At 72.9% G+C, this 57,130-nt stretch carries 50 protein-coding genes and 1 tRNA gene (2 of these 51 only partly in view); 21 read left to right on the top strand and 30 right to left on the bottom strand.

The features are described 5' to 3' along the window. Positions 1-695 carry the 5' portion of an SPFH domain-containing protein gene (locus tag E4622_RS15420; protein WP_134741103.1) on the bottom strand. Its footprint begins 412 nt before the window's first position, so only the first 695 of its 1,107 coding nucleotides appear in the window; its start codon is at positions 693-695; its stop codon lies off the left edge, out of view. A gap of 213 nt (positions 696-908) precedes the next feature. On the opposite strand from E4622_RS15420, the gene E4622_RS15415 reads away from it, so the two are divergent. After that, on the top strand, positions 909-1,220 hold the full coding sequence (locus E4622_RS15415; RefSeq protein WP_134741102.1) for a cupin: 312 nt from the start codon (positions 909-911) through the stop codon (positions 1,218-1,220). A gap of 49 nt (positions 1,221-1,269) precedes the next feature. On the opposite strand, the gene E4622_RS15410 is transcribed toward E4622_RS15415, so the two are convergent. Beyond that, positions 1,270-1,602: a hypothetical protein gene (locus E4622_RS15410; RefSeq protein ID WP_134741101.1), complete on the bottom strand. Its 333-nt coding sequence runs from the start codon at positions 1,600-1,602 to the stop codon at positions 1,270-1,272. A 149-nt stretch (positions 1,603-1,751) separates the two neighbouring features. Here E4622_RS15410 and E4622_RS15405 point away from each other — a divergent pair, with 149 nt between their 5' ends. Continuing rightward, the gene (locus tag E4622_RS15405; protein WP_134741100.1) at positions 1,752-3,323 is read left to right on the top strand and encodes a hypothetical protein; all 1,572 of its coding nucleotides are present in this window, start codon (positions 1,752-1,754) and stop codon (positions 3,321-3,323) included. A 66-nt stretch (positions 3,324-3,389) separates the two neighbouring features. Here E4622_RS15405 and E4622_RS15400 read toward each other — a convergent pair. Further along, positions 3,390-3,462: transfer RNA gene (locus E4622_RS15400), tRNA-Thr, on the bottom strand. A 73-nt stretch (positions 3,463-3,535) separates the two neighbouring features. Beyond that, positions 3,536-3,718: a hypothetical protein gene (locus E4622_RS15395; protein WP_134741099.1), complete on the bottom strand. Its 183-nt coding sequence runs from the start codon at positions 3,716-3,718 to the stop codon at positions 3,536-3,538. Positions 3,719-3,788: 70 nt separating this feature from the next. Here E4622_RS15395 and E4622_RS15390 point away from each other — a divergent pair, with 70 nt between their 5' ends. Beyond that, positions 3,789-4,706: a LysR family transcriptional regulator gene (locus E4622_RS15390; protein WP_134741098.1), complete on the top strand. Its 918-nt coding sequence runs from the start codon at positions 3,789-3,791 to the stop codon at positions 4,704-4,706. 118 nt (positions 4,707-4,824) lie between these two features. Here the strand turns inward: E4622_RS15390 and E4622_RS15385 are convergent, their stop codons facing one another. The 5 genes from E4622_RS15385 to topA form a co-directional block, all read right to left on the bottom strand. After that, the gene (locus E4622_RS15385) at positions 4,825-6,399 is read right to left on the bottom strand and encodes an alpha/beta hydrolase (protein ID WP_134741097.1); all 1,575 of its coding nucleotides are present in this window, start codon (positions 6,397-6,399) and stop codon (positions 4,825-4,827) included. Continuing rightward, positions 6,396-7,574, bottom strand: coding sequence for a DNA polymerase III subunit delta' (locus E4622_RS15380; protein WP_134741096.1), 1,179 nt, complete (start codon positions 7,572-7,574; stop codon positions 6,396-6,398). Before E4622_RS15380 ends, E4622_RS15385 begins: the two co-directional genes overlap by 4 nt. Further along, a complete protein-coding gene (tmk, locus tag E4622_RS15375; RefSeq protein ID WP_134741095.1) occupies positions 7,571-8,230 on the bottom strand; it encodes a dTMP kinase in 660 nt (219 codons plus the stop codon). The genes E4622_RS15380 and tmk overlap by 4 nt, the downstream gene beginning before the upstream one ends. Before the next feature lie 71 nt (positions 8,231-8,301). Continuing rightward, positions 8,302-9,201 (bottom strand): hypothetical protein, encoded by a 900-nt coding sequence (locus tag E4622_RS15370; protein WP_134741094.1) that lies wholly within the window; start codon positions 9,199-9,201, stop codon positions 8,302-8,304. A gap of 87 nt (positions 9,202-9,288) precedes the next feature. After that, positions 9,289-12,027, bottom strand: coding sequence for a type I DNA topoisomerase (topA, locus tag E4622_RS15365; RefSeq protein WP_134741093.1), 2,739 nt, complete (start codon positions 12,025-12,027; stop codon positions 9,289-9,291). Between the two features lie 229 nt (positions 12,028-12,256). On the opposite strand from topA, the gene E4622_RS15360 reads away from it, so the two are divergent. Next, the gene (locus E4622_RS15360) at positions 12,257-16,597 is read left to right on the top strand and encodes a carboxypeptidase-like regulatory domain-containing protein (RefSeq protein WP_134741092.1); all 4,341 of its coding nucleotides are present in this window, start codon (positions 12,257-12,259) and stop codon (positions 16,595-16,597) included. 39 nt (positions 16,598-16,636) lie between these two features. On the opposite strand, the gene E4622_RS15355 is transcribed toward E4622_RS15360, so the two are convergent. Next, positions 16,637-17,389 (bottom strand): helix-turn-helix transcriptional regulator, encoded by a 753-nt coding sequence (locus E4622_RS15355; protein WP_134741091.1) that lies wholly within the window; start codon positions 17,387-17,389, stop codon positions 16,637-16,639. Between the two features lie 109 nt (positions 17,390-17,498). Here E4622_RS15355 and E4622_RS15350 point away from each other — a divergent pair, with 109 nt between their 5' ends. Further along, positions 17,499-17,852, top strand: coding sequence for a DUF1330 domain-containing protein (locus E4622_RS15350; protein WP_134741090.1), 354 nt, complete (start codon positions 17,499-17,501; stop codon positions 17,850-17,852). Positions 17,853-17,858: 6 nt separating this feature from the next. Here the strand turns inward: E4622_RS15350 and E4622_RS15345 are convergent, their stop codons facing one another. The 4 genes from E4622_RS15345 to E4622_RS15330 all read right to left on the bottom strand — a co-directional run bounded on the left by E4622_RS15345 (position 17,859) and on the right by E4622_RS15330 (position 23,226). Continuing rightward, positions 17,859-19,316: a class I SAM-dependent methyltransferase gene (locus E4622_RS15345; protein ID WP_134741089.1), complete on the bottom strand. Its 1,458-nt coding sequence runs from the start codon at positions 19,314-19,316 to the stop codon at positions 17,859-17,861. Then, the gene (locus tag E4622_RS15340) at positions 19,313-20,125 is read right to left on the bottom strand and encodes a metallophosphoesterase family protein (protein WP_134741088.1); all 813 of its coding nucleotides are present in this window, start codon (positions 20,123-20,125) and stop codon (positions 19,313-19,315) included. Before E4622_RS15340 ends, E4622_RS15345 begins: the two co-directional genes overlap by 4 nt. Before the next feature lie 97 nt (positions 20,126-20,222). Beyond that, a complete protein-coding gene (locus tag E4622_RS15335; RefSeq protein WP_134741087.1) occupies positions 20,223-22,568 on the bottom strand; it encodes a sodium-translocating pyrophosphatase in 2,346 nt (781 codons plus the stop codon). A gap of 325 nt (positions 22,569-22,893) precedes the next feature. Continuing rightward, positions 22,894-23,226, bottom strand: a complete 333-nt coding sequence (locus E4622_RS15330; protein ID WP_134741086.1) for an anti-sigma factor antagonist — start codon at positions 23,224-23,226, stop codon at positions 22,894-22,896. 218 nt (positions 23,227-23,444) lie between these two features. On the opposite strand from E4622_RS15330, the gene E4622_RS15325 reads away from it, so the two are divergent. Together E4622_RS15325 and E4622_RS15320 are read left to right on the top strand one after the other, a co-directional pair. Then, positions 23,445-25,772, top strand: coding sequence for a DEAD/DEAH box helicase (locus E4622_RS15325; protein WP_134741085.1), 2,328 nt, complete (start codon positions 23,445-23,447; stop codon positions 25,770-25,772). Positions 25,773-25,800: 28 nt separating this feature from the next. Then, on the top strand, positions 25,801-26,121 hold the full coding sequence (locus tag E4622_RS15320; protein ID WP_134741084.1) for a hypothetical protein: 321 nt from the start codon (positions 25,801-25,803) through the stop codon (positions 26,119-26,121). 21 nt (positions 26,122-26,142) lie between these two features. Here E4622_RS15320 and E4622_RS15315 read toward each other — a convergent pair whose 3' ends face one another. Then, a complete protein-coding gene (locus E4622_RS15315) occupies positions 26,143-27,033 on the bottom strand; it encodes an NAD(P)H-binding protein (protein WP_134741083.1) in 891 nt (296 codons plus the stop codon). An 84-nt stretch (positions 27,034-27,117) separates the two neighbouring features. Here E4622_RS15315 and E4622_RS15310 point away from each other — a divergent pair, with 84 nt between their 5' ends. After that, a complete protein-coding gene (locus E4622_RS15310; protein WP_209021965.1) occupies positions 27,118-27,840 on the top strand; it encodes a TetR/AcrR family transcriptional regulator in 723 nt (240 codons plus the stop codon). On the opposite strand, the gene E4622_RS15305 is transcribed toward E4622_RS15310, so the two are convergent. The 7 genes from E4622_RS15305 to ssd all read right to left on the bottom strand — a co-directional run bounded on the left by E4622_RS15305 (position 27,837) and on the right by ssd (position 32,647). After that, positions 27,837-28,259: an Rv3654c family TadE-like protein gene (locus E4622_RS15305; protein ID WP_134741082.1), complete on the bottom strand. Its 423-nt coding sequence runs from the start codon at positions 28,257-28,259 to the stop codon at positions 27,837-27,839. The genes E4622_RS15310 and E4622_RS15305 overlap by 4 nt on opposite strands. Then, on the bottom strand, positions 28,256-28,618 hold the full coding sequence (locus E4622_RS15300) for a TadE family type IV pilus minor pilin (protein ID WP_134741081.1): 363 nt from the start codon (positions 28,616-28,618) through the stop codon (positions 28,256-28,258). Before E4622_RS15300 ends, E4622_RS15305 begins: the two co-directional genes overlap by 4 nt. After that, positions 28,615-28,803 carry a DUF4244 domain-containing protein gene (locus E4622_RS15295; protein WP_134741080.1) on the bottom strand — a complete coding sequence of 63 codons (189 nt, stop codon included), beginning with the start codon at positions 28,801-28,803 and terminating at the stop codon, positions 28,615-28,617. The genes E4622_RS15300 and E4622_RS15295 overlap by 4 nt, the downstream gene beginning before the upstream one ends. Positions 28,804-28,945: 142 nt before the next feature. Next, the gene (locus E4622_RS15290) at positions 28,946-29,659 is read right to left on the bottom strand and encodes a type II secretion system F family protein (RefSeq protein WP_245156052.1); all 714 of its coding nucleotides are present in this window, start codon (positions 29,657-29,659) and stop codon (positions 28,946-28,948) included. Beyond that, the gene (locus E4622_RS15285) at positions 29,656-30,447 is read right to left on the bottom strand and encodes a type II secretion system protein (protein WP_134741079.1); all 792 of its coding nucleotides are present in this window, start codon (positions 30,445-30,447) and stop codon (positions 29,656-29,658) included. The genes E4622_RS15290 and E4622_RS15285 overlap by 4 nt, the downstream gene beginning before the upstream one ends. Next, positions 30,444-31,604 carry a TadA family conjugal transfer-associated ATPase gene (locus tag E4622_RS15280; protein WP_134741078.1) on the bottom strand — a complete coding sequence of 387 codons (1,161 nt, stop codon included), beginning with the start codon at positions 31,602-31,604 and terminating at the stop codon, positions 30,444-30,446. Before E4622_RS15280 ends, E4622_RS15285 begins: the two co-directional genes overlap by 4 nt. Continuing rightward, complete coding sequence (gene ssd, locus E4622_RS15275) at positions 31,601-32,647, bottom strand: septum site-determining protein Ssd (RefSeq protein ID WP_134741077.1); 1,047 nt, start codon at positions 32,645-32,647, stop codon at positions 31,601-31,603. Before ssd ends, E4622_RS15280 begins: the two co-directional genes overlap by 4 nt. Positions 32,648-32,770: 123 nt before the next feature. On the opposite strand from ssd, the gene E4622_RS15270 reads away from it, so the two are divergent. The 4 genes from E4622_RS15270 (at position 32,771) to E4622_RS15255 (ending at position 35,893) form a co-directional block, all read left to right on the top strand. Then, positions 32,771-33,565, top strand: a complete 795-nt coding sequence (locus tag E4622_RS15270; protein ID WP_134741076.1) for an HAD family hydrolase — start codon at positions 32,771-32,773, stop codon at positions 33,563-33,565. Positions 33,566-33,643: 78 nt separating this feature from the next. Beyond that, complete coding sequence (locus tag E4622_RS15265) at positions 33,644-34,168, top strand: hypothetical protein (RefSeq protein ID WP_134741075.1); 525 nt, start codon at positions 33,644-33,646, stop codon at positions 34,166-34,168. Further along, the gene (locus E4622_RS15260) at positions 34,165-35,532 is read left to right on the top strand and encodes a hypothetical protein (RefSeq protein WP_134741074.1); all 1,368 of its coding nucleotides are present in this window, start codon (positions 34,165-34,167) and stop codon (positions 35,530-35,532) included. The genes E4622_RS15265 and E4622_RS15260 overlap by 4 nt, the downstream gene beginning before the upstream one ends. Positions 35,533-35,536: 4 nt before the next feature. After that, positions 35,537-35,893, top strand: coding sequence for a hypothetical protein (locus E4622_RS15255; protein WP_134741073.1), 357 nt, complete (start codon positions 35,537-35,539; stop codon positions 35,891-35,893). A 411-nt stretch (positions 35,894-36,304) separates the two neighbouring features. On the opposite strand, the gene E4622_RS15250 is transcribed toward E4622_RS15255, so the two are convergent. Continuing rightward, positions 36,305-37,033, bottom strand: coding sequence for an oxidoreductase (locus E4622_RS15250; RefSeq protein WP_134741072.1), 729 nt, complete (start codon positions 37,031-37,033; stop codon positions 36,305-36,307). A 34-nt stretch (positions 37,034-37,067) separates the two neighbouring features. Between E4622_RS15250 and E4622_RS15245 the strand changes: the two genes are divergently transcribed. Genes E4622_RS15245 through E4622_RS15225 form a run of 5 tightly spaced genes read left to right on the top strand, consistent with a single transcriptional unit; the run spans position 37,068 to position 41,732 of the window. Further along, entirely contained in the window at positions 37,068-37,955 is an 888-nt protein-coding gene (locus E4622_RS15245) for a class I SAM-dependent methyltransferase (RefSeq protein ID WP_134741071.1), read from the top strand. A gap of 3 nt (positions 37,956-37,958) precedes the next feature. Further along, positions 37,959-39,071, top strand: coding sequence for a histidine kinase (locus E4622_RS15240; protein WP_134741070.1), 1,113 nt, complete (start codon positions 37,959-37,961; stop codon positions 39,069-39,071). Next, on the top strand, positions 39,068-39,817 hold the full coding sequence (locus tag E4622_RS15235; RefSeq protein ID WP_134741069.1) for a LytTR family DNA-binding domain-containing protein: 750 nt from the start codon (positions 39,068-39,070) through the stop codon (positions 39,815-39,817). Before E4622_RS15240 ends, E4622_RS15235 begins: the two co-directional genes overlap by 4 nt. Beyond that, a complete protein-coding gene (locus E4622_RS15230) occupies positions 39,814-40,185 on the top strand; it encodes a hypothetical protein (protein WP_134741068.1) in 372 nt (123 codons plus the stop codon). The genes E4622_RS15235 and E4622_RS15230 overlap by 4 nt, the downstream gene beginning before the upstream one ends. A gap of 29 nt (positions 40,186-40,214) precedes the next feature. Next, entirely contained in the window at positions 40,215-41,732 is a 1,518-nt protein-coding gene (locus E4622_RS15225; protein ID WP_134741067.1) for a cation acetate symporter, read from the top strand. A 39-nt stretch (positions 41,733-41,771) separates the two neighbouring features. Here the strand turns inward: E4622_RS15225 and E4622_RS15220 are convergent, their stop codons facing one another. The 7 genes from E4622_RS15220 to E4622_RS15190 are packed head-to-tail and all read right to left on the bottom strand — an operon-like array spanning position 41,772 to position 51,662. Further along, the gene (locus E4622_RS15220) at positions 41,772-42,446 is read right to left on the bottom strand and encodes a CbiX/SirB N-terminal domain-containing protein (protein ID WP_134741066.1); all 675 of its coding nucleotides are present in this window, start codon (positions 42,444-42,446) and stop codon (positions 41,772-41,774) included. After that, complete coding sequence (locus E4622_RS15215) at positions 42,443-43,540, bottom strand: uroporphyrinogen-III synthase (protein ID WP_280633773.1); 1,098 nt, start codon at positions 43,538-43,540, stop codon at positions 42,443-42,445. Before E4622_RS15215 ends, E4622_RS15220 begins: the two co-directional genes overlap by 4 nt. Positions 43,541-43,575: 35 nt before the next feature. Then, on the bottom strand, positions 43,576-43,980 hold the full coding sequence (gene nirD, locus E4622_RS15210; RefSeq protein ID WP_134741065.1) for a nitrite reductase small subunit NirD: 405 nt from the start codon (positions 43,978-43,980) through the stop codon (positions 43,576-43,578). Then, positions 43,977-46,535: a nitrite reductase large subunit NirB gene (gene nirB / locus E4622_RS15205; protein ID WP_134741064.1), complete on the bottom strand. Its 2,559-nt coding sequence runs from the start codon at positions 46,533-46,535 to the stop codon at positions 43,977-43,979. Before nirB ends, nirD begins: the two co-directional genes overlap by 4 nt. Before the next feature lie 10 nt (positions 46,536-46,545). Beyond that, positions 46,546-48,087 carry an FAD-dependent oxidoreductase gene (locus E4622_RS15200; RefSeq protein ID WP_245156051.1) on the bottom strand — a complete coding sequence of 514 codons (1,542 nt, stop codon included), beginning with the start codon at positions 48,085-48,087 and terminating at the stop codon, positions 46,546-46,548. Further along, positions 48,084-50,132, bottom strand: coding sequence for a molybdopterin oxidoreductase family protein (locus tag E4622_RS15195; RefSeq protein ID WP_134741063.1), 2,049 nt, complete (start codon positions 50,130-50,132; stop codon positions 48,084-48,086). The genes E4622_RS15200 and E4622_RS15195 overlap by 4 nt, the downstream gene beginning before the upstream one ends. Positions 50,133-50,138: 6 nt before the next feature. After that, positions 50,139-51,662 (bottom strand): MFS transporter, encoded by a 1,524-nt coding sequence (locus E4622_RS15190; RefSeq protein ID WP_134741062.1) that lies wholly within the window; start codon positions 51,660-51,662, stop codon positions 50,139-50,141. Between the two features lie 392 nt (positions 51,663-52,054). Here E4622_RS15190 and E4622_RS15185 point away from each other — a divergent pair, with 392 nt between their 5' ends. The 4 genes from E4622_RS15185 to nhaA form a co-directional block, all read left to right on the top strand. Continuing rightward, complete coding sequence (locus tag E4622_RS15185; protein WP_134741061.1) at positions 52,055-52,402, top strand: DUF485 domain-containing protein; 348 nt, start codon at positions 52,055-52,057, stop codon at positions 52,400-52,402. Between the two features lies 1 nt (position 52,403). Beyond that, entirely contained in the window at positions 52,404-54,038 is a 1,635-nt protein-coding gene (locus tag E4622_RS15180; protein WP_134741060.1) for a cation acetate symporter, read from the top strand. A gap of 158 nt (positions 54,039-54,196) precedes the next feature. Continuing rightward, positions 54,197-56,182, top strand: a complete 1,986-nt coding sequence (gene acs, locus E4622_RS15175) for an acetate--CoA ligase (protein WP_134741059.1) — start codon at positions 54,197-54,199, stop codon at positions 56,180-56,182. A gap of 181 nt (positions 56,183-56,363) precedes the next feature. Continuing rightward, a protein-coding gene (nhaA, locus tag E4622_RS15170) for a Na+/H+ antiporter NhaA (protein WP_134741058.1) crosses the window boundary here: on the top strand, positions 56,364-57,130 show its 5' portion. It continues 559 nt past the right edge of the window; only the first 767 of its 1,326 coding nucleotides appear in the window; it begins with the start codon at positions 56,364-56,366; its stop codon lies beyond the right edge, outside the window.

Raw genomic sequence — 57,130 nt, 5'->3', positions numbered from 1 at the left:
CTGCGCTTGTCGAGTGCCTCCTCGACCTCGGCGGGCATCGAGATGTTCTCGATGACGAAGCGCGGGAGGGCGATGCCGAACTCCGCCAGGCTGGCGCTGAGGGTGCCGACGAGCTGCTGGGAGATCGCCTGCTGGTTGGCGGCGAGGTCGAGCATCGGCACGTTGGCCGTCGCGAGCGCGGAGGTGACGGCGGCGACAATGTTCTGACGCAGGAACTCCGAGACCTCGTCGGTGCGGAAGTCGGGGTCGGTGCCGACGAGCTGGCGCAGGAGCGTGCCGGCATCGGTGATGCGCAGGGCGTAGGTGCCGAAGGCACGCAGCCGGACCATGCCGAACTCCGCGTCGCGGACCGTGAAGGGGTTCTGGGTGCCCCACTTCATGTCGGTGTACTGGCGGGTCCCGACGAAGTAGACCTCGGCCTTGAACGGCGAGTTGAAGCCGTACTTCCACCCCTTGAGGGTGCTGAGGATCGGGAGGTTCTGCGTGGTGAGCTCGAAGGTGCCGGGCGTGAAGACGTCGGCGATCTGACCCTCGCTGACGAACACCGCCGTCTGGCCCTCGCGCACGACGAGCTGGGCGCCGTTCTTGATCTCGTTGCCCTGGCGGGGGAACCGCCACACGAGCGTGTCGCGGCTGTCGTCGAGGAACTCGACGATGTCGATGAACTGACCGCGGACCTTGTCCATGAAGCTCATGTGCTCGGGCTCCTTCGTCTGCGGCCACCTGGACGGGCCGTCGCCAGGCTCACGGTACCGGTCGAGGGCGGCCGCTCGCGGTCATCGCCGGCGATCGGAGCCGGTCACCTCATGACACGCCGCCGCGGCAAGGAGCGCGCGATCAGCCGCCGCTCGCCCCGATGAGCCAGACTGGGGGGCCGGCCGCTCACGCACACAGCCGAAGGACGAAACGTGCAGATCATCGACGCCGCCCTGTTCACCGCCGACCGGCCCTGGGGAGCCCTCGACCTCGCGCACCTGGGTGACGCGACGGTGAGGCTCCACTGGACCAACGAGTCCTACCACTGGCACGTCAACGACGGCCCCGAGGTCTTCGTCGTCCTCGACGGAACCGTCCGGATGCACCACCGCACGGCAGGAGTCGAGTCCTACGAGGATCTGCGCGCCGGCCTCGTGTGCATCGTGGAGGTCGGCGACGAGCACGTCGCCGAGCCCCTGGGCACAGCGCGCATCCTCGTCATCGAGCAGGCCGGCAGCGAGTAGGTCCGCGACAAGCACGACAAGCACGACAGGGGCGCGACGCTCGCCCGCCTCAGCACCGGCGCTTCGCCCCGAAGGCGATGGTGCTCTCCGCCACGTAGTGGACTCCGTCGGCGACGTAGGAGACCTCGATGTTCTCGAAGCCCGCCAGCTGTGAAGGATCCTCACGGCGCAGGTGGAGAACGAGCCCTGCCTGGGCCCCGTCCTCGGCCTTCTTCACCACCATCCCCTCGGCTGGTCGCCGCGCTTTCCACACGGCCTCGAAGTCGGAGGCGATGACGTCGGCCCGGGGCGGCCAGGAGGAGTGGTTGCCGATGAGGGACAGCTGGGACGGCAGCAGGAACGCCTCCACGAGCTCGAGGTTCTCGGACCCGAAAATCCTCACGTCGTCGATCTCCAGGTCGACCTCGCTCGAGGGCGCGACCGACTCCAGGACGTAGGTCAGGTCGGCGACGCCGTCCGGCGACCTGGCGACCTGGAAGTCCGCGGATTCGTGGGGCTCGCCGTCTCCTCCACCGACGTAGATTCCGCGCCATGCGTCCCCTCCGCTCCCTCCTCCGTCCTCTCCTGGTCGTCCTTCTCGCGCTGCTGCTGGTACCGACCGCCGCCATTCCGGCACAGGCCGCCACCGGCACGATCACGGGCACCGCGCTCGACGCGAGCGGCAAGCCGCTCGAGAACGTGTACTGGGAGCTCTACACGCTGGAGGGGGGCGAGTGGACGACGCTCCAGTTCGGACCGAAGCTCACCGACAGCCAGGGGCGCTTCTCCCGGCAGGTGCCGGTCGGCGGCCAGTACCGCGTCTGCTTCTCCGACTCCTACTACGGCGAGTCCACCTCGGCGGAGTTCTACTGGCAGCCCGAGGTGCGCCACCAGGACAGGTGCTGGCCCAACGCCACCTCGTGGCAGACCGCACAGACGTGGACCTCGACGGCGGCCGCGCCGTCCAGGTCGGTCACCGTCACGCTGCCGAGAGCGGGCCTCGGCATGGCGCCGGTCGACCCGTTCGTCCTCGGCTCCTACCAGGTGGGCGACCCCCTGACGATCGTCGGCCAGGAGGGATGGCGGCCCACGAACGCCACCTTCCGCTACCAGTGGATGTCCCACACCTCCGGCTCCCCCACCGCGATCCCCGGCGCCACCTCGGCGACGTTCGTCCCGACGGCCGCGCAGTCCGGGAAGTGGGTCTACGCCTCGGTGACCGCCAGCCTGCCCGGCTACAAGCCCGCCACGCTGACGACGCCGTCCACCATGGTCGGGACCGCTCACGTGCAGCCGACCTCACAGCTGAAGATCACGGGCGCCGCTGCTCCTGGCGGCACGCTCACGGCCAGCTTCGGCAAGCCGGCCAACACGTACAACGAGATCAGCTGGTTCGTCGACGGCGTGCCGCAGCCACGGCGTACGTCGTACAACTCCGCCACCTCGACGTTCCCCGTCTCGGCCGCCCACTCCGGGGCCCGCGTGGATGCGCGTCTGAAGATCTACCGGACCGACGGTGACGGCGACTACGTCGACGGGAGCGACACCTTCCAGCGAGCCGTCGCGCAGGTCCGTGGAGCCCGACCGGCCCAGGCGTTGCCGGCCGCCGCGGCCCCGGCCGGCAAGCCGACCGTCGGACGGGTCCTCTCGGCGCCTGCGCGCGTCACCGCCGACCCGAAGGCGACGCTGAGGTACCAGTGGATGCGCGGGGCCGGCTCCATCGCAGGCGCGACCGCGAGCCGCTACCAGGTGCGGGCCGTCGACGTGAACAAGAGGCTGGCGGTCCGGGTCACGGTCAGCCGCCCCGGCTGGCCGAACAAGTACGTCAGCACCTCCACCACCATCGTCGCGAAGCGAGCCCTCGAGGTCGGCCGGGTCACGGCGTCGGGGACGGCGAAGGTCGGTCGGAAGCTGACCGCGCGGACCAGCGGCTGGCGCCCGAGCTCGGTCAGGTTCCGCTACCGCTGGCTGCGCGACGGGAAGGCCATCCCCGGCGCCACCAAGGCCCGCTACAGGCTCCGCAAGACCGACCGCCGCACGGTGATCGCGGTGCGCGTCACTGCGACGAAGGCGAGCTACCTCAGCGTGATCAGGACCAGCAAGGGGCGCAAGGTCACGGGCTGACAAGCTGCGGCCACACACAGGAAAGGCCCCCGACCTGCTCGTTCGCAGGTCGGGGGCCTTCTGGTGAGCCGCCTGTCAGAATCGAACTGACGACCTAGTCATTACGAGTGACTCGCTCTACCGACTGAGCTAAGGCGGCCTGCCGCCCGAGATGTTCCGGGCAACCCGCGGAAGTATACGGAGCCACCGGAGGTGGCGCGAAACCGGCGGGCTCAGGCCGCGAGGATGCTCGCGGAGCGGGTGGCGACGGCGCGGCCGGTCAGCTGCGTCTGCGGCGCGTCGCACCAGCAGGTGAAGCTGACCAGGATGCCAGCCTCGGTGTTGGCGACGGAGAGGACCTGGCTGTCGAAGATGGCGAAGCGGTCCCCGCAGGAAGTGCAGGTGTGAGCGAACATGTCTCCAGTCTGCGGGACCATCATTGATAGAGGTAGCCTTGCTTTCCTTCGTCATCCCAAGGATCTGCCTATGCTTTCACTGCATCAGCTGCGGTGCTTCCTCGCGACCTACGAGCAGGGCTCGCTGACGGCCGCCGCCGAGGAGCTCGGCTACGCGCAGCCCAGCGTGTCCGAGCAGATCCGGGGGCTCGAGCAGACGCTGGGGGTGCAGCTCTTCCGCCGCGTCGGACGGGGGGTCATCCCGACCACGGTCGCGGACACGCTGCGGCCCCACGCGGAGCGGACCCTGGCGGCGGCCGAGGGAACCCGGCTGGCGGCCCAGCAGGTACGTCGCATCGAGACCGGCACCATCCGCTTCGGGATGTTCGGCGTCGCGCGGCTCTACGCCGGCGCCGACCTCGTGGCCGACGTGCTCGAGCGGCACCCCGGCGTCCGGGTGGAGCTCATCGGCCAGAACTCCAGCGAGGTGCACGAGGACCTGCGGCGCGGTCGGCTCGAGGCCGCGATGATCGCCATGCCCAGCGTCACGAGCGAGGGCATGGAGGTCCGCCCCGTCGCCCGCGACGAGGTCGTCTACGTCAGCGCCGACCCGACCCACCTGGAGCGGCCGGTCACGGCACGGCGGCTGGCCGAGGCGCAGCTGGTCATGCCGGACACCAGCTGGCGCCACGACGACAGCGTCCGCACGCTGCTGCGGCAGATGCTGCACGGCACCGGCCTGAACCCGACGACGCGGATCGAGGTCGAGGACCCGGAGATCGCCGTCGAGCTGATGGGACGCGGGTACGGCGACACGGTGCTGCCGCGCGGTGCGGCCGAGGTGCTGCTCCCCCGGCTGGCGCCGCACGCCGGCTACGTGTCCCTGCGACCGCGGCTCTACGACTACTTCGCGGTCGTGCACCGCGCCGGCGCGGTGCTCTCCCCCGCGGCCCAGCTGATGATCGAGCTCGCGACCGCGCGGATCCAGCGCATCGCCGAGCCCCTCTAGCCCTCGGGGGTTGAGGAAGGACGAAGTCCTGTCTCGAAACCAGCCTGTGGGGACGGTCGACGTTCGTCTCACCGGGTTTCGAGACAGGCGCTGGCGCGCCTTCCTCAACCCCCGAGGCTCAGCACTCCGTCTTGTCCTCGGGGACGGTGCCGTCGATGAGGTAGGCCTCGATGGCGGTGTCGATGCACTCGTTGTCGGAGTTGTAGGCGGTGTGGCCGTCGCCGTCGCGCGAGAGCAGGACGCCGGAGTCGAGCCGCTCGGCGAGCCCCACGGCCCACTCGTAGGGCGTCGCCGGGTCGCGGGTGGTGCCGACGACCAGGATCGGTGCGGCTCCCTCGGCACGGATGTCGAGCGGCGGCTCGGTGGACTCCACCTGGATGCCCTCGCACCCGACGAGCCCCCAGGCGAACACGTCGCCCAAGGTGGGCGAGGCCCGGTCGTAGGCGGGCAGCTCTGCCGCCACCTCTCCGGGCTCGATGGCGAAGGAGTCGTCCAGGCAGTTGATCGCGTAGATGGCCTCGGTGCTGTTGTCGAGGTACTGGTCGCCCTGGCGCGACGCATAGGCGTCGGCCAGCAGCATCAGCGTGCTGCCGTCGCCGTCCAGCGCCGTCGAGAGCCCCTGGTCGAGGAGGTACCAGTAGTCCCGGTTGTAGAGCGGGGTGACGACGCCGAAGAACGCGCTGCCGACCGTGAGCTCGCGACCGTCGGAGGTCGGCAGCGGCTTGGCGTCGATGTCGTCGAGCAGCCCGGAGATCGTGTCGAGCCCGGCCTCGACGGAGTCACCGAGCACGCAGTCGTCCTCCTCCTCGACGCAGTTGGCGACGTAGGAGCGCAGCGCCGTCTCGAAGCCGCGCGCCTGCCCGAGCCCGAGCTCGCGCGAGTCGAGGCCCACGTCGACGGCGCCGTCGAGCACCAGCCGGCCGACCTTGGTCGGGAACAGCTCGGCGTAGGTGGCGCCGAGCTTGGTGCCGTAGGAGGCTCCGAGGTAGGTCAGCGTCGACTCGCCCAGGGCCGCGCGGAGCACGTCCATGTCGCGCGCGGTCTCCGTGGTCGTGACGTGGCCGATGAGGGCGTCGGAGCGCTCCACGCAGCCGGCGAAGAAGTCGGCCAGCCCGTCGACGAGCTCGTCGGTCTCCGCCGCATCGTCCGGGACCGGGTCGAGGGCGAGGAAGTCGGTCATCTCCTCGTCGGGCAGGCAGTCCACGGGGTCGGACCCGCCGGTGCCGCGCGGGTCGAAGCCGACGACGTCGAAGCGGTCGGTCAGCTGGTCCCGGAAGACGTCCGAGGCCTGCTCGGCGTAGGAGACCCCCGACGCGCCGGGGCCGCCGGGGTTGACGACCAGCGAGCCCACGCGGGCGTCGGGGTCGCCGGCCGGGACCTTGACCAGCTCGAGCTCGATCGTGTCGCCGCCGGCGTCGCGGTAGTTGATCGGGACGGTGAGGCTGCCGCACTGGTTGTCACCGCAGGACTCCCAGTCGACCTCCTGGGAGTAGTAGGGCGCGAGGTCGGGGCTGGGCGGCTCGGTGGAGCCCTCCGCGGGGCTGGTGGAGACGACGGTGGGGGCCGGTCCGGACGAGCCGCCGGAGTCGTCGGAGTCGTGCCCGAGCAGCAGGTAGACGACGCCCAGCCACCCGGACCCGACCATCGCCAGGACGATGAGGGACACCACGACGATCTTGGCCGTGCGGTTCATCGGCTGGTCCTCTCGGGCACCCGCAGGGCCACCATCATGGAGTCCAGGGCGAGCGCCACCGGCACGTTGAAGTCGAGCATCTGCTCGCGGGCCTCGAAGATCCAGCCGATGCGGCGCAGGTTGAGCTCGGGGCTCGACGAGGCCGCGATGAGCTCGATGTCGCCGCGGATCTCCTCGTTGACGAGGGGCCCTGCGGCTCCCACGCCCACGGCGATGGCGTCGCGGTAGACCGACACCAGGTCCATGAGCCCGCGGTCGACGACGTCGAGCTGGCGACGCTTGGCCCGGGTCTTCTGCGCCTTGTCGAGGGCCGACAGCGCCGGGGCGTACTCGCGCGGGCGGCGGCCTCGCTCCACGACGCCGTAGGTCGCGTCGAGGTCGACCTTCTCGGCGGCGTCGAGCTCGCCGGTCAGGGCGTCGGCCTCCTCCTTGGCCACCGCGGCGAGGTTGGCCGAGGCGTTCATGCAGGCGCCCAGCGAGGTCAGCCGCGCCGGGAGCGACACGATCTCGCGGCGGCGGTTGCGGGTCGCCTCGTCGCGCGCCAGCGCCCGGGCGCGCCCGATGTGGCCCTGGCTGGCGCGGGCGGCGTACGACGCCAGCGCGTCGCCCACGCCCTCGGTGCGGACCAGGAAGGCGGCCACCTCGTCGGTGGACGGGGTGGCGAGCGTGACGAGCCGGCAACGGGAGCGGATCGTCGCCAGCACGTCCTCGACCGTGGGCGCGCACAGCATCCACAGGGTGCGGTCGGTCGGCTCCTCGATGGCCTTGAGCAGCGCGTTGCACGCCTGGTCGGTGAGCCGGTCGGCGTCCTCGACGATCATCACCTGCCAGCGCCGCCCGACCGGGGCCAGCGCCGCGCGGCGGACCAGGTCGCGGACCTCGTCGACGCCGATGGAGAGCTTCTGGGTGCGGACCACCGAGACGTCGGCGTGGCTGCCGGCCAGCACGGTGTGGCACTCGTGGCACGTCCCGCAGCCGCCCTGCTCGCACTGCAGGGCCGCGGCGAAGGCGATGGCGGCGTTGGAGCGTCCGGACCCCGGCGGACCGGTGAACAGCCACGAGTGGCTCATCCCCTGGCCGCCGACCGCCGTGCGCAGCGCCGTCACGGCGTGCCGCTGCCCGACCAGCTGTTCCCACACGCTCCCCGCGGGGGGAGCGTCACGAAGCACGGTCATGCGGGCTCCCGTCGCGAGGCCCGGCCGAGCAGGGGCGCCACGCGCTCCGCGACGGCGCGCGCGACCTCGTCGACGTCGGCGCGCGCGTCGACGACGAGGTAGTGCTCGGGGTCGGCTGCCGCCATCGCCACGAAGGCGGCGCGCACCCGCTGGTGGAACTCCAGGGACTCGCCCTCGATGCGGTCGCGCCCCTCGAAGCGACCGAGCCCGGCCGAGGGCTCCAGGTCGAGCACGACGGTCAGGTGCGGGCGCAGGTCGTGGGTGGCCCAGCGCATCACCCGCTCCACCTCGCTGACGGCCAACGGACGGCCGGCTCCCTGGTAGGCCAGGGCGGAGTCGACGTAGCGGTCGGTGATCACCACGGCGCCCCGGTCGAGCGCGGGCTGCACCACGGTGTCGACGTGCTCGGCCTTGTCGGCGGCGTAGAGCAGGGCCTCGGTGCGGTCGGAGAGCTCACCGGTCTCGGGGCTGAGCACGATCTGCCGCAGGGCCCGGCCGACCTCGGTGTCGCCCGGCTCGAAGGTCAGGACGACGTCGTGGCCGGCGGACTCGAGGGCCGCGGCGAGGCGTCGCGACTGGGTCGACTTGCCCGACCCCTCTCCGCCCTCGAAGCAGACGAAGAGGCCGGTGCGGGTGTAGACGCCGGACGAGCTCACGCGCCGAACCTACGGGGGACCGCCGACGGTCTCCAAGGCAGGTCGGCGCCGACGGCCCCCGCTGCAGGTGCTCAGCGCAGCGTGACCGGCCTGGCAGCACCCTGGAGGTAGGCCACCGGGACGGACGGGAGCACGTCGGTGCGGCACCGGACCCGCGGGGAGCCCAGGACCGAGAGCAGCTGGCCCTTCGTCGCCTCCGTGCTCTCGACGGCGAAGCTCATGATGGCGACCTGGGCACCTGTCACGTTGAGGGTGGCGCGCTGCACCTGGCCGACCGGAGTGGTCAAGAGGGGGCCGGGGACCGGCGGCTGGTGGACCGTGGTCCGCGACAGCATCAGCTTCTGCGTCTCGCCCCCACCCAGCAGGGGCTTGTCCGCGTCCAGGAAGCCCGAGTAGGCCTCCATCGTGGTGCAGAGCCCCATCGTGACGACAGCGAGAAGCACGGGGTCGGAGGAGAAGCCGGGCGCGAGGACCGAGCCCGGGTAGCGCTTGCCGTTCATGGTCACGTCGTTGTCGAGCACGGCCACCGCCCCCTGGACGATCGCCGGCTGGTCGACGACGTCGAGCCACTGGTAGACCGTCAGGCTCCGCGCCGGGCTGACGCCCTGGGCGCGCTTCGCCGACCGTGGCTTGAGGACCCGGAAGGAGGTGGTGCCGCCCTTGACCACCGGCACCTTGACGCTGAACGTGCCTCGCTTGGTGGTGGTCGCCCGCGCCGCGACCACCCACGCACCGCCGGCGTAGCGGCGCTGGACGAGGACGGGCTTGCGGGCGTTCTCGGGGCCGGAGACCTTGCCGGCCAGCGTGAGCCGCTGTCCGGCGTCTGCCTGTGCCGGCAGGGCCTTCAGCGTCACGACGTACGGCTTGGCCTTGCGGGCCGGCGCCTCCGCGGACACGGCGGGGGTGAACCCGCCACCGGCCAGTCCGAGAGTCACTACGACGGCGAGGGCCGCCACCATCTTGGTACGCACGACTGCTGCTCCTTCGTCCGGGCTACGGTGGCAGCGACGCTAGTGCACCTGGGACCCCCGCACCTGAAGAACGTGAGAACTCGTGTCTCAGGACTTTTTCGCGGCGGCCTTCTTCGTCGCCGTCTTGGCGGCCGCCTTCTTGGCAGGAGCCTTCTTCGTCGCGGCCTTCTTCGTCGTGGCCTTCTTGGTGGCAGCCTTCTTGGCAGGCGCCTTCTTCGCGCCCTTCTTGGCGGCCTTCTTGGCCGGGCCGCGCTCGCGCCGCTCGGCCAGCAGCTCGGCGGCGCGCTCGAGGTTGATCGACTCGACCGTGTCGTCCTTGCGCAGCGTGGCGTTGTACTCGCCGTCGGTGACGTACTCCCCGAAGCGACCCGACTTGACCACGACCGGCTGTCCGGAGACCGGGTCGTTGCCGAGCTCCTTGAGCGGCGGCGCGGCGGCGGCACGGCCGCGCTGCTTGGGCTGGGCGTAGATCTTCAGCGCCTCGTCGAGGCCGATGGTCAGCAGCTGGTCCTCGCTCGTGAGCGAGCGGGAGTCGGTGCCCTTCTTGAGGTAGGGCCCGTAGCGGCCGTTCTGGGCGGTGATCTCCTCGCCGTCCTCGGCGGTGCCGACCACGCGCGGCAGCGACAGCAGCTTGACCGCGTCGTCGAGGGAGATGGTGTCGAGCGACATCGACTTGAACAGCGAGCCCGTGCGGGGCTTGTCGTTCTTCTTCGCGTCCTCGGGCAGGTCCTCGGTGACGTAGGGGCCGTAGCGGCCGTTCTTGGCGACCACCCGCAGCCCGGTCTCCGGGTGGACGCCCAGCTCGATCTCCTCACCGGCGGGGTTGGCGAAGAGCTCCTTGGCCTTCTCCATCGTGAGCTCGTCCGGCGGCAGGTCGTCGGGGACGTTGGCCCGCTTGCCGACAGGGTTGCCCTCGTCGTCGGGGCCCTCGAGGTAGGGGCCGTAGCGCCCCACCCGCAGGTTGATGCCGAGCTCGGGGTCGCCGATGGGGAACGTCGCCAGCTCGCGGGCGTCGATGTCGCCGAGCTCGTGGACCAGGGCGTGCAGGCCCTTGACGTCGTCGGAGCCGTAGTAGAACTCGCCGAGCTCGGAGACCCGGTCCTTGCGGCCGCCGGCGATGTCGTCGAGGACGGTCTCCATGGTGGCCGTGAACTCGTAGGACACCTGGCGGGGGAAGTGCTCCTCCAGCAGCCGCGTGACGCTGAACGCCAGCCACGCGGGGACCAGGGCGGTGCCCTTCTTGTAGACGTAGCCGCGGTTGAGGATGGTCCCGATGATCGAGGCGTACGTCGACGGGCGGCCGATCTCGCGGTCCTCGAGCTCCTTGATCAGGGTGGCCTCGGTGTAGCGCGCGGGCGGCTTGGTCTCGTGGCCGTTGGCCGAGACCGACGCGGCGCTGACCGAGTCGCCCTCGACGAGCGCGGGGAGCCGGGTCTCCGCGTCGTCCTTGGCGGCGCCCTCGTCGGTGCCCTCGACGTAGGCCTTGAGGAAGCCGTGGAACGTGATGACGCGACCGCTCGCCGCGAAGACGACGTCCTCGCCGGTCGCGGCCGTGCCGCCGAGGCGCACCGAGACCGACTGCCCGACCGCGTCCTTCATCTGGGAGGCGACGGTGCGCATCCAGATCAGCTCGTAGAGCCGGAACTGCTCGCCGGTGAGGCCGGTCTGCGCGGGCGTGCGGAAGGACTCGCCGGCCGGGCGGATCGCCTCGTGCGCCTCCTGGGCGTTCTTGACCTTGGAGGTGTAGGTGCGGGGCGCGTCGGGCACGTAGTCGGCGCCGTAGAGCTCGCGCACCTGCGTCCGGGCGGCGTTGATGGCGCCGTCCGAGAGCGTGGTGGAGTCGGTGCGCATGTAGGTGATGAAGCCGTTCTCGTAGAGCCGCTGCGCCACCGACATCGCGACCGAGGCGCTCATGCCGAGCTTGCGGCTGGCCTCCTGCTGCATCGTGGTGGTGCGGAACGGCGCGTAGGGAGAGCGCTTGTAGGGCTTGGACTCCACCGATCGCACGTCGTAGGTCGAGTCGGCGAGCGAGGAGACCAGGGCCTCGGCGCGGGCCCGGTCGACGTGGACGACCTTGGCGGCGTCCTTGAGCAGGCCGTCCTGGCCGAAGTCGGAGCCGCGGGCGACGCGGGTGCCGTCGAGGGAGTGCAGCTTGGCGGGGAACATCCGTTGCTCGTGCTGGGAGCCGGCGTCGAAGGTGCCCTCGAGGTCCCAGTAGGACGCCATGTGGAAGCGCATGCGCTCCCGCTCGCGGTCGACGACCAGCCGGGTGGCGACGGACTGGACGCGCCCGGCGGAGAGCCCGGACATGACCTTCTTCCACAGCACCGGGGAGACCTCGTAGCCGTAGAGGCGGTCCAGGATGCGGCGCGCCTCCTGGGCCTCGACGAGGTCGTCGTTGATCTCACGGGGGTTCTCGACCGCCGCGAGGATCGCGGCCTTAGTGATCTCGTGGAAGACCATGCGGTGCACGGGGATGCCCTTGGGCTTGAGCTCGTCGAGCAGGTGCCACGCGATGGCCTCGCCCTCGCGGTCCTCGTCCGTGGCGAGGTAGAGCTCGTCGGCGCCCTTGAGCAGGCTCTTGAGCTTGGAGATGTGCGCCTTCTTGTCGCGCGGCACGACGTAGTAGGGCGTGAAGCCGTCGTCGACGTCGACGGCCAGCCGGCCCCAGGGCTTGTCCTTGATCTTGGCCGGGGTGTCGGCGGCGTTGTTGGGCAGGTCGCGGATGTGCCCGATCGAGGACTCGACGACATAGCCGTCGCCGAGGTACCCGCCGATGGTGCGGGCCTTCGCCGGGGACTCGACGATCACCAACTTGTGTGCCACTGCTGCTCTTTCTTCCTGCGTTCACCGTGTGTTGCGAGGGCCGGGAGGGGCCCACGGCCAGTCACGGTAGCGCGTGGTGTCGACCCTGCCGTGCTCGCCCGCCCCGGGGGAGATCGGGCGAAGTGGCTACAAGGAGCCGTCGGGTAGGTCACTATCGAGGGTGCGCGTCCCCTCTCCGGGCAGGTGGCGCAGCTCGTCCAGCACCGCCGCCCCTCACCAGAGGATCACCATGTTGCTCCGTGTCGCGCCGTCGCGTCTCGCCCGTCTGCTCGTCGCCCTGCTCGCGACGCTGCTCGTCCTGCCGGTCGCGCAGCTGCTGGGGGCCGCCCCCGCGCACGCCGCACCGAACGTCGCCCAGGGCGCCGTCTACGACGGCCTCGGCGACCCGCTCTCGGGCGTCGCCGTCAAGGCGTACCCGGGACCCAACTTCAACGTGGCCGGCCCCAGCACGACGACGAACGCGGAGGGCGCCTACAGCCTCGGCGGCCTCGCCGCCGGCAGCTACCGGCTGGAGTTCTCCAAGACGGACTTCCAGACCACCCGCTACGGCGGCGGTCAGGGCACCACCCTCGTGGTGGACGGTGACGGCGACATCACCGTCGGCGGCGAGCCGGTCGAGGACAACGTGCTGGACGACGTGACCCTCACCTCCACCGCCACGCACCCCGTCAGCGGCCTCGTCACCGACGGCGCCACCCCGCTCAACGGCATCGCCGTGGACGCCCACCCGGCGAGCGACCCGGACGCCGCCACCGACAGCGCGACCACCGGCGCCGGCGGGGCCTACTCGCTCGACCTGCCGGCCGGCACCTACACGATCGAGTACACCGACCCGGGCGAGCAGTACCTCCCGACCTCCTACGACGGCGGCGCCGGCGACCCGGTCGAGATCACCGTCGGCACCGACGGCAGCCTGCTCGCCGACGGGGCCGCCACCGGGTGCGCCAGCCTGTGCACCGTGGCGCTCGCGCCCGTCCCCGCCGACGCGGAGTTCCCCGTCGCCGGCGAGGTGCTGGACGCCAACGGCGACCCGGTCGCCGGCGTGACCGTCTCGGTCGACCCGGTCGGCGCCAGCACCGACAGCGGCACGGGCACCACGAACGCCGAGGGCGCCTACAGCGTCTCGGTGCGGCCCGGCACCTACCACGTGAGCTTCGCCCGCACCGGGTTCACCACCGCGCCCTACACCGGCGACGGCGGCACGACGCAGGCCACCGTCACCGTCGGTGCCACCGGCGCCCTGACGGTCGACCCGGCGGAGGAGCTGACCGCCAACCGCCTCAACAGCACGACGCTCAAGAGCGGTCTCTACGCGGTCGGAGGCAAGGTCGTGAAGGCTGTCGGTGGCCAGGACCTCCCGGGCATCACCGTGCGAGCGTTCCCGGAGGGCGACCAGTCCGAGGCCGTGGACACCGCCACCACCAACGCGACCGGCGTCTACGGCCTCAGCCTGCCCATCGGCACCTACGACCTCGTGTTCGTCGACGAGGACGGTGACGGCACCGACTACGTGCTCAAGAGCCTCCCGTTCCCCGTCAAGGTCGGCCAGGGCGGTGTCCTCACCTACAACGACGCCACCGTCACGACCCTCCCGAACGTGGAGATGTCCGAGGCGCCGGCCGACGCGACGTACGACGTGAGCGGCGTGGTCGCCGACGTCAACGGCGACGGCATCAACGGCGTCGAGGTGACCGCCGACGCGATCGCGCCGACCCCGACGGACCAGGACGTGACCGTCACCACCGCCTCGGCCGGCGGTGGGCCCGGCTCCTACACGTTGGCCCTCGAAGCCGGCAGCTACCAGATCTCCTTCGACGGGGGCACCCACTTCGGCGACGCGACGTACGACGGCGAGGGCAGCACCCCTGCGACCGTCACGGTCGGCGGCAACGGCGTGGTCAGCATCAACGGGATCCCCGTCCCCAGCGGCGTGCTCGACGACATCGAGCTGACGGGTGCCGCCGAGCACCAGCTCACCGGCACCGTCACCAACGCCGGAGGCACTGGCCTGGTCGGCATCACCGTGACGGTCTACCCCGAGGGCGACACCGCCTCCGGGTCCGAGGTCGCGACGGTCACGTCCACCACCGGTGGCGCCTACACGGTCCCGAACCTACGGATCGGCACCTACCAGCTGCGCTTCACCGACAACGTCGCCGACGGCACCGACTACATCGTGGCCTGGCTGGGCGAGGGACCCACCGGCAGCCCGGTCAAGATCGGGCAGGGCGGCGTCGTCACCTACGCCGGCGGCACCGTCGCCAGCCTGCCGCCCGTCGTGATGGCCGTCCCGCCGGCCGACGCGACGTTCGACGTGCGTGGCTCGGTCGTCGACGCGATCGGCGCCCCCGTCGACGGCATCGTCGTGACGGCCAGCCCGACCGCCGGCACGGCATCGGACCAGCTCGTCACCGACACCACCGGGCTCGTCGGCGAGGACCACGGCGTCTACGTGCTCCCGCTCGAGGCCGGCAAGTACCTGCTCTCCTACGAGGGCGGCACCGGCTTCGGCGATGCGACCTACAACGGCGAGGGCGAGACCCAGGTCATCGTCGAGGTCACCGGCACCGGCGTCGTCAAGGTCGGCAGCGCCGAGGTGGTCGGCGGTCTGCTGGAGCCCGTCACCCTCGCGGGCAGCACGCTGTACACGCTGCAGGGCAAGGTCACCAACGGCACGGCGGCGCTCGCGGGCGTCACCGTCAAGGTCTACGCCGAGGGAGAGACCACCCCGGGCTCCGAGGTCGCGACGGACACGACCAGCAGCACGGGCGTCTACGACCCTCAGGTCAAGATCGGCTCCTACGTCATCCAGCTCAGCGGGATCACGGGCGGCACGCAGTACGTCACGCGCTGGTACGGCGCCGGCGCGGCTCCCGGAACCCCCGTCCAGGTGGGCCAGGGCGGCACCACCTACGTCGACGGCGAGCCGTCCGCGCTGGCCGACGTCGCGATGTCAGCGGTGACGGGCAACGAGGAGTTCCCGCTCGTGGGCAGCGTGGTGGACGCCAACGACGAGCCGCTGCCCGGCATCACGGTCACGGCTGAGGCGAAGTCCGGCGGCGCGGTGAGCGACTCCGTGTCCACCGACAGCGAGGGCGCCTACACCCTGGAGCTGAGGCCCGGCACCTACGAGGTCTCCTTCGTGAAGGCCGGCACCGATGGCTACCTCAAGACCTACTACCTCGACCCCGAGGGCGAGAACGGGACCGAGCGCGCCCAGATCGTGGTCGCCAGCAACGGCACGATGACGATCGGCACCCAGACGCTCACCGAGGGCCTCGACCAGCAGGTCCTGACCAACGCCACGACCTACGCGGTGACCGGCAGGGTGGTCACCACCGCCCAGGCGGGCATCGGCGGCATCACGGTGGAGGCGTTCCCCGTCGGCGAGGCGACCCGGGTCGCGGTGACGACGAGCAGCAGCACCGCCGGCAGCGTCGGCACCTACTCGCTGTCACTGAAGGTGGGCACCTACACGCTCAAGTTCACCGACAACGTGGTCGCGGCGCCGACCTACGCGCAGACGTTCTTCGGCGGTGCCACCGCCAAGGAGGTCAAGGTGCGCACCGGCGGCCAGGTCGAGGTCGACGGGGAGGGCGTGACCCTCCCCCTCGCGGCGGTCGAGATGACCGTCGTCGCCTCGGACACGAGGTTCGACCTCAAGGGCACGGTCTCCAACGCCGCCGACGGGTCCTTCGACCCGCTCAACGGCGTGACCGTGGCCGCGGTGCCCGTGCTGGGCACGGCCGCGGGCAACGCCGCCACCGGCACCACCGGCGTGGACGCCGAGGGTGCGAGCCTCGACGCGGGCGAGTACGAGCTCCCGGTGAAGGCCGGCAAGTACCAGCTGCGCTTCAGCAAGGCGGGTTTCCAGACGACGTTCCTCACCAACTTCGACGACCCGTCGAAGCCCGTGGTCGTCACCGTGGCGGCCAACGGCTCGATCACCGCCCCGGGGCTGGAGATCCCCGGCGGCGTCATCGAGGACGTCGCGCTGATGCTGCCGGCGCCCGCGCTGGTGAAGGCGCCGGCGCTGACCGGGAAGGTGGCGGTCGGGCAGGTCGTGACCACGTCCTACGGGACCTGGAGCCCCAACTTCGGGGGTGCCGCCTACCGCGACTCCACCATCATCGAGTGGTTCCTCGACGGGAAGCCGGCCGACGACTACTCCGACGGTGACTACTTCCAGAAGTTCCGGGTCCCGGCGGTCGCGGCGGGCAAGCGGCTGAGCTACCGGATCACCATCGAGGACCCCGACGGGATGCGCGCGTCGGCGGTCTACACGAGCAAGCCCGTCGTCGTCGCGAAGGCGGCCTCGACCGTCGGCGGCGCGGTCAAGAAGGGCACCTTCACCGTCACGGTCAAGGTGGCCGGAGTGCCCCGCCCGACCGGCAAGATCACCGTGCTCAAGGGCAAGAAGGTGGTGGGCAAGGGCGTCGTCGTCGTCAAGAAGAAGGGCGTCGTCGTCATCAAGCTCAAGCTCAAGAAGGGCAAGCACAAGCTGACGATCGTCTACGCCGGCAGCGCGTCGGTGGCGGGCTCCAAGAAGGTCGTCAAGATCAAGCTCTGACCCGCTCCTGGGCCTCGGACGACCCGGCCGCCCCTCGCGTCAACACGCGAGGAGCTGCCGGGTCGCTTCGTCCGCGGGGTAGAACGCCTCGATCGCCAGCTCGCTGAGCGTCACCTCGCGCGGGGTGCCGAAGACCGTCGTGGTCGAGAGCAGGTGCAGCTCGGCGTCGCCGGCGCTGAGCACCAACGGCACCACGAGGCCCGGCGAGGCGATCGGCGTCGGGCCCGGCACGTCCAGGTCCGCGAGCAGTGCGCCCAGCCGCTCGTCGCGGCTGGCGTCGTACTCCCGGCGCAGGCGTGCCAGCAGGTGCGCGCGCCACTCGTCGAGGTTGCGGATCCGCGGGGCCAGGCCGTCGGGCTCCAGGCTGAGGCGGACCACGTTGACCGGCGGCTCGAGCAGGCGCGGCGCGACCCCGTCGAGCAGGGCGTAGACGGCGTCGTTGGCGCTCACCAGGTCCCAGCCGGGGTCCACGACGAGCGCGGGATAGGGCAGGTGCGCGGCGAGGATGCCCTCGATCGCAGCCGCCACCTCGGCCATGGGCGGGTCGGCGAGGCCGTGCTCCGGGTGGGCGGGGGCGAAGCCGCCGGCGAGCAGGACGTGGTTCTGCTCGCGCAGCGGCACCGCGAGCTGGTCGCACAGCCGCAGGATCATCGTGCTGGTCGGGCGGGAGCGACCCGTCTCGATGAAGCTCACGTGCCGTGTGGAGACGCCGCAGCGGTGCGCCAGCTCCATCTGGGACAGGTTGCGACGCCGCCGCCACTCGCGCAGCAGGCCGCCCGGTGAGTCGCTCATGGCCGTCACGCTAGCGAGGCGACGTAGCCGGGCCCATGACGTCGGAGGTAATCGACTCCTGCCGCGTCCAGCGGTGAGGTGGTGCCTCCATCCAGATAAAGGAGCTGCCATGACCACCACCCCCGTCCCCGCCTACGCCCTCGCCTACCTGCGCGAGGTCGACCTCGGCGCGGAGATCATCGACTACATCGGCCGGATCGACGCCACGCTGGCGCCGTACGGCGGACGCTTCCTGGTGCACGGCGGGCCCGTCACCGCCCTCGAGGGGGTCTGGGACGGCGACCTCGTCGTCATCGCCTTCCCCGACCGCGCTGCGGCCCAGGAGTGGTACGACTCGCCGGCCTACCGGGAGATCCTCCCCCTCCGCCTCGAGCACTCGGAGTCGATCGCGTGCCTCGTCGACGGCGTGCCGCCGGGCTACCGCGCCACGGACAAGCTCGCGGAGCTGCTCGCGGAGGCCTGACCGCGCTCAGGCGAGGTCCAGGAACCCCTCGCGGACCAGGTCGCGCGCGACCGGGAGGTAGGTCGTGCGCACCTGGTCGGCGTCGGCCCCGGTGAGCTGGGCGACGGCGTCGAGGATCTGGCCCAGGGTGAGGTCGCCGTCGCAAGCGCCGACCAGCGCGGCCTCGACCGTGTCGGCCTGGCGGGCCCGGCGCAGGCCCCGCTGCTGGCGCAGCACGATCGCCTCGGGGTCCTCGGCGCCGGCCGGGCCGACGGTCTCCTGGCGCACGTCCTCGCGCGTCACCAGCAGGCTGTCGAGCCCCACGTCGGCACGCACGGTCTCGCCCCAGGCCTCGATGGCCGGTGCGATCGGCTGCTCCACCTCGTAGGGCCAGTCGAGGAGCTCGGAGAGGACCTCGCCGCCCCCGCTGGCGCGCAGGTTGACCCAGCCGAAGCCGATGGCCTCCACGCCCTGGTCGTCGAACCACGACAGCCAGGTGTCGTAGCGGTCGAGGTAGTCGGGCGCTCCGTGCAGGCCGGCGTCCTTGAGCCACAGCTCGACGTAGGCCGCGGGGTCGAGGACCTCGCGCTGCACCACCAGCGCGTCGCAGTCGCCCGCCAGCCAGCCCTCGAGCCGCTCGTCCCAGGGCTGGTCGCGGGCGATCACCCAGTTGGCGAGCACCTGGCACCAGCCGCCCTCCGTGAGGTGGGCGGGCGCCGCCCGCACGATGTCCTCGACCACCCGGTCGCCGGGCAGCCCGGAGTCGCGGTAGACCAGCCGCTCGCCGGTGCCGGGCGAGATCACGAACGGCGGGTTGGTGGCGATGAGGTCGAAGCGCTCGCCGGCCACCGGCTCGAAGTAGGAGCCGTCGCGGACCTCGACCCGGTCGGCGACGCCGTTGAGCGCGGCGTTGAGACGGGTCAGCCGTAGGGCGCGGGCGTTGACGTCCGTGGCCACCACGCGCTCGCTGTGCCCGGCCAGGTGCAGCGCCTGGACGCCGCAGCCGGTGCCGAGGTCGAGCGAGCGGGCCACGGGGCGGCGCAGGGTCAGCTGGGCCAGCGACGAAGACGCGCCGCTGATGCCGAGCACGTGGTCGGCGCCGACGCGCTGCGGGCCGCCGTCGAGACCCGGCGTCAGGTCGCTGACGACCCACAGGTCGGTGTCGTCGGCGGCGTACGGGCGGATGTCGAGGCGCGCCGCCACCTCGCTCACGCTCTGCTCCAGCAGCCCCTCCGCGGCCAGGCGGTCGACCTGGCCGGGCAGCGCCCGCTCCGCATCAGCCAGCGGCACCGGCACCTGCAGCAGGAAGAGGCGCACCAGCGTCTCGGCGGCGCTGCCACCCGTCGTACGCCGCCGGCCTGGCGTGGTCTCGTTGCGCATGAGCGCGTCGTGCGCCTCGCGACCGAGCAGGTCGGCGACACCGTCGTAGGTGAAGCCGGCCCGCTCGAGGGAGTCGCGCAGCGGGGCGGTGAAGTCGAGGCTCATGCGGGGGTCCTGTCCTGGGGTGCGTGGTAGTACTCCGAGAGCCGGCCGTCCGGACCGAGCCGCTCGAGGTCGTGGCGGTAGACACCGTGGCGGAGCTCGGCCTCGTAGCCCGCGAGCTGCGGGACGCCCATCTCCCGGGCGACCGCGAGCTCGGCCTCGACGTCGTAGGGGACGCGGACGTAGGCGATCGAGAACGGCGCCGGGTCGGGGCTGTCCAGGACGCCCTCCAGGACGACGTAGAGCGGTGTGGGGTCGCCCATGCAGTTGCCGACGCTGCCGGTGTTGAAGAGCGTGCGGCGCTCGTGCTGGGTCTCGTAGAACGGGTCGTGCGTGTCGGCGTACCCCACGAGGTCGGGCACGGGCCCGTCACCGGTGGCGGCCGTGTTGGCGAACTGCCCCAGGAACTCCGCCTCGTCGTGCACGTAGCGCACCCGGCGGTGCACCGTCTGCGCCGACGCGTGCATCAGCCTCGTCTGCCGGCCGCTGACCAGGAAGTCGTGGCAGAACGGCAGCCCGCGCAGCCACTCGCCCTGGCCGGGGCCGAGCTGGTCGTTCCACCACCGCAGGTCGTCGTTGTCGAACTCGCGGTCGGGGTCGGACAGGAAGTCGTCCCAGTTGCCCAGGATGTTCACCTCGCACCGCTCCTGGCAGCGCTCCACGACCTCGCGACCGCGCGGACCCTTGCCGACGTAGTCGCCGAGGTTGAAGACCCGGGTGATCCCCCGCGCGTCGATGTCGGCCAGCACCGCCTCCAGCGCCGTGAGGTTGCCGTGGACGTCCGAGATGAGCGCGATCCGATCAGAGGACACCGAAGCATCCTCGCACCCACTGCTGACCCGCCCGAAACTCACCGCAGACGCCGCTGACCCGCCCGAAAGTCTCGGGCGGGTCAGCGGGGCGATGCTGTCAGACCGTCGGGGTGGGCCTCGTGGGGTCCCCGGCGACCGGCTGCGTGGGTGTCGCCGTCGGCGGGGTGCCGGCGTCGTCGCCCATCACGGACTCGCGCTGCTTGGAGATGTAGACCGCGCCGACGATGATCGCCGTCGCCACCAGGGCGATCACGATCCGCGCGGCGTCGTTCTGGTCCTCGCCGACGCTCAGGGACACCACCGCACTGGCGATCAGCAGCGACACCAGGTTCATCACCTTGATCAGCGGGTTGATGGCCGGGCCGGCGGTGTCCTTGAACGGGTCGCCGACGGTGTCGCCGATGATCGTCGCCTCGTGGGCCGCGGAGCCCTTGCCGCCGTGGTTGCCGTCCTCGACGAGCTTCTTGGCGTTGTCCCAGGCCCCACCGGCGTTGGCGAGGAAGACCGCCATCAGGGTGCCGGTGCCGATGGCGCCGGCCAGGAAGCCGGCCAGCGCCGTCACGCCGAGGCCGAAGCCGACGGCGATCGGGGCGAGGACCGCGAGGATGCCGGGCGTGATGAGCTCGCGCAGCGAGTCCTTGGTGACGATGTCGACGACCTTGCCGTACTCCGGCCGGCCGGTGCCCTCCATGATCCCGGGGATCTCGCGGAACTGGCGACGGACCTCGTAGACGACCGCGCCGGCGGCGCGGGCCACGGCGTTGATCGCGAGGCCGGAGAAGAGGAAGACCACGGCCGCGCCGAGCAGGATGCCGACGAGGACCGCGGGGTCGAAGACCTGGAAGCTCAGGAACTCGTCGCTGGCGATGTTGGCGTCCTCGACGGCCTCGGCGACGGAGGTCGCGTAGGAGCCGAAGAGCGCCGTGGCCGCGAGCACCGCCGTGGCGATGGCGATGCCCTTGGTGATGGCCTTGGTCGTGTTGCCGACCGCGTCGAGCTCGGTGAGGATCTGGGCGCCCTCCGGGCTGACGTCGCCGGACATCTCCGCGACGCCCTGGGCGTTGTCGGAGACCGGGCCGAACGTGTCCATCGCGACGATGACGCCGACCGTGGTCAGCAGGCCGCAGCCGGCGAGCGCGACCGCGAACAGCGAGACGGTCAGGGTGGCACCGCCCAGCAGGTAGGCCCCGAAGACAGCGGCGCCGATGACGAGCGTGGTGTAGACCGCCGACTCGAAGCCGACCGAGAGACCCGACAGGATCACCGTGGCCGCGCCGGTGAGCGAGGTCTTGCCGACGTCCTTCACCGGCTTGTACTCGGTGCCGGTGAAGTAGCCGGTCAGCGCGAGGATGCCGGCGGCCATGACGATGCCGATGACGACGGCGAGCGAGGCGATGACCCGCGGGTCGCCCTCGGCGCCGGCCATGTCGACGCCCTGGACGTTCTCGAACTCGCCGAAGCTGCCCGGCAGGTAGAGGAACGACAGGACGACCGAGGCGAGGGCGGCCACGCCGGCGGTGATGTAGAAGGCGCGGTTGATCGTGGTCAGGCCGTTCTCACCGGCCTTGGGCTTGGTGAGGTAGACGCCCGCGACGGCCGTCAGCGCGCCGATGGCGGGGATCAGCAGCGGGTAGACCAGGCCGGCGTCACCGAACGCCTGCGAGCCGAGGATCAGCGCGGCGACCAGCGTGACGGCGTACGACTCGAAGAGGTCGGCGGCCATGCCGGCGCAGTCACCGACGTTGTCGCCCACGTTGTCGGCGATGGTCGCGGCGTTGCGCGGGTCGTCCTCGGGGATGTTCTGCTCGACCTTGCCGACCAGGTCGGCGCCGACGTCGGCGGCCTTGGTGAAGATGCCGCCGCCGACGCGCATGAACATGGCGAGCAGCGCGGCACCGAAGCCGAAGCCCTCGAGCACGTGGGGCGCCTCGTCCTTGAAGAGCAGCACGACGATGCTGGCGCCGAGCAGGCCGAGGCCGACGGTGAGCATGCCGACCATCGCGCCGGTGCGCAGGCCGATCGTCATGGCGGGCTCGCGGCCGCCGGGCTCGTTGGCCGCGGCGGCGACGCGGAGGTTGGCGCGCACCGCGAGGTTCATGCCGAGGTAGCCCACCGCGGCCGAGAAGCCGGCCCCGGCGAGGAAGAAGATCGAGCGGCCGATGCGGACCGCCACGTCGTCGGCGGGCAGCGCCAGCAGCGCGAAGAACGCGATGGCGGCGAAGATCGCGAGCGTGCGGAACTGCCGGGTCAGGTAGGCGTTGGCGCCCTCCTGGATGGCCTGAGCGATGTTCTTCATGTTGTCGGTGCCTTCACCGGCAGCAAGCACTTCCTGGCGGAACATGAACGCCATGCCCAACGCGCCGAGCGCGATCAGGGCGACGACGAGGACCAGGACGAGGTTGCCGCCGGAAAGCTCCACGACAGCGGGATGAATCCCGGCCATGTGCGTCCTCCTGCGAGAGATCAGTGGGAGCCAGGGATGTGGCTCAGGTCACGAACGTGCCGGAGTCTACGCACGCAAGCGGCGCTCAGGGGGACCAGGTGTGAGACACGCCACTGCGCGAGCGGCGCGCGGCTGCTCGACCACGACGGGGTTCGGCTGAGCGGCGCGAGGGCCAGGTGCCCCGCGGCGTCCCCGTACGCCCCTCGCGTCCCAGTGCCCGCCGGAAACTCACGCTCTCGGCATGAAGCTTCGTACGGGAAGCGTGAGTTTCACCGGGTACCCGGTGAAACTCCTCGGCCGCGACGAGTGCGTCGCGGGGTGGCGCTCAGGCCAGCGCCGCCTCGGCGGACTCGTGGATGACGAAGACCTTGGCGAGGCCGGTGATGCGGAAGATCTTGAGGAGGCGGTCCTGGTTGCACACCAGCTGGAGCGAGCCGTCGTGGGCACGGACCTTCTTCAGGCCGCCCACGAGGACGCCCAGGCCGGTGGAGTCGAGGAACTCCACGGCCTCCATGTCGATCACCAGGTCGTAGACGCCGTCGGCGACCAGCTCGGTGATGCGGTCGCGCAGCTTGGGAGCCGTGTAGACGTCGATCTCGCCGCCGACGGCCACGATGGTGCGACCACCGACCTCGCGAGTATCAAGAGTCAGATCCACGTTCTCTCCCAGAAGGCACCGAGTTCAAGACACCAAGATCGGGCGGCCTCCCCGACACTCGGCCAGGAATATGAAACCACGCCGACCGGTCACCTGCACAAAGAAGTAAAGAGTCGTTTTCAACCGAGGCCCCCGATCGGCCTCCGCAGCGGCACCGAGCACCGTCGTCAACGCCCCGGTCCGGCCGCGATGTCGGTGGTCTTTGCGACACTGGACAGGTGACCTCGACCGCCTCGTCCCGCGCCCGCAGCGGATCCGAGCGACTGCGGCGACTGGTCGACGTGCCGGGCCGCGAGGGCCGGCTCACCCACCTCGAGACGCTGCCCGCGCGCGCCGCCGTCGCCGCCGAGTGGCCGGCGTGGGTCGCCGAGGACGTGCGGGCCGCGTTCGGGGCCCGTGGCGTGTCGCGGCCCTGGCGCCACCAGGTGGAGGCGGCCGACGCGGCACACCGGGGCGAGCACGTCGTGCTCTCGACCGGCACGGCCTCGGGCAAGTCGCTGGCCTACCAGCTGCCGGCGCTGACCGACGTCCGCACCTCGCGCGGGCGCCGCGGGCAGCGCGGCGCCACCGTGCTCTACCTCGCGCCCACCAAGGCGCTCGCCCAGGACCAGCTCACCGGGCTGACGTCCCTGGGCCTCGACGTCCGGGTCACGACCCACGACGGCGACAGCAGCCGCGACCAGCGCGACTGGGCGCGCGACCACGCCGAGTACGTCCTGTCCAACCCCGACATGCTGCACCGCTCGCTGCTGCCGGGCCACGCCCGCTGGTCGGCGTTCCTGGGCTCGCTGCGCTACGTCGTGGTCGACGAGTGCCACCACTACCGCGGGGTGTTCGGCGCCCACGTCAGCCAGGTGCTGCGGCGGCTGCGCCGGATCTGCGCCCACTACGGCGCGGACCCGACGTTCGTGCTGGCGTCGGCCACCGTGGCCGAGCCCGCGACGGCGGCGGGCCGGCTCACCGGCCTGCCCGTGCGCGCGGTGACCGACGACGGCTCCCCGCACGGGGAGGTGTCACTGGCTTTGTGGGAGCCGCCGTTCACCTCCTACGCCGGCGAGAACGGCGCCCCGGTGCGCCGCGCCGCCTCCTCGGAGTGCGCCGACCTGCTCGCCGACCTCGTGGCCGAGGACGTGCGCACCCTCGCCTTCGTGCGGTCGCGTCGCGGCGCGGAGCAGGTGGCGCTGACGGCCGCCGACCTGCTCGCCGAGGTCGACCCGTCCCTGCCGCGCCGGGTCGCCGCCTATCGCGGCGGCTACCTGCCGGAGGAGCGCCGGGCCCTCGAGCGCTCGCTGCGCGACGGCGAGCTCCTGGGCCTGGCCGCCACCAACGCCCTCGAGCTCGGCATCGACATCAGCGGGCTGGACGCCGTGCTGATGGCCGGCTTCCCCGGCACCCGGGCCGCCATGTGGCAGCAGGTGGGCCGCGCCGGTCGTGGCGCCCAGGACGCCCTCGGCATCCTCGTGGCGCGCGACGACCCCCTCGACACCTACCTCGTCCACCACCCCGAGGCGCTCTTCGGGCGCCCGGTCGAGGCGACGGTGTTCGACCCCGACAACCCCTACGTCCTGGGCCCCCACCTCTGCGCCGCCGCCCAGGAGATCCCGCTCACCGAGCAGGACCTCCCGCTCTTCGGTGACACCGCGCCCGACGTCGTCGAGGGGCTGGTGGCGGCCGGTCTCCTGCGCCGCCGGCCCCGCGGCTGGTTCTGGACCGACCGGCGCCGGGCCGCAGACCTCACCGACATCCGGTCGGTGGGCGGCTCCCCGGTCCAGCTCGTCGAGGCCGCCACCGGCCGGGTCGTCGGCACCGTCGACGGCGGCCGGGTCCACAGCACCGCCCACGAGGGCGCCGTCTACGTCCACCGGGGCGAGACCTGGCTGGTGGAGAGCCTCGACCTCGATGAGCACGTCGCGGTCATGTCGCGCGCCGACCCCGGCTACTCCACGTCGGCCCGCGAGATCACCGACATCACGATCGTCCAGGAGCACCGTCACGACGACTGGGGCCGCTCCCGGCTCTCGCTCGGCGAGGTCGACGTCTCGCACCAGGTCGTCTCCTTCCTCAAGCGCCGCCAGCCCAGCGGAGAGGTGATCGGCGAGGAGCTGCTCGACCTCCCCGAGCGCGCGCTGCGCACCACCGCGGTCTGGTGGACCGTCCCGGACGACCTGCTCGCCGAGGCCGGCCTGACCACCCACGACCTGCCCGGGGCCGCCCACGCCGCCGAGCACTGCTCGATCGGCCTGCTGCCGCTCTTCGCGACGTGCGACCGCTGGGACATCGGCGGGGTGTCCACCGCGCTGCACGGCGACACCGGACAGCTCACCGTCTTCGTCTACGACGGCCACCCGGGCGGAGCCGGCTTCTCCGAGCGGGGCTTCGAGGCGGCCCGCGCCTGGTTGAGCGCCACCCGCGACGCCATCGCGTCCTGCGAGTGCGCCGAGGGCTGCCCGTCGTGCATCCAGTCGCCCAAGTGCGGCAACCAGAACAACCCGCTCGACAAGGTCGGCGCGGCCCGGCTGCTCGACGTCCTGCTCGGAAAGCCCTGAGACCCGCGCGGTCCAGTAGCCTCCCCCCATGTTGATCCTGGGCCTGCTCCTCGTCACGGGCGGTGCGCTGTTGATCGTCGCCGCCGTCTTCACCGCCGAGCTCACCGACGGCGGCAGGCTCGAGCTGCTCGGCACCGAGGTGGGAGCGCTGCTGCTGTTCCTGCTCGGCGTCGGCGCGGGCGTGGCCATCCTCTTCGGGATCTCGGTGTCCAAGTTCGGCGCGAAGCGGCAGCTGGCGCGTCGTCGCGAGACCAACAAGCTCAACGAGCTCAACGAGAAGCTCGACCGCGCCGACGCCGAGCGCCGTCGCGACCTCGACGACGACGACCGGGACCGCCCGCACGCCTGACCGGCACGTCGGGGCCGCCGCTCAGCGCGCGCCGGACTCCCCCTGGCCCGAGAACATCTCGGCGATCGCGGACCGCGCGCTGGTCGCCGACCGGCCCAGGAGCGTCTCCAGCGCAGGGTCGGTGACCGCGAACTCACCGGCCCGGGCCGCGCGGAACATCCCCAGCGTGAAGTCGGCGGCGAACGGCGGCATCCCCCGCTCGACCGCCGCGGCCCGCCAGACGTCGTCGGTGACGACGACGCGGGTCACCGCCCTGCCCAGGACCTCGCCGACGACGTCGGCGACGCCGGCGAGGTCGAGGACCTCCGGCGCGGTCAGGGGTGGGGTGATCCCGTCCAGCCCGGTTGCCTGCTCGGGCCCGACCAGGGCGAGCGCGGCGGCCTCGGCGAGGTCGTCGTGGTGGGTCCACGAGAAGGGGCCGTCCTCGGGCAGCTCGAGGCGGCCGGTCTCGACCGCGGCGCCGAGGTAGTGCTCGAGGGTGCTGACGTAGAAGCCGTTGCGCAGCGCGGTGAACGGGAGGCCCGCGCTCGCGAGGTGCTCCTCCGTGGCGGCATGGGTGTGCTGCGGCAGGAACTGCGAGGTGGGCGACGAGGCCTGGTGGCTGGTGTAGAGCACCCGCTCCGCCCCGCACTCGCGTGCCGCGTCGATCGCGGCGAGGTTGGCCGCCACGGCGGCGTCGCCGCGGATGGCGGCCGAGACGACGAGCACCCGGGAGGCGCCCTCGAAGGCGCTGCGCAGCGACGCGGGATCGGTGAAGTCGCCCGCGCGGACGCGGACCCCGCGCTCGGCCAGGTGCGCGGCGGCAGCCGGGTCGCGCACGCTGACCGCGACGGTGTCGGCGGGCACCCGGGCCAGGACCTGCTTCACGATGCGCGAGCCGAGTCGTCCGGTGGCGCCGGTGATGACGAGCATGGTTCCTCCAGTGAGTATCGACGGTAACATATTTTTGTTACCACCGTTATACCACTGGAAACACAGCAGCGATACCATCGCTCCATGCCCGGCGACGCCATGACGACCCAGGACGACGTCCGTGCCCGCGTGGTCGGCGCCGCGGCTCGGCTGCTGAACGAGCACGGCGCAGGCGCCCTCACCACCCGAGGGGTGGCCCAGGCCGCCGGGGTGCAGGCGCCCACGATCTACCGGCTGTTCGGCGACAAGGACGGCCTGGTGGAGGCGGTGGCCGAGCACGTGATGGCGACCTACGTCGCGGCCAAGCGGGCGGCGGTCGCCGACACCGACCTCGACCCGGTGACCGACCTGCGCGCCGGGTGGCGACTGCACGTGGAGTTCGGACTGGCTAACCCCGGGCTCTACGCGCTGATCAGCAACGCCGCCGGACGCCGCGAGCCGTCCGCGGCGACGGTGGCCGGCATCGAGGTGCTCCGCGCCCGGGTCCACCGCCTCGCGGCCGCGGGGCTGCTCCGCGTCGACGAGGCGCGCGCCCTCGACATGATCCACGCCGCCGGGACCGGCACCGTGCTGGCGCTGCTCGAGAAGCCCGTCGCCGAGCGGGACCTCGGGCTGGTCGACGCCCTCTTCGACGCCGTGGCCGGCCACCTCCTCTCCTCCGACCCCGTGCCCGAGGCCGATGACCGGCTCACGACCGCGATCGTCACCCTGGCCGCCCTCGCCCCCGACCTGCCCGGCCTGTCCGGCGCCGAGCGCAGGCTCCTGGGTGAGTGGCTCGACCGCGCCCTCGCGGCCGTCGGCGACTAGGGGTCGGCTCCGGTCGCCGAGGTCGGCAGCCGGTGCTGCGTGGTCGTGACCTGCGCCGGCCCTGCTCGGGCCTGCGCGGACGGGTCGGTGTCCTGCCCGAGCCAGCGCGGTCCGGGCGCCGTCACCTCGACGAGCACCTCGCGCCCCGCCACCACGCACGAGGCCAGCCGGGCGCCGTTGGCGGCGGCGACCTCGTCTGCGGCCGCGCACGGGTCGCGGCCACGACCGAGCACCTGCGCCCCGGCGAGCGCCGAGAGGTCGGCCGCCGCCTGAGCCTGACGGTGGGCGACGACCACGGCCGCGACCACGCCGAGGGCAGCCCCCAGCACCAGCAGCACGGCGAGGCACGACACCGCGAACAGGGTCGCGGCACCGTCCTCGCCGCGCCGTGACCCGCGCGCCCGCCGTCGAGCTGTCATGGCCCGGCTCCCTCGTCGAGGGCCACGGCCTCGGCACGCACCTCGACCCCCGGCAGGAAGCCGAAGAGGCCGCCGGGGCCCGCGACCCGGCCCGAGGCGACGGCCACCACCCGGCCGTCGCGACGACTCACCGAGACCCGGCTGCCGGCCGTGGCCACGCGCTGGCCCGCCGCCACCGCCTCGGCGTCGCTGTCGCCCCGGGCCGCCGTCCGCGCCGTCTCGCGGGCGGCGTCGACGGCGCGCACCTGCGCCGCACCGACCGCCAGCAGCCACACCAGCCCGATCGTCACGGCGACCAGCAGCGGCAGCCCGAGCGCGAGCTCGGCGGTCACGGCGCCGCGCTCGGTGCGACGCCTCATCCGATGCCCAGCAGGCCGAGCACGTGGTCGAACAGGGTCTTGAGCAGCCGGTCGCCGAAACCGCCCGTCAGCAGCTTGTAGAGCAGGCCGGCCAGGCCGGCGCCGGCGGCCGTGCCGACGGCGTACTCGGCGGTCGTGATGCCCTGCTCGTCGGTGGTGCGTCGGGCGATGCTGCGGTGCGTCATGTGCTCACTCCTGAGGATGGTGGCCGCGGTGCGGCCGTCTGGTCAGGAGCATTGGTGACCCGGCCGACAACCGGGTCGGGTCGATCCGGTGCCTGTGCAGGGCGCAGGCCCGAGCCGACGGCTGTGGACGGAAGGTGGCCGCTCACCGCGTCACGGTGCCGAGCAGCCCGGCCACCAGCGGCACGATGCCGATCAGCAGGAACGCCGGCAGCAGGCACAGGCCGAGCGGCAGCGCCGCCTTGACCCCGACTGCGCGGGCGCGGTCCTCGACGGCCGCTCGCCCCTGCATCGCGAGCTCGTCGGAGAGCCGCTCGACGGCGACCACGACCGAGGCGCCGGTGGCCTGGGACCGGGCCAGCACACGTCCGAGCGGCGCCAGGCCCGGCTCACGGGCGACCTCGGACCACACCTGGCCCGGGTCGGCGCCGAGGTCGAGGTGGGCGACGACGCGCTGCAGCCGCTCGGTCGCCGGCCCGGGCAGGGCGCGGCAGACCAGGCGCGTGGCCTCCGCGGGCGTGGCTCCCGCGCGCAGGGCCGCCGCGAGGAGCGTCACCACGTGGGGCAGCTCGCGGGCGACCCGCTCGCGGCGCCGGCGGAGGGTGGTCGGCTCGCTGCGCCCCAGCACCACCCAGGCCACCACCGCGGCGACCGGTCCGCCGACCAGCCCCGCCGTCCCGCCCACGAACAGCGCGACCCCGACGGCGGCGAGCAGCACCAGGGCGGGTCGCCAACGTCGCGACGCCTCGTCCCCCGAAGCCCGCAGAGGCGGAGCGTCGGCCGGTCCCGACCCTCGCTCGAGCGCCGGGAGCAGCAGGACGACGGCCAGCGCGGCCGCGATCGTCGCCACCCAGGTCACGCCGTGCGCTCCACGTCGCGTGCGATCGCCTCGATCCACCACAGGCCGGCGAAGCCCAGCGCGAGGCCCGCGGTCAGGCAGGCCAGGCCGAGCGGCCGACCCAGGAGGAACCCCCACGGGTCGCCGCCGGCGCCGGAGCCCATGGCCAGCGCCAGCAGCGGCAGCCCCGCGACCAGACGGGCGGTGGCGCGCGCCGAGGCCAGCTCACCGTCGACGATCCTGCGGGTCGTCTGGGCGGCGCGTAGCCCGCGCGCCACCCGGTCGACGGCATCGGCCAGTCCGGCACCGGTGCGGTGGGTCAGCTGCCACGCCGCCGCGACCAGCCTCAGGTCGTCTGCTCCCCGCAGCCCGGCGAGCTCGCGCCAGGCGGCGGGCACGTCGGAGCCGATGCGGTGCGCCTCGGCGACGGGGGCGACCACCGGCCATTCCTCGGCGGCCCGGACCAGCACCGCGCCCGGCGGCTGACCGACCCCGAGGTCGGAGGAGAGGTGCTCGCAGAGCTCCAGCACGCGGTGCGACGTGGCCCGCGCCGTCACCCGGTCGCGGCGGGCGCGCAGCAGCACCACCGCGGCGACGCCCGCCCCGGCGGCCAGCACCGCCAGGACCAGCGCCTGCCCCGGCAGCAGCGCGACCGCCGCTGCCGGCGCCGCCGCCGTCCACCACCACCAGCGGGGTCGCCGGCCGTCGTCTGCCGGGCCCGGCGCCCCGGGACCGGGCGGCCAGACCAGGAGCACCGCCAGGACCGCGGCGACGACCGCCACCGCGACCCAGGACCGGGGGTCCGTCATGCGGCGCGGGCCGCGACCAGCGCGGCGAGGTGCTCCTCGGCCGGCCCGGCGCGCGCGGCCCCGGCGGCGTCGACCTCGACGGCGGTCTCCATGGCGACCAGCCCGTCGGTCCCCCGCCACGGGACGGCGACCTCCGCGAGCCGGCGGCGCCCGTCGCGCCCGCGGGCCAGGTGGAGCACGACGTCGACCGCCGACGCGAGCTGGCTGTGGGTCGCGGCCCGACCGAGCCCGGCCGCGAGGGCGAGCGCCTCGACGCGCGCCGGCACGTCGGCTGCGGAGTTGGCGTGCAGGGTGCCGCAGCCGCCCTCGTGACCGGTGTTGAGGGCGGCGAGGAGGTCGACGACCTCCGCCCCACGCACCTCCCCCACGACGAGCCGGTCCGGCCGCATCCGCAGCGCCTGGCGCACCAGCGAGCGCACGTCGACGCGACCCGACCCCTCGACGTTGGCGGGCCTCGCCTCCAGCCCGACGACGTGGGGGTGCTCGGGTCGCAGCTCGGAGGAGTCCTCGACGAGCACCAGCCGCTCCGCGGGCGCGACCACCGAGAGCAGGGCGGCCAGCAGCGTGGTCTTGCCCGTGCCCGTGCCGCCACTGACCAGGAACGCCAGCCGGGCCGACACCACTGCCCGCACCAGCCGCGCCGACGCGTCGGTGAGGAAGCCCGTCGCGACCAGCTCCTCGACGGTGAACACCCGCCGCCGCGGGACGCGGAGCGAGATCAGCGTGCCGGGCCGAGCGAGGGGCGAGAGGACCGCGTGGAAGCGGGTCCCGTCGGCCAGGCGCAGGTCGACGAAGGGGGCGGCGTCGTCGAGTCGTCGGCCGGCGGCGCCGGCCAGGCGTTGGGCCAGGCGGCGTACGGCGTCCTCGTCGGGCAGCCGCACGTCGGTCACCTCCAGACCTCGACCCCGGTCGAGGTAGACCGGGCCGGCGCCGTTGACGAGCACGTCGGTCACGTCCGGCAGCCGCAGCAGCGGCTCCAGCGGACCGGCGCCGACCACGTCGCGACGCAGCGTCTCGTAGACCGCGAGCACGGTCGCGTCGCCGACCGGCCGCCCGGCGGTGCGCAGCGCCTCCGCCACGCGGTGCGGCGTGAGCTCGCCGGGCTCGCGGGCCAGCCGGTCGCGCACCAGGCCGACGGCACCGGGGTCGACGCTCACGCCGCGCGACCCATCACCGCGACCCGGTCGAGCACGTCGGCCGCCGCTCGCCCGAGCTGGCCGCGCCGGGACCGCACCGGGCCCAGCCCCAGGTCGATCGCCTCGGCGAGGCCGCGCTGGTCGGACATCTCGGCCAGCACCGGGACCCCGGTCGCCTTGGCCACGTCGCGCGGGTCGAGGCCGTGTCCACGCACGACGAGGCGCAGCTGCGGACCGCGGCCCAGCTGGGTCGCGAGCCGGGCGGCGGAGGCGACACCGGCCACCGTCGGCTGCACCACGAGGAGAACCAGGTCGCAGCGGGCCACGACCTCCTCGAGCACGGGCGGCGCGGAGCGCGGCAGGTCGACGACCACGACGTCGTGACCCCGCCGGGCGGCGGACAGCGCCTCGCGCACGGCGAAGGCCTGCAGCGAGCCGGCCGTGCCGGCGTACCAGGACAGGACGCCCAGCGAGCCGCGCTTGGGCAGCGCCTCGCGCAGCGCACGACCGCTCAGCCGGCCGGTCGTCTGGCACAGCGCGTCCCACCGGAAGCCGTCGTGCGACTCCAGGCCGAGCACCCGGTCGACACCCGGGCCCAGGGGGTCGCAGTCGATCACCACCGCGTGGCCGCGGTGGGCCGCGACCTGGCCGAGCGCACAGGCGAAGGTGGTGGCCCCGGCTCCCCCGGAGCCGCCCACGACCCCCACGACGAGGCTGCGCGCGGGCGCCTGGTCGCCGAGGTCGGTCAGCGTCTCGGTCAGCCAGGTGTCGGAACGCGGCAGCTCGGTGACACTCTCGGCGCCGAGCGCCAGAGCCGTGCGGAACAGCTCGTGGGGCACCTGGCCCCAGCTCACGACGTGCACGCCGGGGCGGCGGGTCGGCCCCAGCAGGGACGTCTCCTCCGCGGCGTCCGCACCCACCAGCACCAGGGGCGCGGAGGTCCAGGAGCGGAGGGCGGCGCCGGAGTCGCTGGCCACCTCGGGGGTGATCCCGGCGGCCGCCGCGAGGCGCAGCAGCTCGTCGAGGAGGGTCTCGTCACGGGTCACGAAGAGCGGAGAGGTCATGGCACCAGCGTCCTCGCGCACGCCGACACCGCAACCGGGCCGCGCGCCGCCTGTGGACAACCCATGCGGCAACCCACGCCTGTGCGTCCCGAGCGGCCCGTACCGGCCGCCTACGATGGACCCATGGCGCAGACCGCGGCCTTCTTCGACCTCGACAAGACGATCATCGCCAAGTCGAGCACGTTCGCCTTCTCCAAGCCGTTCCAGGCGGGAGGGCTGATCTCGCGACGCGCCGTGCTGCGCTCGACGTACGCCCAGTTCGTCTACATGGTCGGCGGCGCCGACCACGACCAGATGGAGAAGATGCGGCAGTTCATGTCGCAGCTCTGCGCGGGCTGGGACGTCGCCACGGTGCGCGAGATCGTCGCCGAGACCCTGCACCACATCGTCGACCCCCTGGTCTACGACGAGGCGGTGTCGCTGATCGAGGAGCACCGCGCCGCGGGCCGCGACATCGTGATCGTGTCCGCGTCGGGCAGCGAGCTGGTCGAGCCGATCGGGGAGATGCTCGGCGCCGACCGGGTCATCGCCTCGCAGCTGGAGATCGTCGACGGCCGCTACAGCGGGGAGATCGACTACTACGCCTACGCCGGCGAGAAGGCGGTCGCGATGCGCCGGCTGGCCGAGGAGGTCGGCTACGACCTGGCGGAGAGCTACGGCTACAGCGACTCGGTCACCGACGTACCGATGCTGGAGGCGGTCGGGCACGCCCACGCCGTCAACCCCGACCGCGAGCTACGTCGGATCGCCCAGTCAAAGGGCTGGCCGGTCCTGGTCTTCACCCGGCCCGTGGCGCTGCGCAGCCGCCTGCGGCTGCCTCCCGCGAAGCCCACCCTCGCCGTCCTGGCGCTCGGGGGTGCCGTCACCGCGGGCGGGCTGTGGTGGGCGACCGCCCGACGCCGCCGCCTCGGCGCCTGACCCGACACGCCGCGAGGGCCCGCGCAAGACGGAACCTTCCACCTGCCGCGACCACCCGCGCACCCCTAGCGTCAGCCCATGACGTCCGCCCAGCCGCACGAGCCCGGCCCCCTCGACGCGGGTCGCCCGCGACGTCCCACCGTCGCCCTGCGGGTCGCGGTCACCCACGCGGAGACCACGCGTCGCGTCGACATCGAGCTTGCCGGCGCGCAGTCGGTGGCGGTCGAGGACGGGGTCTCCACGAGCTTCCCGACCGACCAGCTCTGGCCCACCATCCGCGAGCTCCTGCCGCCGGTCGGGCCCCTGCGCGAGGATCCCCAGGGGCGTCCCGCGCCCGAGCCCCGCGAGCCGGGTCCCGGCTTCGTGCAGGCGTGCGAGGCCTCGGTCGTCATCGCCACGGTGGTGGGTGAGGGCGACCGGCTCGGCAGCGTCGTCGTCCGCAGCTGGCTGACCACCGCCGACGAGCTGTGGTCGGTCGAGCAGCACGGCGACGGCAGCACCACGATCCGGCCGCAGGCCCCCGGCGCCGTCGCGGACCTCGTGATCTGGGACGTCACCGGCGCCATGGAGGCGCTCGTCCGGGCGCTGGAGGACGCGTCATGAGCGTGGTCACGCACGGGATGGACACCGCCGCCGGGCTGGCGGCGAGCGGACAGCTGGAGAACGGCGCCCAGGAGATCAAGGAGCTGGCGACCCGGCTGGACGCGCTGCTGTACGCCTTCGACTGGACCGGTTCCGACGCCGACCGCACCCGCGACTCGTGGCAGGGCGTCGAGCGGCCCAGCCTCGACCAGGCCGCCCAGCACCTCACCGGCCTCGCGCTGCAGATCCGTCAGGAGGCCGAGGCCCAGGACGCCACCTCCGACTCGGGCTCCGGTGGCGGCACCACCGTGGCGGGCGGCGCGCCGAGCACCCTCGAGCAGACCAAGCAGGGCGGACTCGGCGCCTGGCTGGGTCAGCACCTCGGCGCGTTCTTCTCCGGGATCGGCCGCACGCTCGACCACGCCGGTGGCCTGGTCGGCAAGATCGGCGACGTCCTCACCGGCAAGGAGGACTGGTCCGTCGCCGAGATCGCCGCCAGCGCCCTGGCCACCGCCGGCGCCGGGGTCGGCAGCGTGGTCAACCTGGTCACCGGCGAGGACGAGCGCTGGTTCGGCGAGGGACGCGGACTGGCCGGCACCCCCGTCGACGCCCCCACCGACCCGACCGCGGCCGGGCCCTTCCAGCCGGCCGTGACCCGCCCGACCGACCTGCCGTCGCTGATGCAGGGGGTGGCCGACGGCTACAACGTCGGCATGGCGCCCGGCAGCGACGGCGACGTGCGGATCACCAAGGTCGACAACGGCACCGGCACGCCGGCGTACATCGTGGCCATCCCCGGCACCGAGAGCTGGTCGCCCTCCGCGGGCGGTCAGCCGCGCGACCTCTCGGCCAACCTCGGCCTCGTCGCCGGCAACCCCACGGCCGCCGCCGAGTCGGTGCGTCTGGCGATGGACAACGCCGGCATCCCGGCCGGCTCGCCGGTCATGTTCGTGGGCCACAGCCAGGGCGGCATCATCGCCGGGCAGCTGGCCTCGGACCCCGCGATCGTCGAGCGCTACGGCGTGACGCACGTGCTGACGTACGGCGCCCCCATCGACCACATGCAGGTCGCTCCCGGCGTGCAGGTGCTCCAGATCCAGCACGGCAACGACTGGGTGCCGCGACTCGACCTCGGCGGCGTCACGACCTCGGGCCAGTTCCCCACCCCGGCGAGCACGGTGACGCTCGACAGCCCCAGCCACGTGTTCGACCCCGCCACCAACCACTCCTACCAGGAGTACATCAGCTCCGTGCGCGAGCAGATGGCCGCCGGCGGCGCCGACGCGGCTACCCTGCAGCAGTACCAGTCCACGCTCGCGCCGTTCCTCGTCGGTCCCGGCGGGTCGGCGACCGCCGTGGACGTTCCGGTGAGCCGAGGGGACTGACGCCATGGGTCTGCTGTCGCGAGTCTTCGGCAGCCGCCCGGACGAGTCGTCGGTGACCCACGCCGTGGGCGACGCGGTGGCAGCGCTGACCGGCGTCTCGTCGCACTCGCTGACCTACCACCACCAGCAGTACGGCGGCGGCTCGCTCCACGGCGTCGTCGACGTCGCCGACTCCCCGACGTTCCTGGCTGTGCTCCGCACCGCGGTCGCGACCCTCGCCGACGTGCTCGGCGACGACGTCGACCGGGTGACGTTCTACCTCTCCGGCCGTACGCCGGACGGCGAGCCGGTGCTGCCGGGCGACCTCGGCACCAGCCAGCCGCCCCTGGGCCGCGAGCTCCGGGCGCGTCTCGCCCCCTGAGCGAATGTCAACCCTTGTACCCGCTGCCCGAGGGGCGTAGAACTGGGAACAGACAACTCAAGAGCAGCACGCGAGCCCGGTACCCACGCGGCGATCTCCCTTCTTAGAGGGCGCTGTCACCGGGGTCTTCCCGGAGCAGCATTTAGACGATGCACGCTTGGTAGCCTCGTGCTCACGTGTCAGCGGTGGCGTTCGGGTCCTCGAGACCCGGGCGCCACCTGCATGCTGGTCGCTGGGTGCTGCTCCTGCCGTTTCCCCAAGGTATGCAGGCGAAGCCGCACTTCCCTCGGTCGACCGCCGCCCCGGTGCCAGGTCGACGACGACCTACCTAGCCCGAACGTCACTTCCCTCGCGTTGCACACCGAGGGAAGTGACAGCTTCCCTGCATACCTTGGGGAAACTGCGCGCGCCTCAGCCCGCCGCCCGCCGCAACGGACTGGCCTCGGCGCCGGCGGCGAACGCCTCGGCGGCGTAGAGCACCCACGCGTGCATGCCGGCCGCGCCGCCCTCGGCGTAGCCGACGAGGTTCGACTCGTACGCCGGCCGCAGCGCGAGGTGGCCGGCCTCGGGAACGACCAGCGACTTCTCGTCGACGCCGCGGGCGACGATGACCAGGCGCTCGGCGGCGCGGGCGACGACGCCGTTGTGGGAGGCGAACGGCGCCGCGGTGACGAGCTCGCCGTGGATGAGCGCCGCGACGAGCAGGGCCGGCGCGTCGGTGGGGCGCGTCAGCAGGGCGCCGATGTCGCGCAGCCGGGCCGCGGACTCGGCGTCGCGCGGGCGGCCACGCTGGTCGTCGGGCAGCGACCCCGACGACACCAGCGCGTGCAGCCGGGCGAAGGCCTGGGCGGGGCTGCGACCCACGAGCGGCGCCAGGCCGAGGATCTCGGTCGACATCCGCAGCACGTCCTGGGCGGTCTCGTCGCCGGCGCCCTCGCGCACCTGCGCGAGGGTCGAGGACGAGCCCTCCAGCACCGCGCTGGCGTGGGCGCCGCGCAGCAGGGACTCGGCGGTGGTCTCCGGGGAGGTACGCCGCAGCCCCCGGTCGCGCAGCATGACGTCGATGCCGTCGCGCACGGCGGCGTACGCCGAGGGGACGCCTTCGAGAGACACCAGCCACGCAAGGGGATCGGAAGCCACGGCCGAAGGCTATCCGCGGGTAGCCTCGACCCCGATGACCGACCACCTGCCTCCCGCCCGCTCCTTCGGGAGCGTCGCCGACGCCTACGACCGCGGCCGCCCCACCTACCCCCGGGACGCCGCGGCCTGGCTGACCGCCGAGCAGCCGCTCACCGTGCTCGAGCTCGCGGCCGGCACGGGCAAGCTCACCGAGCAGCTGGTCGCCCTGGGGCACGACGTCCACGCCACCGAGCCCGACGCCGCGATGCTCGACGTGCTGCAGCGCCGGCTGCCCGACGTCCGGGCCTCGCTCACCGGCGCCGAGGACATCCCCGCGTCCGACTCCTCCTACGACGTCGTCGTGGTGGCGCAGGCGTTCCACTGGTTCGACCACGAGCGCGCGCTGCCCGAGATCGCGCGGGTCCTCAAGCCCGGAGGCCACCTCGCGATCGTGCGCAACGACCGCGACGAGCGCATCCCTTGGGTGCGCAAGCTCGGCCGCATCATCGGCTCGACCGGCCGCGACGACGTCGACCCCGTCGCGGTGCTCGCGGGCTCGCGCCACTTCCGCAGCGCCGAGGAGCAGGACTTCAAGCACTGGCAGACCGTGCACCGCGAGTCGATCCAGGACCTCGTGCGCTCCCGCTCGGACGTGATCGCCCTCGACGAGGAGGCGCGCGTCGCCCGGCTGGCCGACGTGCTGGCTCTGTACGACGACTACGGGCGCGGCATGGACGGCATGCAGCTGCCTTACGTCACCCGCTGCTTCCGCGCCACCGTCGTCGACCGGCCCGAGCCGGACCCGCTGACGATCGAGCGCCCCTCCGACCGGCACGACGACCGGCAGGGCGGGCATCGCGACGGCGACCACGACCCCGCCGACGGGCCGGTCCCGCCGCCCACGGACGACGACAGCGGCATGCTCCTCATCGACTTCCGCTGAGCCATGAGGGCCTGGCGGCGGACCCATCTCGGCACCGAGGCCGACCGCGCGACGTTCCGCACGCTGCACCGCGCGTCGCTGGCCGCACCGGCCCTGCGTGAGGGGCTGACCACCGACTCGGCCGAGCGCTCCATCCGCCACCTGCGCTCGCTGCTCGGCACGCCCGCGATGGCGCTGACCGACACCGCCGCCGCCCTCGCCTGGGACGGCACCGGCCAGCACCACACCGACCAGGCGGCCGCGCTGGTCGCGGCCACCCTCGACCGCGGCGCGACCCGGGTCTTCGACCGCTCCGACCTGCAGTGCGAGGAGACCGGCTGCCCCGTGCGCACGGCGGTCGTCAGCCCGCTGGTCGTCGAGGAGCGGATCGTCGGCACCCTGCAGGCCTTCGCGCCCTACCCCACCGCCGGGCTGGCGCGCGCCGCCGACGAGGTGGCGCAGTGGGTCTCGGGTCAGCTCGAGCTGGCCGAGCTCGACGCGTCGCGCACCCGCGCGATCGAGGCGGAGGTGCGGGCCCTGCGCGCGCAGATCAGCCCGCACTTCATCTACAACTCGCTGGGCGCCATCGCCAGCTTCGTGCGCACCGACCCCGACCGCGCCCGCGACCTGCTGATGGAGTTCGCCGACTTCACCCGCTACTCCTTCCGCAGCCACGGCGACTTCACGACGCTGGCCGAGGAGCTGCGCTCGGTGGAGCGCTACCTCCTGCTGGAGCAGGCGCGCTTCGGGGAGCGGCTGCGCGTGACGCTGAGCATCGCGCCCGAGGTGCTGCCGGTCGCCGTACCCTTCCTCTGCATCCAGCCCCTCGTCGAGAACGCCGTGCGCCACGGCCTCGCCAACGTCGAGGGCGCCGGGCACGTGCGCATCGGGGCGCTGGACCGCGGGCAGGAGTGCGTGATCGAGGTGGAGGACGACGGCGTCGGCGAGGACCCCGACAAGGTACGGCGTGCGCTCGCCGGCGACACCGCGCTCGACTCGGTCGGCCTGGGCAACGTCGACAGCCGGCTGCGCAACACCTACGGCGACGACTACGGCCTGGTCGTCGAGACCGCGCCGGGCGCCGGCACCAAGGTGATCGTGCGGGTGCCGAAGTTCGCGCCGGGGGTGCAGGTGTGACGCCGCCGCTGCTGCGGGTGCTGGTCGTCGACGACGAGCGGCCGGCCCTCGACGAGCTCGCCTACCTGCTCTCGCGCGACGAGCGGGTCGGCGAGGTCCGCACCTGCGACTCCGCCGCCGAGGGGCTGCGCACCCTGCAGCAGACCGACGTCGACTGCGTCTTCCTCGACATCCAGATGCCCGGGCTCACCGGCCTCGACCTCGCGCAGGTCCTCTCGCGCTTCCGCAGCCCGCCGCCGGTGGTGTTCGTGACCGCCCACGAGGCCCACGCCGTCGAGGCCTTCGAGCTGCACGCAGTCGACTACGTGCTCAAGCCGGTGCGCGCCGACCGTCTCGCCGAGGCCGTACGGCGCGTGGTGGCGGGCGGCGACCGGTCACCGGGCCCCAGCCAGGACGCGCAGATCCCCGTCGAGCGCGGCGGGGTGACGCGCTTCGTGGACCGGGCCGACGTCACCCACGTCGAGGCCCAGGGCGACTACGCACGGCTGCACACCGCCGGCGGCTCGCACCTCATCCGCACCCCGCTCTCCACGCTGGAGGAGGAGTGGCGCCCGGCCGGGTTCGTGCGCATCCACCGCTCGCTGCTGGTCGCGCTGGCCCACGTGCGGGAGGTGCGCATGGACTCCGGCCGGTGCTCGGTCGTGGTCGGAGGCCCGCCGGGGGCGGCGGACGTCGTCGAGCTGGGCGTCAGCCGCCGCCACACCCGCGAGCTGCGCGACCTGCTGCTGCACCGCGGGGAGTCGTGAGCGAGGGGCGGCCCGAGCGGGTGCGGGTGACGGGGCCGCCCCGGCGGCACGCCCCTCGCGCGCGGACCGGCGACATCGACGACGAGACCCGGCTCGGCCACGTCTACCTCGGCTCGCTCCTGCGCGAGCAGCTGCGGCTGGCCCTGCGCACGATCGCGCTGCTCGTGGTGAGCGTGGGCAGCCTGCCGCTGGCCTTCCACCTGCTGCCGCGCCTGTCCGCCGTACGCGTGGGTCCGGTGCCGCTGGCGTGGCTGCTGCTCGGCGCGCTCGTCTACCCCCTGCTGGTGCTGCTCGGCTGGTCCTACGTGCGGAGGGCCGAGCGCAACGAGCGCGACTTCGCCGAGCTGATGAGCGAGGCCGACGGATGAGCGCTCGATGAGCACCCGATGAGTCCTCGATGAGCACCGAGAGCGTGACCGGCCTGGTCGCGGTGGTGCTGGTGACGGTCACGACGCTGCTGATCGGCACGTGGGGACTGCGGTTCTCACGGACGACGAGCGACTTCTTCGTGGCGTCCCGCTCGGTGCGGCCGGGGCTCAACGCGTCGGCGATCGGTGGGGAGTACCTCTCCGCCGCGTCCTTCCTCGGTGTCGCCGGGCTGGTGCTGACCTTCGGCGCGGACATGCTGTGGTACCCGATCGGCTGGACCGCCGGCTACCTCCTGCTGCTGGTCCTCGTCGCCGCGCCCCTGCGTCGCAGTGGCGCCTACACCCTGCCGGACTTCGCGGAGGCCCGGCTGGGGTCGCGGCGCGTGCGCACGCTGTGCTCGGTGATGGTAGTGGCGATCGGCTGGCTCTACCTCCTGCCGCAGTTCCACGGAGCCGGGCTCACGCTGCGCGCCGCGGTCGGCGCCCCGACGTGGCTGGGGCCGGTGATCGTCGGGCTGGTGGTGCTGGCCAACGTGTCCTCGGGCGGGATGCGCAGCATCACCTTCGTGCAGGCATTCCAGTACTGGCTCAAGCTCACCGCCCTGCTCCTGCCGGCCGCCGTCCTGCTCGTCGTCTGGGCGGGCGAGGGCGCGCCGGGCAGCCGGATGCCGGCCGACGCCGACTGGTCGGTCCCGCTCGCGAGCGGCGGCACCGAGGGCCTCTACCTCACCTATTCGCTCATCGTCGCGACGTTCCTCGGCACGATGGGGCTGCCGCACGTGGTCGTGCGGTTCTACACCAACCCCGACGGCCGCGCCGCACGCCGTACGACGCTGGTGGTGCTGGTGCTGCTCGGCGTGTTCTACCTGCTGCCGCCGGTCTACGGCGCGCTCGGGCGGGTCTACGCCACCGAGCTCGCCGCGTCCGGCCGCTCGGACGTCCTCGTGCTCGAGCTGCCACGGCTCATGGTGCCCGGTGTCGGGGGCGAGCTGCTGGCCGGACTGGTGACCGCCGGGGCGTTCGCGGCGTTCCTGTCGACGTCGTCGGGCCTGGCCATCGCGGTGGCCGGCGTGCTGAGCCAGGACCTCACCCCGCGGCTGCTGCGCGCGCGACGGCTGTCGGGCGTGGCGGCGTTCCGCGTCGGCGCGGTGATCGCGGTGACGGTCCCGCTGGCGGTGGCGCTGGCCCTGCCGAGCGTCGGCGTCGCGCGCGCCGTGGGGCTGGCCTTCGCCGTGGCGGCCTCGACGTTCTGCCCCCTGCTGCTGCTCGGGATCTGGTGGCGCGGCCTCACCGACGTCGGCGCGGTGGCCGGGCTCCTCGCCGGCGGTCTGGGCTCCGGGGTCGGCGTGCTGTGGACGCTCGTCGACGGCTCCTCCGACGGTTGGCCGGGCGTGCTGCTCGAGCAGCCCGCCGCGTGGAGCGTGCCGCTGGCGTTCGTGACGATGGTGCTGGTCTCGCGTGCCACCGCCTCGCGGGTGCCCGCCCACGCTCGGCGGTTCATGGTGCGGCTGCACACGCCCGAGGCGCTCGAGCTGGACCGGGGGTAGGCGGAGCAGGTTTTTCAGCAGATGCTGGTAAACCTGCTCCTACGCCGACCGCCGCACGGCGTCGAGCGCGAGCGTCCGCTGCGCGATGAGGTCGGCGACGAGAGGGTCCGGTCCGATGACGTCGGCGACGAGGACGGCGCCGGCGTCGAGCGACTCCGACCGGGCGCGGTCGGCGAAGTAGCCGGGCGAGAGCAGGTACGGCGACACGACGTCGCCGGGCCGCACGACCTCGGCCGGGCGGCTGCCGAGCGCGGAGAGGGTCGCGACCTCGACCGGGCCGTCCCAGAGTCGGCCCAGCAGCTCGGCGGCGCGCGTCAGGTCGCGGGTGGCGAGCGGGTCGGAGGAGCCGGCGGCGACCATCACGAGCCGACCCGCACCGGGTGACGCACCGGCCGACACCAGCCGCGCCAGCTGCACCTCGGCGATCCGCTGGTGCGGCCCGAGCGGGCGGCCCAGCACCAGCGGCCCGCCGGCGGCCTCCGCCATCCGCGGCAGGTCCTGGCGGACGTGGAAGCCGGTCGACAGCAGCAGAGGCACGACGACGGTGGCCTCGGCCGAGGCCGCCACGACCGCCTCGAAGAGCGGGTCGGACAGCTCGACGTAGGAGCACACCGCCTCGACGCCGAGCCGCTCGCCGGCCGCGGCGGTCAGCTCGCGCGCCACCTCGTTGCCGGACGCCTTGCGGGTGCCGTGCGCGACGGTCACGAGCCTCATGTCGCCACCGCGAGCCGGTAGCCGCGCTTGACGACGGTCTGCACGATCTTGGTGCCGACGGCCGCGCGCAGCCGCGCCACCGCCATCTCGACGGCGTGCTCGGAGCCGGCGATGCCCGACGGCAGCGCGGCGAGCAGCTCGCGGCGCGACACCACGTGGCCGGGGTTGACCAGCAGCGCCTGGAGCACGGCGAACGGCGCCGCCGAGAGCTTGACCTCGACGCCGTCGACCAGCACCTCGTCGCCGTGCAGCAGCAGGGTGTGGCCGGCCACCTCGAACGACGAGCCGGACGTGCGCGAGGGCAGCTCGGTCTCGAGCTGCTTGACCATCGCGGCCAGCCGGGAGCGGTCGGGGTAGATCGTCGGCACGCCCCACATCTCGAACGCCGCCGCGGTGACCGGGCCGACGCAGGAGGCGATCACGTCGGCCTGGAAGGCCCCCACGACCTCCTCACGGCGGCCGGTGGAGCCGGCCGCCTGCATCAGCGCGGCGACGGCCGGCGCGGAGGTGAAGGTCACCGCGTGGACGGTACGGTCGGCGATCTCGTCGACCAGGTGGAACATCGGCCCCGGGTCCTCCGCGCTCGCGACCCGGTAGACGGTGACGGTGGTGACGTCGGCGCCGCGCCGGCGCAGCGCGTGCGCGACCATCGACAGCGACTGGCCGTGCTCCTGCACCACGATCCGCAGTCCGGTCAGGTCACGGCCGCGGAGGTGCTCCAGCACGTCCTCGAACTCTTCCGACTCCGGCGCCCACAGCTCGCGCAGGCCGCGGCGCCGGAGGGCGCCCACGCTCTTGGGGCCGCGCGCCAGGATCTCGGACCGGCCGAGCGCGGCGAGCAGCTCGTCGAGCATCCCCCAACCCTCGGCCGCCGCGAACCAGCCCTTCATGCCGATGCCGGTCGTCGCCAGGAAGACGTCGACCGGCTTGCTCAGGACCTCCTCGGTCGCGGCGCGCAGCGAGGCGTCGTCGACCTGGTTGGGCTCGGTCGACAGCGCCGGGGCCCACACGCAGGTGGCGCCGCGGCGCTCGAAGAGCTGGACCTGCTCGTCGACCTTGCGCGCGGCGGTGACCCCGATCCGGTAGCCGGCCAGGGGCAGCGTGGCGCCGACCGTCGCGTCGGTCTCCTCTACGAGCTCGATGTGCCACCTCCCGTCAGCCTGGCGGCCGGCTCGTCGATGAGCCCGCCGATGAGCACCGTGCCGTCCTCGGTCACCTGGACGTCGTACGTCGGGACCCGCACCGCCGCGTCGTCGAGGCACTGCCCGGTGCTGAGGTCGAACGCCTGCTTGTGCATCGGCGAGGCCACGAAGGTGACCTCGTCACCCTCGACCGTACGTGTCCCGACGATCCCACGGGCCAGCACCGACGCCCGTGAGTAGGGATCGTAGTTGGACAGCGCGAACACCCGGTCGTCGTAGGTCCGGAAGACCGCCACGGCCTCGCCCGCGACCAGCGCCAGCACGCCGCCCTCGGGCTCGATGTCGTCGAGCCGGCAGACGGTCGTGTACGTCGCCGCGTGGGTCGTCGTCATGACGTCACCGCGGGCGCGCCGACTCCGATGGTCGCGCCGAGGACCACCGGCCCGGCGGAGTCCCCCGGCGCCGGCTGGCCGCGCTCCTCGCGGAACGTGATGTGCGGGTCGGGGACGTCCGGGGCGTTGACGAAGGAGACGAACCGGGCGAGCTTGTCGGGGTCGTCCAGCGTCGCCCTCCACTCGTCGAAGTAGCCGTCCACGTGGGCCTCGATCGCCGCCTCCAGCTCGCTGCCGAGCCCGAGGGAGTCCTCGACCACGACCGCGCGGACCCGCTCGATCCCCCCGTCGAGCGAGGCCATCCAGGGCGCGGTGCGCTGGAGGCGGTCGGCGGTGCGGATGTAGTACATGAGGTAGCGGTCGAGGTAGCGCACGAGCGTCTCGGTGTCGAGGTCACCGGCGAGCAGGACCGCGTGCACCGGCGAGGCGCCGCCGTTGCCGCCGACGTAGAGGTTCCAGCCCTTCTCGGTGGCGATCACCCCGAAGTCCTTGGCGCGCGCCTCGGCGCACTCGCGGGCGCAGCCGCTGACGCCGCCCTTGATCTTGTGCGGCGACCGCAGGCCGCGGTAGCGGTTCTCCAGCATGATCGCCAGCGAGGTGGAGTCCTGGACGCCGTAGCGGCACCACGTCGAGCCCACGCAGGACTTCACGGTGCGCAGCGACTTGCCGTAGGCGTGGCCCGACTCGAAGCCGGCGTCGACCAGGCGGCGCCAGATGGCCGGCAGCTCCTCCATGCGGGCGCCCATCAGGTCGATGCGCTGGCCGCCGGTGATCTTGGTGTAGAGCCCGAAGTCGCGCGCGACCTCCCCGAGCACGATCAGCCCCTCGGGCGTCACCTCCCCGCCGGCGATCCGCGGCATCACCGAGTAGGTGCCGTTGCGCTGGATGTTGGCGAGGTAGGCGTCGTTGGTGTCCTGCAGCGTGCCGCGCCCGGTCTCGAGGACGTGCCCGTTGAGCTGGCTGGCCAGGATCGAGGCGACGGTCGGCTTGCAGACGTCGCAGCCGCGGCCGCTCCCGTGGCCTCCCACGACCTCGTCGAAGCTGCGGTAGCCGTGCACGGCCACGACGTCGAAGAGCTCCTGGCGGGTCAGCGCGAAGTGCTCGCACAGGCTGCGGTCGACGACCTTGCCGACCGAGGCGAAGTGGTCCTCGACGATCTTCTTGACCGTCGGCTTGCAGGAGCCGCAGGTGCTCCCGGCTCCGGAGCACCTCGTGACGCAGGTGGCGTCGGCACAGGGCTCCTCCGCCCGGGCCACGTGGTCCAGGATCGTCGCCTTCGTGACGTTGTTGCACGAGCAGACGACCGCCTCGTCGGGCAGCCCGATCTCGGGCACGCCCCGGCTCGCCGGGAGGATCAGGTCCTCGGGGTTGGGAGGCAGCTCGATGCCGCTGGCGACCATCGGCCGCAGCACGCCGTATGCCGACGCGTCGCCCACCAGGACGCCGCCGAGGAGGTGCCTGCCGTCCTCGGAGACCACGAGCTTCTTGTAGTGCCCGGCGACCGCGTCGGCGAAGACCAGCTCCAGCGCGCCCTCGGTGGCGGCGTGTGCGTCGCCGAAGGAGGCCACGTCGACGCCGAGGAGCTTGAGCTTGGTGGACATGTCGGCGCCGGTGAACTGGCCGGGACCTCCGAGCAGGGCGTCGACGACGACCTCCGCCATCGCGTAGCCCGGCGCGACCAGCCCGTACATCCGCCCTCCCGGCGCCGCGCACTCCCCGATCGCCCAGACGTGCGGGTCGGAGGTGCGGCACCGCTCGTCGACCAGGACGCCGCCGCGCTCGGCGAGGTCGAGCCCGGCGTCCCTGGCGAGTGCGTCCCGCGGGCGGATGCCGGCGGAGAAGACGACGACCTGCGCCTCGATGGGCTCGGCGTCCTTGAGCTGCAGACCGGTGACGCGGTCCTCGCCCAGCACGCCCTCGGTCAGGGCGCCGGTGTGGACGGTGAGCCCGAGCTTCTCGACGTGACGTGCGAGGGTCGCCCCGCCGGCGGCGTCGACCTGCACGGCCATCAGCCGCGGCGCCATCTCGACCACGTGGGTCTCCAGCCCCAGCTGGGACAGGGCGTTGGCCGCCTCCAGCCCGAGCAGCCCGCCGCCGATGACCGCCCCGACGGTGGCCACCGAGGCGGCCTCGCGGATCGCCTCGAGGTCCTCGATGGTGCGGTAGACGAAGCAGCCGGGCAGGTCGCGCCCCGGCACCGGCGGCACGAACGGCGTCGCGCCCGTGGCCAGGACCAGCTCGTCGTAGACCAGCACCTCGCCGGTGCCGAGGAGCACCGTCTGCGTCTCGGGGTCGACGGCGTCGACGGAGGTGCCCAGGACCAGCCGCACCCGCGGGTCGTCGTACGCGCCGCCCGGGAGGAGCGACAGCCCGTCGGCGCCGACCTCGAAGAACGACGTCAGCGCCACGCGGTCGTACGCCGCCCGCGGCTCCTCGCCGACGACGACCACGTCGTAGGTCTCGGTGAGGCCGCGCTCGATCGCGGCCTGCACGAAGCGGTGGCCGACCATGCCGTGGCCGGCGACGACGAGCGTCTTCCTGTGGTGCGGTGACATGGGATCTCCCTCAGGTGGTGCCGGACAGGGCGGGTCGGGTGGCGAGCAGCTCACGCACGGCGGACGCGCAGCCGCCGCAGCCGGTGGTGGCGCGGGTGGTGTCGCGGGCCTCGTCGAGCGAGGCGCAGGCGCGGATCCTCCCGGCGCTCACGCCCGCGCAGGCGCAGATCTCGGCGTCGTCGGCCAGGCGTGAGGGCGGCGCGGTGCGGTCGCCCATGAGCAGCTGGCCGGGCTCGGTGCCGGCCAGGCGGGTGCCGTGGTCGAAGTACTGGGTGATGAGGCCGATCCGGCTCAGGTCGCCCACCAGCGTCGCCGCGACGATGACGCCGTCGCGGACCACCAGCTTGCGGTGGGAGCCGACGACGGGGTTGGTGACCTCGACGACGTCGCCGCCGTCGGCGGTCGCCCGCTCGGGGTCGCCCAGGACGGCCACGTCCAGGCCGGTCGCGCGGAGCCGGGCGACGGTGCGGCTGCCGGTGTAGGTGAGGGCGGTCGAGGGTGCGGTGAGGTGGTGGGCCAGCAGCGCCGCCTGCTCCCACGCCGGGGCCACGAAGCCCGTGGTGCGACCGGCGTGCTCGGCGCAGTCGCCGAGGGCGTGGACGTCGGGGTCGGTGACGCAGGCGAGGTGCTCGTCGACGACGACCCCGCGGCGTACCTCCAGCCCGGCCCCGCGCGCCAGTGCGGTCGAGGGCCGGCCGCCGGCGGTCAGGACCACGAGGTCGGTCTCGAGCGTGTAGCCGTTGTCGAGCCGCAGGCCGACGCCGCCGGTGTCGGTGTCGGTGCCGGTGTCGGCGGGGAGGTCGGTGAGGCGGACCGCTCGCGCCCCGGTGTAGACCGTCGTGCCGAGCCGCCGCAGGTCGCGCGCGAGCACCTGGCCCGCCGGGCTCCCCACCTGGCTGCGGAGCAGGTGCTCCCCGCCCTCCACGATCTCGGTGTCGAGCCCCCGGACGCTCAGCGCCCGCGCCACCTGCAGCCCCAGCAGGCCGCCGCCGACCACGACCGCCCGGGCCGGCTTCAACCTTGCGGTTTGGTCACAAACCGCAGGTTCCCGGCCCCCGGACGTGCGGTTGGTGACCAAACCGCACGGGTCCGGGACGCCGAGCGAGGTGAGCGCGCCCATCAGCCGGGTGCAGTCGTCGAGCGAGCGGAAGGCGTGGACGCGCTCGCGGAGGCGGCCGTCGAGGCGCACCAGCCCCCGGATCGGCGGCAGCGAGGGGATGCTGCCGGTGGCGAGCACGAGCCGGTCGTAGGGCACGACCGTGCCATCGACGAGCATCACGTCGCGGCGCTCGCGGTCGACGCCGAGGACGCGCGCGCCGAGGCGCAGGTCCACCCCGTGCTCGGCGTACCAGCGCGGCTCGCGCAGCGTCAGCGCGGAGGCCGGGTGCGTGCCCTCGAGCACGGCGGAGAGCAGGATCCGGTTGTACGGCGCGTGCGGCTCGTCGCCGAGCACCACCACGTCCGCGCCTGCGCCCCGCGCGACCAGCTCCTCCACGAGCCGCGTGGCCGCCATGCCGCTGCCGACGACCACGACCCGACCGACGGCGCTCACGTGCGCACCGCCGCGGCGCAGGCCTTGAACTCCGGCATCCGGCTCGACGGGTCCAGCGCGTCGTGGGTGAGGCGGTTGGCGCCGACCCAGTGGAAGGGCACGAAGACGGTGTCGGGGCGGATCGTCGACACGACGCGGGCGGGCGCCTTGAGCTCCCCTCGCCGGGTCGTCACCACGACGAGGTCGCCGTCGTGGGCGCCGATGCGGTCGGCCAGCATCGGGTGCAGCTCGACGAACGGGCCGTCGTCGGGCAGGTCGCGGATCCGCCGGGTCTGGGCGCCGGACTGGTACTGCGCCAGCACCCGCCCGGTCGTCAGGTGCACCGGGTAGTCCGCGCACACGACCTCGGCCGGTCCGCGGTGCTCGACCGCCACGCACCGCGCGCGGCCGTCCGGCGTCGCGAACGAGTCGGCGAAGAGCCGCGGCGTCCCCGGGTGCTCGGCGCTCGGGCAGGGCCAGAAGACACCGTGCTCCTCGCGGATCCGGTCGTAGGTGATGCCGGCGTAGTCGGCCCGCCCGCCGGCGGAGGCGCGGCCCAGCTCGGCGAACACCTCCTCGGCGTCGGCCGAGAAGTCGACCGGCGACCCCAGCCGCGACGCCAGGCCCGCCATCACCTCGAGGTCGGTCCACACGCCGTCCGGCGGCGCGACGGCACGCTCGCGGAGCACCACGCGACCCTCGAGGTTGGTCATGGTGCCGGTCTCCTCGGCCCACTGCGTCACCGGCAGCACGACGTCGGCCATCGCCGCGGTCTCGGAGAGCACGAGGTCGGCGACGACCAGCAGGTCGAGCGCCTCCAGCCGCCGCGTCACGTGCGTCGCGTTGGGCGCCGAGACCACGATGTTGCTGCCGAACACCAGCAGGGCCCTGGCCCCACCGTCGGTCCCGAGCGAGTCGAGCAGCTCGTACGCCGACCGGCCGGCCCCCGGCAGCGAGGCGGCGGGCAAGCCCCAGACGCGCGCCACGTGCTCGCGCGCCGCCGGGTCGTCGATCATCCGGTAGCCGGGCAGCTGGTCGGCCTTCTGGCCGTGCTCGCGCCCGCCCTGCCCGTTGCCCTGACCGGTCAGGCAGCCGTAGCCGGCCGACGCGCGGCCCGGCATCCCCAGCGCCAGCGTGAGGTTCACCCACGCGAGCACCGTGTCGGTGCCCTGCGCGTGCTGCTCGGCGCCCCGGGCGGTCAGCACCGTCACCTTGTCCGCGCCGACCAGGAGGCCGGCCAGGGCGCGCAGCTCGGAGGCGGGCACCCCCGTCACCCGCTCGACCCGCTCGGGCCACCAGGCGGCGACCGCGCGCCGCACGGCGTCGAACCCGGTGGTGCGCGCGGCGACGTACTCCTCGTCGACGCCGCCCAGGGCGACCACGAGGTGCAGCAGGCCGAGCGCGAGCGCCAGGTCCGTGCCCGGCACGGGCTGCAGGAAGGTGTCCGCCCGCTCGGCGGTCGCGGTGCGCCGCGGGTCGACGACGACCACGTGCCCGCCGCGCTCGCGCAGCCGGTCGAGGTGGCGCGCCGCCGGGGGCATGGTCTCGGCGAGGTTGGAGCCGACCAGGACCAGGACGTCGGTCTGCTCGACGTCGGCCAGGGGGAACGGCAGCCCGCGGTCGATGCCGAAGGCCTGGTTGGCGGCCGAGGCGGCCGACGACATGCACCAGCGGCCGTTGTAGTCGATCTGCGAGGTGCCCACCGCGACCCGGGCCAGCTTGCCGAGCTGGTAGGCCTTCTCGTTGGTGAGCCCCCCGCCCCCGAAGACGGCCACCGAGTCCGGGCCGTGCGACTCGCGCAGGGCGAGCAGCCGACCGGCCACCAGGTCGAGGGCCTCGTCCCACGACGCCGTGCGCAGCTCGCCGGAGGCCCGGTCGCGCACGAGCGGGGAGGTCAGCCGCTCACGGCTCCCCCGCAGCCCGGCGGCCGTCCAGCCCTTGCGGCACAGCGCGCCCTCGTTGACCGGGAAGTCCGGCCAGGCCCGCACCTCGAGGGTGGCCCGCCCCGTGCGCTCCAGGGACATGCCGCACTGCAGGCTGCAGTAGGGACAGTGGGTGTGGGTCATCAGGGCTCAGATGCCGGCGCCCGCGAGGCTGGTCGCCCTCGCCGTCGAGGGACGCCGCAGGTAGACCCCCCAGGTGACAGCCGCGCAGGCGACGTAGAAGGCGGTGAAGACCACGAAGGCGCCCTTGGTCGCCGACATGGGGTCGTCGACCCACGGCGAGCTGAACGCGATCGGGATCAGGAAGCCGCCGACCGCGCCGACGGCGCCGATCACGCCGATCGCGGCCGACGCCTGCTTGGTGGCGGCCAGCAGCGCGGCGGCACGCTGCGGCGTACCCGGCTCGGTCGCGCGCTCGGCCTCGGTGCGCCAGATCGCCGGGATCATCTTGTACGTCGAGCCGTTGCCGATCCCGGTCGCGGCGAACACGCAGAGGAAGAAGCCCAGGAACCACGGGAACCACGACTGGTTGTCGCTCGCGATGCCCGGCTCGGCGGTCGGGTTGGGCGTGAGCTGCGTGAGCGTCCACAGGACCGCCAGCGTGAAGACGACCATGCCGGTGAACGCACCCAGCGTGACCCTGGCGCCGCCGTAGCGGTCGGCCAGCCAACCGCCCAGCGGCCGCGTCATCGACCCGACCAGCGCCCCGAGGAACGCGAAGTAGGCGAAGTAGATGCCGGTGCCCAGCGGCGCCGGCTCCGGCACCCAGAAGTTGAGCTTGATCAGCAGCGGCATCGCCGCGGAGTAGCCGATGAACGAGCCGAACGTGCCGATGTAGAGGAACGCCATGATCCAGGTGTGCGGCTTGCGGACCACCTGCAGCTGCTCGCGCGGCTTGGAGGCGGCCGTGCCGAGGTTGTCCATGAACAGGTACGCCGCCAGTGTGGCGGCGACCGCCAGGCCGGCGTACACCCAGGCCGCGCGCTCCAGGTGGACTCCCCCGGCCGACGCCGTGACGATCCCGAAGATCCCCGCCCCGCCCACGATGACCGGCAGGAACAGCTGGATCAGCGAGACCCCGAGGTTGCCGCCCGCGGCGTTGAGGCCGAGGGCGGCGCCCTTCTTGGCGGAGGGGTAGAAGAAGTTGATGTTGGCCATCGAGCTGGCGAAGTTGCCGCCGCCGAGGCCGGCCGTCGCCGCGATCAGGCAGAACACCCAGAACGGCGTCTCCGGGTGCTGCACGGCGTAGGCGAACCCGAGCGTCGGGATGAGCAGCAGCGCGGCGCTGACCATCGTCCAGTTGCGCCCGCCGAACTTCGGCACCGCCAGCGTGTAGGGCAGCCGCAGCAGCGAGCCGACCAGGTTGGGCAGCGCGACCAGCACGAAGAGCTGCTGGGGGCTGTAGGAGAAGCCGACCGAGAGCAGGAAGGCCGAGGAGACCGACCAGATCAGCCACACCGAGAAGCCGAGGTGCTCGGCGAAGATCGACCACAGCAGGTTGCGGCGCGCGACCTGCTGACCGGTCTCGGCCCAGAACTCCGGCTCCTCGGGGCGCCAGTCGTCGATCCAGCGGCCGGTGCGCCGGGCGGGTGGGGCCGCTGCGCTGGTGGCGGCGGCGGGCGCGGTGGGCGGCGGGTCGGTGGTGAGGGTCATCGTCGGGCTCCTGTGGGGGTGCGGATGCCCTCATCCAAGGCAGCGCAGGTTTCGCCCGCCCACGAGCAGCCGCAAAGCCGACGTCACGTTGTCCTCACGCCCTCACGGACCTCACGCGCTCACGCCCCCGTGGGTTGAGGAGGGACGAAGTCCCGTCTCGAAACCCACGGAAGGGACTCGACCCCTCACCGGGTTTCGAGACGGTCGCTGCGCGACCTCCTCAACCCACGACGACCGACGTGCCGCTCGTCGTCCGCAACCGACCGTTCGTCGCAGCGCGGGACCCGCTGGCCGCAGCCCCGGGCGCGACCCCTCTCCCTCGGCGGCGCGCGCTCCTACGGTGACGCCCATCACATCGTGCTCACCCTGAGCCGCTCGAAAGGGGTCCTCCCGTGGCGTCCGACGTCAACCCGCACTCCCAGCCAGACCGCCATGCGCCGGTCTACGACGAGCTGGCGGCCGCCCCGGAGTTCGTCGAGCTCCGGCGCCTCTACCGGGGCTTCGTGTTCCCGGCGACGCTCGCGTTCCTGTCGTGGTACTTGCTCTACATCCTGATGTCCAACTACGCCGGCGGGTTCATGGACCACCAGCTCCTCGGCAACATCAACGTCGCGCTGGTCTTCGGGCTGCTGCAGTTCGTGACGACGTTCCTGCTGGCGTGGCTCTACAGCCGGTTCTCCGAGGCCAAGCTCGACCCCTTGGCGCGACAGCTCAACGAGCGCTACGAGGAAGGCCTCTGACATGGACGACCAGGTACTCACCACGATCCTGTTCCTTGCCGTGGTCGCCCTGACCATCGGCATCACGTTCTGGGCCAGCCGCCAGACCTCCGGCACGGCCGACTTCTACGCCGGCGGCCGCTCGTTCTCGCCGGTGCAGAACGGTCTCGCGATCGGCGGCGACTACATGTCGGCGGCGTCGTTCCTCGGCATCTCCGGCGCCATCGCGCTGTCGGGCTACGACGGCTTCCTCTACTCCATCGGCTTCCTCGTGGCCTGGCTGGTCGCGCTGCTGCTGGTCGCGGAGATGCTGCGCAACTCCGGGCGCTACACGATGGCCGACCAGCTGGCGTTCCGGATGCGGCAGCGCCCCGTGCGCATGGCGGCGGCGACCTCGACCGTCGTCGTCTCGATCTTCTACCTGCTCGCGCAGATGGTCGGGGCGGGCGCCCTCGTGGCGCTGCTGCTCGGCGTCAGCGACCAGGCGGTCAAGAACATCGTCATCCTGGGCGTGGGCGCGCTGATGATCTTCTACGTCACCGTGGGCGGCATGAAGGGCACCACGTGGGTGCAGATCGTCAAGGCCGTCCTCCTCATGGCCGGCTCCGCCCTCATCGTCGTGCTGGTGCTGGCGAAGTTCGACTTCAACCTCTCCGAGCTCCTGGGCACCGCGGCCTCCAACTCCGGCTCGGGCCAGGCGTTCCTCGAGCCCGGGCTGAAGTACGGCGCCACGGCGACCAGCAAGATCGACTTCATCAGCCTCGGCATCGCGCTCGTCCTGGGCACGGCGGGGCTGCCGCACATCCTGATCCGCTTCTACACCGTGCCGACCTCGCGCGACGCACGGAAGTCGGTGCTCTGGGCGATCGGCCTGATCGGCACCTTCTACCTGTTCACGCTGGTGCTCGGCTTCGGTGCCGCGGCCCTGCTGGACATCCCGGGCCTGCGTGCCTCCGGCGAGCTGGACGCGTCCGGCAACCTGGCGGCCCCGCTGCTGGCCGAGGCCGTGGGCGGTGGCGCGGGCTCGACCGGCGGCGCCGTACTGCTGGCGATCATCGCGGCGGTCGCGTTCGCGACCATCCTGGCGGTCGTGGCGGGCCTGACGCTCACGTCGTCGGCCTCGGTGGCCCACGACATCTACAACAGCGTCATCAAGAAGGGTCAGGCCTCCGAGGAGCAGGAGATCAAGGTGACCCGCTACGCGGCGGCCGGCATCGGGCTCGTCGCGATCCTGCTGGCGATCCCGGCGCAGAACCTCAACATCGCCTTCCTCGTGGCCCTGGCCTTCGCGGTGGCGGCGTCGGCGAACCTGCCGACGATCATCTACAACATGTTCTGGCGGCGCTTCAACACCCGCGGCGCGCTGTGGAGCATCTACGGCGGGCTGGTGTCCTCGATCGGCCTGGTCATCTTCTCGCCGGTCGTCTCGGGCAAGGGTCTGGACCCGACGGGCAAGAACCTGTCGCTGCTGCCCACCAGCGTCGACATCTCGTGGTTCCCCCTGGAGAACCCCGGCATCGTGTCCATCCCGCTGGGCTTCCTGTTCGGCTTCCTCGGGACGATCACGTCGAAGGAGCCCACCGCCGAGGACCGCTACACCGAGCTCGAGGTCCGCGCGCTGACCGGCGCCGGCTCGGAGAAGATGATCGTGCACTGACCTCTCCGGCACGATCGGGGGCCGGGCGGCCCGCACGGCCGCCCGGCCCCCGCACTTCCTACCGGCGCCAACCCGGCGACAACCCCGCGTGGCCACCGTGGGCCTCGCGTCCTACTGTGGCGAGTGCCACCCATCAGCGTCTGTCCCAGGAGTGAGAAGTGAGCGAAGAGACCCTGTCGAACCTGTCGCGCGAGGACCGCTCCTTCGAGCCACCCGCCGAGCTGGCCGCCTCCGCCAACGTCACTGCCGAGGCCTACGAGCGGGCCTCCTCCGACCGCGAGGCGTTCTGGGCCGAGGCCGCCGAGCGTCTCGACTGGTCCCAGACGTGGGACCGCGTCCTCGACTGGGACGACCCGCCGTTCGCCAAGTGGTTCACCGGCGGCACGCTCAACGCCGCCTACAACTGCGTCGACCGCCACGTCGAGGCCGGCAACGGCGACCGCGTGGCGCTGCACTGGGTCGGCGAGCCGGCCGACGACAAGCGCACGATCACCTACGCCGACCTGCAGGCCGAGGTCTGCCGCGCCGCCAACGCCCTGCTGGCGCTGGGCGTCGAGGCCGGCGACCGGGTGGCGATCTACATGCCCATGCTGCCCGAGACCGTGGTCGCGATGCTCGCCTGCGCACGCATCGGCGCCCCCCACACGGTCGTCTTCGGTGGCTTCTCCTCCGATGCACTGGCCACCCGGCTGGTCGACTGCGAGGCCAAGGTCGTCGTCACCGCCGACGGCGGCTACCGCCGGGGCGCGCCCTCGGCCCTCAAGCCCGCGGTCGACGAGGCGCGCACGAAGGCCTCCGGCGACGGCTTCGACGTCGAGCACGTGCTGGTCGTGCGCCGTACCGGCCAGGACGTCGACTGGGACGACGACGTGGATGTGTGGTGGCACGAGGCCGTCGACGGCGCCTCGAGCGAGCACGAGGCGCAGCCGTTCGACGCCGAGCACCCGCTCTACGTCATGTACACCTCCGGCACGACCGGCAAGCCCAAGGGCATCCTGCACACCACCGGCGGCTACCTCACCGGTACGTCGTACACGCACCACGCGGTCTTCGACCTCAAGCCGGAGACGGACGTCTACTGGTGCACCGCCGACGTCGGCTGGGTGACCGGGCACTCCTACATGGTCTACGGACCGCTCGCCAACGGGGCGACGCAGGTGATGTACGAGGGCACGCCCGACTCCCCGCACCGCGGCCGCTGGTGGGAGATCATCCAGGACTACGGCGTGACGATCTTCTACACGGCGCCCACCGCCATCCGCACGTTCATGAAGCAGGGCCGCGAGATCCCTGACGGCTTCGACCTGTCCTCGCTGCGGCTGCTGGGGTCAGTGGGTGAGTCGATCAACCCCGAGGCCTACATGTGGTACCGCGAGGTCATCGGCGGCGAGCGCTGCCCGATCGTCGACACCTGGTGGCAGACCGAGACCGGCCAGATCATGATCTCCCCGCTGCCCGGCGTCACCGCCGGCAAGCCGGGCTCGGCCATGACCCCGCTGCCGGGCATCTCGGTCGACGTCGTCAACGACGACGGCGAGTCCGTGCCCCACGGCTCCGGTGGCTACCTCGTCGTCAAGGAGCCGTGGCCCGCCATGCTGCGCACCCTATGGGGCGACGACGACCGCTTCAAGGAGACCTACTGGTCGCGCTTCCGCAAGCAGGGCTTCTACTTCGCCGGGGACGGCGCCAAGCTGGACGACGACGGCGACATCTGGCTGCTCGGCCGCGTCGACGACGTCATGAACGTCTCGGGCCACCGCCTGTCCACGACCGAGATCGAGTCGGCCCTGGTCTCGCACCCCAAGGTCGCCGAGGCGGCCGTGGTCGGCGCCGCCGACGAGACCACCGGCCAGGCCGTCTGCGCGTTCGTGATCCTGCGCGACTCCGCGGGCGACGGCGGCGACGACATCGTCGAGGAGCTGCGCCGCCACGTGCAGAAGGAGATCGGCGCGATCGCCAAGCCGCGGCAGATCATGGTCGTGCCCGAGCTGCCCAAGACCCGCTCGGGCAAGATCATGCGCCGCCTGCTCAAGGACGTCGCCGAGCACCGCGAGGTCGGCGACGTCACCACGCTCGCCGACTCCACCGTCATGGACCTGATCTCCAAGAAGGAGGGCTCGGGCTCCGGCGACGACGAGGGCTGAGGCCGGCCTGCAGGTGTTTCAGCATCTGCTGAAAAACCTGACGTTCTGGGGCGGAATTCTGGCCCAGAACGTCAGGGATACCAGCAGATGCTGAAATCCCTGCTCCCCCTGGAGCGGTACGATGGCCGCAGGTGCGCCGGGAAGTCTGGTCGGCAACGATCCCGCCGACCCCTGGAGCCGCATGAGCCCCGCACCCCCGCCCTCCCCGGCTCCGTCCCGTCCCCGGCTGTTCGCGCCGGGGTCCTTCCTCGAGCACTCGCGTACGGCGGCCATCCTGCGGGCCGAGACCACGGGCGGGGTGCTGCTGATCGTCGGCGCTCTCGTGGCGATCATCTGGGCCAACACCCCGTGGAGCGACGCCTACGAGTCGCTGCGCGACCTGCGGGTGGGACCCGCCTCGCTGCACCTGGACCTCACGCTCGGCGCCTGGGCCGCCGACGGGCTGCTGGCGGTCTTCTTCTTCGTGGTGGGCCTCGAGCTCAAGCGGGAGTTCGTGGCCGGGGACCTGCGCGACCCGCGCCGCGCCGCCGTCCCGATCGCGGCGGCCGTGGGCGGGATGGCCGTGCCGGCCCTGATCTTCGTCCTGTGGAACCTCGGCGGCGACGGCGCGCTGCGCGGCTGGGCGATCCCGACAGCCACGGACATCGCGTTCGCGGTGGCGGTCCTGGCGGTCATCAGCACCCACCTGCCGAGCGGGCTGCGGACCTTCCTGCTCACCCTGGCCGTCGTCGACGACCTGCTCGCCATCACGGTGATCGCGATCTTCTACACCGCCGAGCTCGACCTGCTCTTCCTCGGGCTCGCGCTGCTGCCCATCGGGATCTTCGCCGTGCTGGTGCAGCGGCGGGTGCGCAGCGGCTGGCTGTTGGTCCCGCTGGCGCTGGTGGCGTGGGTCCTGGTCCACGAGTCCGGGGTGCACGCGACGGTGGCCGGCGTCCTGCTCGGGTT

Origin of the sequence: Nocardioides sp. 503 (assembly GCF_004522095.1) — a bacterium.
In the GTDB taxonomy this organism is placed as follows: Bacteria; Actinomycetota; Actinomycetes; order Propionibacteriales; family Nocardioidaceae; genus Nocardioides.
This window is presented reverse-complemented; position numbering and strand designations above follow the sequence as displayed.

What these genes read in the sequence shown, in the direction of transcription:
- E4622_RS15405 (WP_134741100.1), top strand. Translation starts at nt 1,752, where the DNA reads ATGCGTCCCCTCCGCTCCCTCCTCCGTCCTCTCCTGGTCGTCCTTCTC.
- E4622_RS15225 (WP_134741067.1), top strand. Translation starts at nt 40,215, where the DNA reads ATGAGCACCGAGAGCGTGACCGGCCTGGTCGCGGTGGTGCTGGTGACG.
- nirB (WP_134741064.1), bottom strand. Translation starts at nt 46,535, where the DNA reads ATGTCACCGCACCACAGGAAGACGCTCGTCGTCGCCGGCCACGGCATG.
- E4622_RS15255 (WP_134741073.1), top strand. Translation starts at nt 35,537, where the DNA reads ATGGGTCTGCTGTCGCGAGTCTTCGGCAGCCGCCCGGACGAGTCGTCG.
- E4622_RS15320 (WP_134741084.1), top strand. Translation starts at nt 25,801, where the DNA reads ATGTTGATCCTGGGCCTGCTCCTCGTCACGGGCGGTGCGCTGTTGATC.
- E4622_RS15395 (WP_134741099.1), bottom strand. Translation starts at nt 3,718, where the DNA reads ATGTTCGCTCACACCTGCACTTCCTGCGGGGACCGCTTCGCCATCTTC.
- ssd (WP_134741077.1), bottom strand. Translation starts at nt 32,647, where the DNA reads ATGACCTCTCCGCTCTTCGTGACCCGTGACGAGACCCTCCTCGACGAG.
- E4622_RS15240 (WP_134741070.1), top strand. Translation starts at nt 37,959, where the DNA reads ATGAGGGCCTGGCGGCGGACCCATCTCGGCACCGAGGCCGACCGCGCG.
- E4622_RS15220 (WP_134741066.1), bottom strand. Translation starts at nt 42,446, where the DNA reads ATGAGGCTCGTGACCGTCGCGCACGGCACCCGCAAGGCGTCCGGCAAC.
- E4622_RS15180 (WP_134741060.1), top strand. Translation starts at nt 52,404, where the DNA reads ATGGACGACCAGGTACTCACCACGATCCTGTTCCTTGCCGTGGTCGCC.
- E4622_RS15390 (WP_134741098.1), top strand. Translation starts at nt 3,789, where the DNA reads ATGCTTTCACTGCATCAGCTGCGGTGCTTCCTCGCGACCTACGAGCAG.
- E4622_RS15195 (WP_134741063.1), bottom strand. Translation starts at nt 50,132, where the DNA reads ATGACCCACACCCACTGTCCCTACTGCAGCCTGCAGTGCGGCATGTCC.
- E4622_RS15360 (WP_134741092.1), top strand. Translation starts at nt 12,257, where the DNA reads ATGTTGCTCCGTGTCGCGCCGTCGCGTCTCGCCCGTCTGCTCGTCGCC.
- E4622_RS15345 (WP_134741089.1), bottom strand. Translation starts at nt 19,316, where the DNA reads ATGAGCCTCGACTTCACCGCCCCGCTGCGCGACTCCCTCGAGCGGGCC.
- E4622_RS15285 (WP_134741079.1), bottom strand. Translation starts at nt 30,447, where the DNA reads ATGACGGACCCCCGGTCCTGGGTCGCGGTGGCGGTCGTCGCCGCGGTC.
- E4622_RS15385 (WP_134741097.1), bottom strand. Translation starts at nt 6,399, where the DNA reads ATGAACCGCACGGCCAAGATCGTCGTGGTGTCCCTCATCGTCCTGGCG.
- E4622_RS15190 (WP_134741062.1), bottom strand. Translation starts at nt 51,662, where the DNA reads ATGACCCTCACCACCGACCCGCCGCCCACCGCGCCCGCCGCCGCCACC.
- E4622_RS15335 (WP_134741087.1), bottom strand. Translation starts at nt 22,568, where the DNA reads ATGGCCGGGATTCATCCCGCTGTCGTGGAGCTTTCCGGCGGCAACCTC.
- E4622_RS15380 (WP_134741096.1), bottom strand. Translation starts at nt 7,574, where the DNA reads ATGACCGTGCTTCGTGACGCTCCCCCCGCGGGGAGCGTGTGGGAACAG.
- E4622_RS15245 (WP_134741071.1), top strand. Translation starts at nt 37,068, where the DNA reads ATGACCGACCACCTGCCTCCCGCCCGCTCCTTCGGGAGCGTCGCCGAC.
- E4622_RS15305 (WP_134741082.1), bottom strand. Translation starts at nt 28,259, where the DNA reads ATGACAGCTCGACGGCGGGCGCGCGGGTCACGGCGCGGCGAGGACGGT.
- E4622_RS15295 (WP_134741080.1), bottom strand. Translation starts at nt 28,803, where the DNA reads ATGACGCACCGCAGCATCGCCCGACGCACCACCGACGAGCAGGGCATC.
- E4622_RS15350 (WP_134741090.1), top strand. Translation starts at nt 17,499, where the DNA reads ATGACCACCACCCCCGTCCCCGCCTACGCCCTCGCCTACCTGCGCGAG.
- E4622_RS15300 (WP_134741081.1), bottom strand. Translation starts at nt 28,618, where the DNA reads ATGAGGCGTCGCACCGAGCGCGGCGCCGTGACCGCCGAGCTCGCGCTC.
- E4622_RS15355 (WP_134741091.1), bottom strand. Translation starts at nt 17,389, where the DNA reads ATGAGCGACTCACCGGGCGGCCTGCTGCGCGAGTGGCGGCGGCGTCGC.
- E4622_RS15310 (WP_209021965.1), top strand. Translation starts at nt 27,118, where the DNA reads ATGCCCGGCGACGCCATGACGACCCAGGACGACGTCCGTGCCCGCGTG.
- nirD (WP_134741065.1), bottom strand. Translation starts at nt 43,980, where the DNA reads ATGACGACGACCCACGCGGCGACGTACACGACCGTCTGCCGGCTCGAC.
- E4622_RS15260 (WP_134741074.1), top strand. Translation starts at nt 34,165, where the DNA reads ATGAGCGTGGTCACGCACGGGATGGACACCGCCGCCGGGCTGGCGGCG.
- E4622_RS15265 (WP_134741075.1), top strand. Translation starts at nt 33,644, where the DNA reads ATGACGTCCGCCCAGCCGCACGAGCCCGGCCCCCTCGACGCGGGTCGC.
- E4622_RS15315 (WP_134741083.1), bottom strand. Translation starts at nt 27,033, where the DNA reads ATGCTCGTCATCACCGGCGCCACCGGACGACTCGGCTCGCGCATCGTG.
- E4622_RS15270 (WP_134741076.1), top strand. Translation starts at nt 32,771, where the DNA reads ATGGCGCAGACCGCGGCCTTCTTCGACCTCGACAAGACGATCATCGCC.